This is a genomic window from Micromonospora sp. MP36, from assembly GCF_008119785.1.
GTDB lineage: Bacteria > Actinomycetota > Actinomycetes > Mycobacteriales > Micromonosporaceae > Micromonospora.
Genome location: NZ_VSFA01000031.1, coordinates 1 through 57,671, shown reverse-complemented (window position 1 = coordinate 57,671; position 57,671 = coordinate 1). Strand labels below are relative to the sequence as shown.

General features: G+C 70.7%; 49 protein-coding genes (1 of these 49 running past the window's edge). 14 read left to right on the top strand and 35 right to left on the bottom strand.

Annotated features, from left to right (window positions below; genetic code table 11):
- The 4 genes from FXF52_RS20855 to FXF52_RS20840 all read right to left on the bottom strand — a co-directional run.
- Positions 1–419: the beginning of an SGNH/GDSL hydrolase family protein gene (locus FXF52_RS20855; RefSeq protein ID WP_148799088.1), read on the bottom strand. It extends 427 nt beyond the left edge of the window; 419 of the gene's 846 nt are visible here — the first part of the coding sequence; it begins with the start codon at positions 417–419; the stop codon falls past the left edge of the window.
- Positions 420–669: 250 nt separating this feature from the next.
- Positions 670–1,692, bottom strand: a complete 1,023-nt coding sequence (locus tag FXF52_RS20850) for a methyltransferase (protein ID WP_148799086.1) — start codon at positions 1,690–1,692, stop codon at positions 670–672.
- Positions 1,689–2,819, bottom strand: a complete 1,131-nt coding sequence (locus FXF52_RS20845; protein ID WP_255472177.1) for an aminotransferase class V-fold PLP-dependent enzyme — start codon at positions 2,817–2,819, stop codon at positions 1,689–1,691. Before FXF52_RS20845 ends, FXF52_RS20850 begins: the two co-directional genes overlap by 4 nt.
- Positions 2,816–3,622, bottom strand: a complete 807-nt coding sequence (locus tag FXF52_RS20840; protein WP_222870596.1) for a tryptophan 2,3-dioxygenase family protein — start codon at positions 3,620–3,622, stop codon at positions 2,816–2,818. Before FXF52_RS20840 ends, FXF52_RS20845 begins: the two co-directional genes overlap by 4 nt.
- 228 nt (positions 3,623–3,850) lie before the next feature.
- Between FXF52_RS20840 and FXF52_RS20835 the strand changes: the two genes are divergently transcribed.
- A complete protein-coding gene (locus tag FXF52_RS20835; protein ID WP_148799082.1) occupies positions 3,851–4,420 on the top strand; it encodes a YciI family protein in 570 nt (189 codons plus the stop codon).
- Here the strand turns inward: FXF52_RS20835 and FXF52_RS20830 are convergent.
- Positions 4,397–5,326 (bottom strand): DUF817 domain-containing protein, encoded by a 930-nt coding sequence (locus tag FXF52_RS20830; protein WP_148799080.1) that lies wholly within the window; start codon positions 5,324–5,326, stop codon positions 4,397–4,399. The two genes, FXF52_RS20835 and FXF52_RS20830, sit on opposite strands and share 24 nt — an antisense overlap.
- A gap of 216 nt (positions 5,327–5,542) precedes the next feature.
- Here FXF52_RS20830 and FXF52_RS20825 point away from each other — a divergent pair, with 216 nt between their 5' ends.
- Positions 5,543–7,531, top strand: coding sequence for a beta-propeller domain-containing protein (locus tag FXF52_RS20825; protein ID WP_187413608.1), 1,989 nt, complete (start codon positions 5,543–5,545; stop codon positions 7,529–7,531).
- A 13-nt stretch (positions 7,532–7,544) separates the two neighbouring features.
- Here FXF52_RS20825 and FXF52_RS20820 read toward each other — a convergent pair whose 3' ends face one another.
- The 3 genes from FXF52_RS20820 to FXF52_RS20810 form a co-directional block, all read right to left on the bottom strand.
- The gene (locus tag FXF52_RS20820; RefSeq protein ID WP_255472174.1) at positions 7,545–8,579 is read right to left on the bottom strand and encodes a hypothetical protein; all 1,035 of its coding nucleotides are present in this window, start codon (positions 8,577–8,579) and stop codon (positions 7,545–7,547) included.
- Positions 8,580–8,632: 53 nt separating this feature from the next.
- Complete coding sequence (locus FXF52_RS20815; RefSeq protein WP_148799113.1) at positions 8,633–9,757, bottom strand: SPFH domain-containing protein; 1,125 nt, start codon at positions 9,755–9,757, stop codon at positions 8,633–8,635.
- A gap of 198 nt (positions 9,758–9,955) precedes the next feature.
- Entirely contained in the window at positions 9,956–10,207 is a 252-nt protein-coding gene (locus FXF52_RS20810; RefSeq protein WP_148799075.1) for a hypothetical protein, read from the bottom strand.
- Between the two features lie 211 nt (positions 10,208–10,418).
- Between FXF52_RS20810 and FXF52_RS20805 the strand changes: the two genes are divergently transcribed.
- Positions 10,419–11,585 (top strand): AAA family ATPase, encoded by a 1,167-nt coding sequence (locus FXF52_RS20805; RefSeq protein ID WP_222870595.1) that lies wholly within the window; start codon positions 10,419–10,421, stop codon positions 11,583–11,585.
- A gap of 124 nt (positions 11,586–11,709) precedes the next feature.
- Here FXF52_RS20805 and FXF52_RS20800 read toward each other — a convergent pair whose 3' ends face one another.
- From FXF52_RS20800 to FXF52_RS20750, 11 genes are all read right to left on the bottom strand, one after another.
- The gene (locus FXF52_RS20800; RefSeq protein ID WP_187413607.1) at positions 11,710–14,469 is read right to left on the bottom strand and encodes a DNRLRE domain-containing protein; all 2,760 of its coding nucleotides are present in this window, start codon (positions 14,467–14,469) and stop codon (positions 11,710–11,712) included.
- Between the two features lie 22 nt (positions 14,470–14,491).
- The gene (locus FXF52_RS41730; protein WP_187413606.1) at positions 14,492–15,889 is read right to left on the bottom strand and encodes a DNRLRE domain-containing protein; all 1,398 of its coding nucleotides are present in this window, start codon (positions 15,887–15,889) and stop codon (positions 14,492–14,494) included.
- Positions 15,890–15,900: 11 nt separating this feature from the next.
- Entirely contained in the window at positions 15,901–16,959 is a 1,059-nt protein-coding gene (locus FXF52_RS20790) for a dihydrodipicolinate synthase family protein (protein ID WP_148799072.1), read from the bottom strand.
- On the bottom strand, positions 16,959–18,002 hold the full coding sequence (locus tag FXF52_RS20785) for an NAD(P)-dependent oxidoreductase (RefSeq protein ID WP_148799070.1): 1,044 nt from the start codon (positions 18,000–18,002) through the stop codon (positions 16,959–16,961). Before FXF52_RS20785 ends, FXF52_RS20790 begins: the two co-directional genes overlap by 1 nt.
- Entirely contained in the window at positions 17,983–19,521 is a 1,539-nt protein-coding gene (locus FXF52_RS20780) for a beta-N-acetylhexosaminidase (protein ID WP_148799069.1), read from the bottom strand. Before FXF52_RS20780 ends, FXF52_RS20785 begins: the two co-directional genes overlap by 20 nt.
- Complete coding sequence (locus FXF52_RS20775; protein ID WP_148799066.1) at positions 19,518–20,336, bottom strand: sugar phosphate isomerase/epimerase; 819 nt, start codon at positions 20,334–20,336, stop codon at positions 19,518–19,520. The genes FXF52_RS20780 and FXF52_RS20775 overlap by 4 nt, the downstream gene beginning before the upstream one ends.
- Positions 20,333–21,361 carry a Gfo/Idh/MocA family protein gene (locus tag FXF52_RS20770; protein ID WP_148799064.1) on the bottom strand — a complete coding sequence of 343 codons (1,029 nt, stop codon included), beginning with the start codon at positions 21,359–21,361 and terminating at the stop codon, positions 20,333–20,335. Before FXF52_RS20770 ends, FXF52_RS20775 begins: the two co-directional genes overlap by 4 nt.
- Positions 21,362–21,475: 114 nt before the next feature.
- Positions 21,476–22,336 (bottom strand): carbohydrate ABC transporter permease, encoded by an 861-nt coding sequence (locus FXF52_RS20765; RefSeq protein ID WP_148799062.1) that lies wholly within the window; start codon positions 22,334–22,336, stop codon positions 21,476–21,478.
- Positions 22,329–23,297, bottom strand: a complete 969-nt coding sequence (locus FXF52_RS20760; RefSeq protein WP_222870594.1) for a carbohydrate ABC transporter permease — start codon at positions 23,295–23,297, stop codon at positions 22,329–22,331. Before FXF52_RS20760 ends, FXF52_RS20765 begins: the two co-directional genes overlap by 8 nt.
- Positions 23,298–23,334: 37 nt before the next feature.
- Positions 23,335–24,654 (bottom strand): sugar ABC transporter substrate-binding protein, encoded by a 1,320-nt coding sequence (locus FXF52_RS20755; RefSeq protein WP_148799058.1) that lies wholly within the window; start codon positions 24,652–24,654, stop codon positions 23,335–23,337.
- Positions 24,655–24,736: 82 nt separating this feature from the next.
- Entirely contained in the window at positions 24,737–25,852 is a 1,116-nt protein-coding gene (locus FXF52_RS20750) for a substrate-binding domain-containing protein (protein WP_148799055.1), read from the bottom strand.
- A 163-nt stretch (positions 25,853–26,015) separates the two neighbouring features.
- Here FXF52_RS20750 and FXF52_RS20745 point away from each other — a divergent pair, with 163 nt between their 5' ends.
- Complete coding sequence (locus tag FXF52_RS20745; protein ID WP_148799053.1) at positions 26,016–27,230, top strand: mandelate racemase/muconate lactonizing enzyme family protein; 1,215 nt, start codon at positions 26,016–26,018, stop codon at positions 27,228–27,230.
- A gap of 135 nt (positions 27,231–27,365) precedes the next feature.
- Here the strand turns inward: FXF52_RS20745 and FXF52_RS20740 are convergent, their stop codons facing one another.
- The 3 genes from FXF52_RS20740 to FXF52_RS20730 form a co-directional block, all read right to left on the bottom strand.
- The gene (locus tag FXF52_RS20740; protein WP_148799051.1) at positions 27,366–27,689 is read right to left on the bottom strand and encodes a carboxymuconolactone decarboxylase family protein; all 324 of its coding nucleotides are present in this window, start codon (positions 27,687–27,689) and stop codon (positions 27,366–27,368) included.
- A gap of 66 nt (positions 27,690–27,755) precedes the next feature.
- The gene (locus tag FXF52_RS20735) at positions 27,756–28,166 is read right to left on the bottom strand and encodes a cupin domain-containing protein (RefSeq protein WP_148799049.1); all 411 of its coding nucleotides are present in this window, start codon (positions 28,164–28,166) and stop codon (positions 27,756–27,758) included.
- A 166-nt stretch (positions 28,167–28,332) separates the two neighbouring features.
- Positions 28,333–29,355: a zinc-dependent alcohol dehydrogenase family protein gene (locus FXF52_RS20730; protein ID WP_148799047.1), complete on the bottom strand. Its 1,023-nt coding sequence runs from the start codon at positions 29,353–29,355 to the stop codon at positions 28,333–28,335.
- 251 nt (positions 29,356–29,606) lie between these two features.
- On the opposite strand from FXF52_RS20730, the gene FXF52_RS20725 reads away from it, so the two are divergent.
- Positions 29,607–30,497, top strand: coding sequence for a helix-turn-helix domain-containing protein (locus FXF52_RS20725; RefSeq protein ID WP_148799045.1), 891 nt, complete (start codon positions 29,607–29,609; stop codon positions 30,495–30,497).
- A 201-nt stretch (positions 30,498–30,698) separates the two neighbouring features.
- Entirely contained in the window at positions 30,699–31,739 is a 1,041-nt protein-coding gene (locus FXF52_RS20720; protein WP_148799043.1) for an NAD(P)-dependent alcohol dehydrogenase, read from the top strand.
- A 171-nt stretch (positions 31,740–31,910) separates the two neighbouring features.
- Here the strand turns inward: FXF52_RS20720 and FXF52_RS20715 are convergent, their stop codons facing one another.
- From FXF52_RS20715 to FXF52_RS20695, 5 genes are all read right to left on the bottom strand, one after another.
- Positions 31,911–32,609: a copper homeostasis protein CutC gene (locus FXF52_RS20715; RefSeq protein WP_148799041.1), complete on the bottom strand. Its 699-nt coding sequence runs from the start codon at positions 32,607–32,609 to the stop codon at positions 31,911–31,913.
- Between the two features lie 73 nt (positions 32,610–32,682).
- Complete coding sequence (locus FXF52_RS20710; RefSeq protein ID WP_148799039.1) at positions 32,683–34,806, bottom strand: ABC transporter ATP-binding protein; 2,124 nt, start codon at positions 34,804–34,806, stop codon at positions 32,683–32,685.
- Between the two features lie 13 nt (positions 34,807–34,819).
- Positions 34,820–35,743 (bottom strand): ABC transporter permease, encoded by a 924-nt coding sequence (locus FXF52_RS20705; RefSeq protein WP_148799037.1) that lies wholly within the window; start codon positions 35,741–35,743, stop codon positions 34,820–34,822.
- Positions 35,740–36,699 carry an ABC transporter permease gene (locus FXF52_RS20700; protein ID WP_148799036.1) on the bottom strand — a complete coding sequence of 320 codons (960 nt, stop codon included), beginning with the start codon at positions 36,697–36,699 and terminating at the stop codon, positions 35,740–35,742. The genes FXF52_RS20705 and FXF52_RS20700 overlap by 4 nt, the downstream gene beginning before the upstream one ends.
- A gap of 77 nt (positions 36,700–36,776) precedes the next feature.
- Complete coding sequence (locus FXF52_RS20695) at positions 36,777–38,582, bottom strand: peptide ABC transporter substrate-binding protein (RefSeq protein WP_148799034.1); 1,806 nt, start codon at positions 38,580–38,582, stop codon at positions 36,777–36,779.
- Positions 38,583–38,864: 282 nt separating this feature from the next.
- On the opposite strand from FXF52_RS20695, the gene FXF52_RS20690 reads away from it, so the two are divergent.
- Genes FXF52_RS20690 through FXF52_RS20680 form a run of 3 tightly spaced genes read left to right on the top strand, consistent with a single transcriptional unit; the run spans position 38,865 to position 42,462 of the window.
- The gene (locus FXF52_RS20690; RefSeq protein ID WP_148799032.1) at positions 38,865–40,010 is read left to right on the top strand and encodes an ROK family transcriptional regulator; all 1,146 of its coding nucleotides are present in this window, start codon (positions 38,865–38,867) and stop codon (positions 40,008–40,010) included.
- 12 nt (positions 40,011–40,022) lie between these two features.
- On the top strand, positions 40,023–41,492 hold the full coding sequence (locus FXF52_RS20685) for a M81 family metallopeptidase (RefSeq protein ID WP_148799030.1): 1,470 nt from the start codon (positions 40,023–40,025) through the stop codon (positions 41,490–41,492).
- Between the two features lie 4 nt (positions 41,493–41,496).
- Positions 41,497–42,462, top strand: a complete 966-nt coding sequence (locus FXF52_RS20680) for an ROK family protein (RefSeq protein ID WP_148799028.1) — start codon at positions 41,497–41,499, stop codon at positions 42,460–42,462.
- Positions 42,463–42,574: 112 nt separating this feature from the next.
- On the opposite strand, the gene FXF52_RS43200 is transcribed toward FXF52_RS20680, so the two are convergent.
- The 3 genes from FXF52_RS43200 to FXF52_RS20665 all read right to left on the bottom strand — a co-directional run bounded on the left by FXF52_RS43200 (position 42,575) and on the right by FXF52_RS20665 (position 45,998).
- Positions 42,575–43,678 (bottom strand): hypothetical protein, encoded by a 1,104-nt coding sequence (locus FXF52_RS43200; RefSeq protein ID WP_255472170.1) that lies wholly within the window; start codon positions 43,676–43,678, stop codon positions 42,575–42,577.
- A 44-nt stretch (positions 43,679–43,722) separates the two neighbouring features.
- Positions 43,723–45,300 (bottom strand): hypothetical protein, encoded by a 1,578-nt coding sequence (locus FXF52_RS20670; RefSeq protein ID WP_255472169.1) that lies wholly within the window; start codon positions 45,298–45,300, stop codon positions 43,723–43,725.
- Positions 45,301–45,596: 296 nt separating this feature from the next.
- Positions 45,597–45,998: a hypothetical protein gene (locus FXF52_RS20665; protein WP_148799026.1), complete on the bottom strand. Its 402-nt coding sequence runs from the start codon at positions 45,996–45,998 to the stop codon at positions 45,597–45,599.
- Positions 45,999–46,404: 406 nt separating this feature from the next.
- Here FXF52_RS20665 and wrbA point away from each other — a divergent pair, with 406 nt between their 5' ends.
- From wrbA to FXF52_RS41725, 3 genes are all read left to right on the top strand, one after another.
- Complete coding sequence (wrbA, locus tag FXF52_RS20660; RefSeq protein WP_148799024.1) at positions 46,405–47,007, top strand: NAD(P)H:quinone oxidoreductase; 603 nt, start codon at positions 46,405–46,407, stop codon at positions 47,005–47,007.
- Between the two features lie 257 nt (positions 47,008–47,264).
- On the top strand, positions 47,265–47,774 hold the full coding sequence (locus FXF52_RS20655; RefSeq protein WP_148799022.1) for a SigE family RNA polymerase sigma factor: 510 nt from the start codon (positions 47,265–47,267) through the stop codon (positions 47,772–47,774).
- A complete protein-coding gene (locus FXF52_RS41725) occupies positions 47,771–48,616 on the top strand; it encodes a hypothetical protein (protein ID WP_187413605.1) in 846 nt (281 codons plus the stop codon). Before FXF52_RS20655 ends, FXF52_RS41725 begins: the two co-directional genes overlap by 4 nt.
- A 203-nt stretch (positions 48,617–48,819) precedes the next feature.
- Here the strand turns inward: FXF52_RS41725 and FXF52_RS20645 are convergent, their stop codons facing one another.
- The 4 genes from FXF52_RS20645 to FXF52_RS20630 all read right to left on the bottom strand — a co-directional run bounded on the left by FXF52_RS20645 (position 48,820) and on the right by FXF52_RS20630 (position 53,134).
- On the bottom strand, positions 48,820–49,461 hold the full coding sequence (locus FXF52_RS20645; RefSeq protein WP_148799021.1) for an SIMPL domain-containing protein: 642 nt from the start codon (positions 49,459–49,461) through the stop codon (positions 48,820–48,822).
- Between the two features lie 69 nt (positions 49,462–49,530).
- Entirely contained in the window at positions 49,531–50,898 is a 1,368-nt protein-coding gene (locus FXF52_RS20640; RefSeq protein WP_148799019.1) for a hypothetical protein, read from the bottom strand.
- A 52-nt stretch (positions 50,899–50,950) separates the two neighbouring features.
- Positions 50,951–52,231: a hypothetical protein gene (locus FXF52_RS20635; RefSeq protein ID WP_148799017.1), complete on the bottom strand. Its 1,281-nt coding sequence runs from the start codon at positions 52,229–52,231 to the stop codon at positions 50,951–50,953.
- A gap of 114 nt (positions 52,232–52,345) precedes the next feature.
- Entirely contained in the window at positions 52,346–53,134 is a 789-nt protein-coding gene (locus tag FXF52_RS20630; protein ID WP_255472179.1) for an aminotransferase class IV, read from the bottom strand.
- 98 nt (positions 53,135–53,232) lie between these two features.
- Between FXF52_RS20630 and FXF52_RS20625 the strand changes: the two genes are divergently transcribed.
- Positions 53,233–53,607, top strand: coding sequence for a VOC family protein (locus FXF52_RS20625; RefSeq protein WP_148799013.1), 375 nt, complete (start codon positions 53,233–53,235; stop codon positions 53,605–53,607).
- A 107-nt stretch (positions 53,608–53,714) separates the two neighbouring features.
- Here the strand turns inward: FXF52_RS20625 and FXF52_RS20620 are convergent, their stop codons facing one another.
- A complete protein-coding gene (locus tag FXF52_RS20620) occupies positions 53,715–54,092 on the bottom strand; it encodes a GNAT family N-acetyltransferase (protein ID WP_255472167.1) in 378 nt (125 codons plus the stop codon).
- Between the two features lie 511 nt (positions 54,093–54,603).
- Between FXF52_RS20620 and FXF52_RS20615 the strand changes: the two genes are divergently transcribed.
- The coding region (locus tag FXF52_RS20615; RefSeq protein WP_148799011.1) for an amino acid adenylation domain-containing protein at positions 54,604–57,671 on the top strand (3,068 nt) is incomplete at its 3' end.

Below are 57,671 nucleotides of genomic sequence, written 5' to 3'. Positions count from 1 at the left end.
ATGTCACCCCAGCAGGTGTACGGCCAGGGCTTGGCGCACTGCGTGATGACGGAGGAGAACCCGGCGTCGTTGCCGCCGACGGTGAGCGTGACGTAGTTGGTCGACGAGCTGAGGCTGCCGAGCTGGTTGTTGGACACGTCGGCGACCCGCGCGCCGGAGCAGGCGGCGAATGTGAGGGTGGCGCCGATCTGGTTCGCGTCGAGGACGGGGTACGCGTACGGCGAGCGGTAGCAGCTGGTGCCGTCGGAGTAGTACGAGCGGGTGCCGACACCCGAGGAGTACGAGTCGCCCAGGGCGGTGTAGAGCGGGGCGGCCGCCTGTGCGGGCAGCGCCCACAGGGCGACCGGCGCCAGGCCGGCGAGGGCGGCGATCGCGAGTGAGACGAGGCGGCTTCTGCGGCGGGGGACGACGGGTGCCATGCTTCCTCCTCAGCTGCCCACCGGACAATCGCATCGACGGATATCGAAGCTAGGTGGTGGTCAGACTGTCGGCGGCAAGCATTGGCACGCGCAAGAGGTCGAGCGGAAGTTTCCTTCAGTCGAACAAGTAAGCGGGACCACTTGGCAGGGAAGCCACTGACCACAGTCACCACCGCGGCGGCGCCGACTGCGGCCGGCCCGTCACCCGTTCACCCGCCGCCTCGACCTCGACCCCCAGCCATGATCCCGGTCACGGCTTGCGCGCCGAGATCAGTTCGAACGGGCCGGGTAGCACCTCGATCTCGTGGAATCCGGCCCGCCGCAGCGCGCTCGTGTAGAAGGTGATCTCCCGCAGGCGGCTGGCGCAACTGTCGACGCCGATCAGGAAGTAGGACCAGAAGAACTGCATGGCCAGCCGCTCCGAGGTGCGGAACTCCTCGCAGATCAGCAGGCGGCCGCGGGCCGGCAGCGCGTGGTAGGCCTGCTCGATCAGGCGGTGGGCGGTGCCTGCCGGCCAGTCGTGCAGGACGCGGACGAACGCCATGGCGTCGTAGCCGGTGGGTAGCGGTTCGGTGAGGAAGTCCCCGCCGACGAACCCGAGCCGAGGCCCGTGGCCGGACCGCGCGCGGGTCTCGTCCACGAGGGGCTGGACTGCGGGCAGGTTGTAGACGTCGATGGTCAGGCCGGGCGTATCGGTGAGCAGGTGCGTGGCGAGGGTGCCGTCGCCGCCTCCGACGTCCAGCAGCCGGTGACGGTCGGGCCAGAGCCGGGGTGCGTGGGTGCGGAACGCCTCGATGATCGGGCCCAGACCGGCGGCCATGCTCTGCTCGAAGCCGGCGATCTGCGCGGCCGTCTTCGGCGGCCAGGCGAAGTCGTCCTCGGTGATGCTGAGCCGTCCGCGGAGGGTGTCCGCCAGCCTGCCGTGCAGGTGTCGCCACGGGTACTTGTCGCGGTCGCGTTCGATCGCGTCGGGTCCGACTACCGCGACGGCGGCGTCCTGGAGCCCCGGGACGGCGCGGTACTCGGCGTCGTTGATGTCGTCGGTCCGCTCGTCGCGGTGCACGAAACCGAGGCTCTCCAGGCAGTCGAGGAGCTTGTAGAGCCGGTCGGGTCGCAGGTCGAAGCGGACGCTGAGCTGCCCTAGGCGTACCGGGCCTCGTTCCAGAGCGTCGAGCAGCCCGAGGTCAAGGGCGGTCTCCAGCACGTCCATGGCCTTGACGCCGTTGGCGAGCAGGCTCATGAGCGCTCGCGGGGACAGCGGCGTGGCGGTCATCGTCCGGCCTGCTGAAGCTCCAGTTCGAGCGCGTCCATGAACGCGTCGACCTCGTCGATGGTGTTGTAGATGTGCGGAGCCACCCGGAGGCCCCCTCGCCAGCTGCAGATCATCTGCCGCCGGGCGAGGCCGCGTTTGACCGCCTCACCGTCAGGGACGGCGAGGCAGATGACGCCGCCCCGTTGTGCGGGCGTGGTGGGGCCGAGCGCCGGGATGCCAGCGGCCGCGGCGCGGTGCAGTATCCGATCGGTGCACTTCAGTGAGTGCTCGCGGATGGTGTCGATGCCGACGCCGGCCAGCAGGTCCAGCCCGACTCTGGAGATCTGGGCGCTGAGTGGGAACGGTGTTCCACCGGCGAACCGGCGGGCGTCGCCGGCCAAGTCCGACGACGGTCGGAAGGTCAGCGCGGCGTCGCCGGCGAACCATCCCGTCGCCGCCGGTCGCAGGGCGGGTAGCAGGTCGGGACGGACGTACAGGAACGCGGTGCCGACTCCGCAGAGCCATTTGTGGGCGCCGCCGAGGACGAAGTCGACATCGAGCGCCGCCACGTCGAAGGGGACCGTGCCGATGGTCTGGAAGGCGTCGACGACGACGAGTGCGCCAACGTCGTGTGCGCGTTTGACGAGCCGGGGAAGGTCGATCATCGCGCCGGTGGCGTAGCTGGCGTGCGGCACGCACACCAGCAGCGTACGTTCGTCGATCCGCCGCTCCAGGGCATCTTCGTCGAATCCGGGCGCGTCGGCGCCGACGACGTCGAGTCGGGCGCCGTACCGGCCGAACGCACGCCAGATGAACGGCACCGTGGGGAATTCCAGGTGCGTCGTGACCACCCGGTTGCGGGGCGGGCGGTAGTCGAAGCAGGAGGCGATGCGGCCCAGCAGGGTGCTGACGTTGGCGTCGGTGACCACGCTGCCTGGGGGGCCGCCGATGAACCGTGCCACGGCGTCGCCGTAGGCCCGCAGGTCGCCGAGCCACTCGTCCCACACGTCGTCGCGCCAGGCGCACAGCGTCTCCCAGTACCGGCGCAGCACGGGTTCGGCCCCGCGGGGCACCGCTCCGGTGGAGTTGCTGTTCAGGTACACGCAGTTCTCGAGTACGGGAAAGTGGTGCCGCAGTCGCGAGGTCACGCCGGCACCCGCGCTTCGCGGCGATCCGCTCCGGGCACCAGGCCACCCTCCCGCCGCCACTCGGCGGTGAGCTGGTTGCGGACCGCCCAGAGTGAGCGGAACAGCGGCTGGGTCATCCGACCGACGAGAATCTGGGTGGGCATTCCGTCCAGCGCCGCGACGTCCCGGCCCACCCCGATCGTCCGGCGCACCAGCATGTAATGGGTGAACAGCCACGTCTGATAGCCCTCGTCCAGGTCGACGAGGAGTTCGCAGACTCGCTTCAATTCCGGCCGGGCACCTGCGTAGACCTCGGCGAGCGCGACCTCGTGGCGCGCGAGGAGCCCGTCCAGCGCCGCGGCGGCGTACGACGCCGCCACCCGTACGGCGTTGTAGCCGGGGGACTCCTGCCCGCTGCCGTTGCCGAGATGCCGGCGGATCACCTGGTAGGTGTCGGGTGCGAGCGTCTCCAGCACCCGCAGCTCGTTCGACAGGCAGTGGGTGATCCGCACCGCCCGGTCCAGCCGAGCCGCCGCCTCCCACAGGCGATCACCATCGAGCTCGTCGACGACCTCGGCCACCTCGTGGGCGAGGAGTTTCAGCCAGAGTTCCTGCGCCTGATGCACGATCTGGAACATGAGTTCGTCCGCATGGACAAGCTCCGACCTGGGTGTCTGTAGCCGCAGCAGATCGGCGGTGCGCAGATATACCTCGTAGTCGAGCTTTCCTTCGCCGACCGTCACTTTCAACACCGGGTTGAACAGCGGCCGGTCGAGCACCTCGTGCACGTTCCCGACTGCGTTTTCCGGATCCGGTTTGCTCACGCGGCACAGCCTCCAGTCACGCCGCGACTCCTCCACGGCACTGGCGCACAGTCAAGCAAACAACACATTCGGCTACCAGAGCTCACGACGCGAGGTGACTCACAAGCCCAACATATTGTCGAATTAGCATTGACGTCTTACTATACTCGGCCCGCATTAACGTCGGACGATTCGTCACCTGACCACCCCGTGCCGACGGCGTCCGGCAGGGCGGTCAGGATTAGGTGCATGGAGTTCTTCTGCTACCACCGCGACCGGCCCGGCTCCGTGGCACTGCGCCGCCAACTACTGGAAGAGCACTGGTCCTACATGGACCGGTACGCGGCGGAGATGATCGCCCGCGGTCCGACCTTCGCCGACGACGGCGACACGCCCACCGGCAGCGTGCACATCGTCGACCTGCCCGATCCCGCCGCCGCCCGGGCGTTCGCCTTCGACGAGCCCAACTACCAGGCCGGCGCATACCGGGACGTGCTGCTGCGCCGGTGGCGCAACACGCTGGGGCGCACCATGTGGGACTTCCCCGGCGGCCGGACCGGCGGCAACCGGTACCTGGTGCTCGGCCTCGGCGCGGGGCAGGCCACCGACCTCGCCGCGCCGCCCGACCGGGAGGACCTGATCGCGTACGGGCCGCTGCTGTCCGACGACGGCGCCACCTGGCTGGGCACCGCGGCGCTGGTCCGGGCACCGGCCCCGGACCAGGCGCGCGCCGTCCTCACCGCGGACCGATACGCCGACATCGAGGTGCACAACTGGGCGTTCGGCGGGCGACCGTCAAGACCTGAGGCTGTTCGATGACACCGCCTCGTCCGCGTCCATCGCTGCGTCCGGCTGCGGGTCCACTGGCGGCTGCGGCGGCGAGATCCACGTGACCAGCACGACCGAGATGATCATGAGGAGGAACCACGACGCGAGCTTCGCCGGTGAAACCGGGTGCCAACCGCCCACCTGGCTGGGATAGAGCCAGGCATTCGACCAGGTGGCGATGTTCTCGGCGAGCCAGATGAAGAAAGCGACGAGCAGGAAGGCCAACAGGAGCGGCATGCGCCACCGGAACCGGAAGATGCGGAACTGCATGACACAGCGCCCGAACACGAGGGCGACGACAGCGATGAGCAGCCACCGGATGTCCGGGACGTAGTGGTTGGTGAAGAAGTTGGCATAGATGGCGGCGGCCACGACAGCGGTCGCCCAGCGCCTCGGGTAGCGCACGAAACGCAGGTCGAACAGCCGGTTGACCCGGACCAGGTAGGAGCCGACCGCGGCATACATGAATCCGCTGAAGAGGGGCACCGCGCCGAGCCGCAGCACCCCGTCGGGCTCGTAGGACCACGAGCCGATGTGCGTCTTGAACAACTCCATGACCGTGCCGACGACATGGAACAGGACCACCACCCGCAACTCACGCAGGGTTTCCAGGCGCCCGGCCACCATCGCGATCTGGATGGCGACCGCGGCGAGCGTCAGGAAGTCGTTGCGAGCGAATGCCGCGTCCTTCGGGTACCAGAGATGCGCCGCGAAGATGACCGCCAGCATCGCCCCACCGAACACGCATGCCCAGGCCTGTTTGAGCCCGAAGACCGCGAACTCGATCAGCCAGCCGACCGGTCCGCGCCGGGGCAGCCGGGCCAGGATCGCGCGGAAGCGGTCATCGATCGCGCGTTCGGCAGTGGTCAGGGCGGCTGGTTCGGTGGGCGTGAGCATCGCCCCGACGCTATCGTGCCGCCGCAGGTCAAGCCCGACACCGCGGTCGGTCGGTGACCTGTGCGACCTTCTCCCCGACGCCGTCGCGCCGGATACCGCGGCGAACGGGCGCAGTTCGGCGGGAACCCAGCCCGGGACAGCCACGTCGTAGGACCCATGACGGACAGCAGCGTCCACGTACCCCAGCGCACCGCCGCCACCGGCGTCCTCCGCGTCATGACTCGGGCTCGAGTCGTGCCAGTGGTCCTGGTCGTCGGCCTGTCCCTGGTGGCCGGCTGCACTGCGGAGCCGGCCAGCGCCCCACCACGTGACCGGGGTGTGCCGGCCGGCGAGTTCCGGCTGGTCGCCTACCGCTCCTGCACAGAGGCGCTGCAGCAGCTGAAGACGGCGGCCAAGGCGTACGTCGGGCCCTGGGGTTTCGGGCCGAACCGGGACATCCGTACCTTGGGCGGCGCGGAACAGGCCGCCGGAGCACCGGCCGCAGCGAAGCAAGCAGACGCCGCACCCGGGGCCGGCACCGCCGACTACTCGGGTACCAACACCCACGAGGCCGGGGTCGACGAGCCGGACCTGGTCAAGACCGACGGCAAGCGGATCGTCACCGTCAACCGGGGCAAGCTGTACGTGATCGATCCGGCGGACCGCCGCGTTGTTGGGGAACTGGACCTGACGCCCGATGGGTTCGGCGGCGCCGACGCCAGCCTGCTGCTACAGGGCGACCGGGCGCTGCTGCTGCTGCGCGAAGGGTGGGCCCCGATGGCGAAGCCCGCCGTCCCCGGCGGCCGTGCCATGCCGGCAGACGGTCGCTCCGCCCCGACGCCGGAGGACATCGTCGGTCCCCGCCTGATCATGGTGGACCTCTCCGGCACGCCGAAGATCATCGGCGAGTACCGCATCGACGGCAACCTGGTGGACGCCCGCCAGGTGGGTACGAGGATCCGTGTCGTGGTCCGCTCCGCGCCCCGACTGACCTTCCCCTACCGCGAGAAGGTCACCGACGAGCAGCGCACCGCCACCAACCGCCAGATCATCGACGACGCCACCGCCGACGACTGGCTGCCCCGGTACGAGGTCACCGCCGGCGGGCGGACCAGCACCGGACGGGTCGGCTGCGACCGGGTGAGCCGGCCGGCCAGCTACTCCGGCACGTCCCTGGTGACCGTGCTCAGCTTCGACCTGGCTGCGGCCACCCTCGGCGCCGGCGACCCGGTCACCGTGCTCGCCGATGGCGACACCGTCTACAGCACCGCATCCCGGCTGTACGTCGCCAACGACCAGCGCTGGCGGGTGCTGCCGATGCTGACCACGGGCAACCGTGCACCCGATCCGAAGGACGAGACCACCGAGATCTACCAGTTCGACACCTCCGGCGCGGGCGCTCCGCGGTACGTCGCCGCCGCGTCCGTACCGGGCTGGCTGATCAACCAGTACGCCATGTCGGAGTGGGACGAGCACCTGCGGGTGGCCACCACCAGCGGCCGCACCTGGGGCGCCAAGCCCAACTCGACCTCCAGCGTGTACGTCCTGCGCGCCGACGGCACGACCCTGAAGCAGGTCGGCAAGGTCACCGGACTGGGCAAGGGAGAACGCATCCACGCGGTACGGTTCGCCGGCAGCACCGGATACGTGGTCACCTTCCGGCAGACCGACCCGCTCTACACCGTCGACCTGCGTGATCCGACGGCGCCGAAGGTGAGCGGCGAACTGAAGATCACCGGGTATTCGGCGTACCTGCACCCGGCCGGCGACGGGCGGCTCCTCGGCGTCGGGCAGGAGGCGTCGGACCAGGGCCGGGTCCAGGGCACCCAGCTCTCGCTCTTCGACGTCTCCGACCCGGCCAAGCCGACCCGGATCGCCCAGTATCACGTCAAGCAGGGGCACTCCGAGGCGGAGTTCGACCCGCACGCGTTCCTCTACTGGCCGGCCGAACGCCTCGTCGTGGTCCCGCTGACCGTCCACGCCGCGGGCGCCGTGACCCGCCCCGGTCCGCCGAGCAACGTGGCGCTGGCCCTGCGGGTCGGCGACGGCGGGTTCACCCAGGTGGGCACGGTCGACCACCCGCTGGCCACGGGGCGTCCCCAGGATCAGGCGCCGATCCGCCGGTCACTGGTGGTCGACGGAGTCCTCTGGACCGTCTCCGACGCCGGCCTCCGGGCGACCGACATCGCCACCATGAAGACCCTCGGTTGGCTGCCGACGGCGTGACCTCACCACCGCGTCAGCGGCTCATCAGGTAGGCCATCACGATCGCCGCGACCAGCGCCAACGCGGCCAGCACCGCCGCCGTGATCTTCGCGGCGCTGTACGGGCGCTCGCCGATGACCTCCCCGGTCCGCGCGTTGACCAGGACCTGGTACGACCGGCCGGCGTGCAGGTACGCGGCGATCCACACCGGCAGCAGGAGCAGCTTGTACGTCACGTCCGAGTAGGTGGTGTCCACGGCGGTGACCCGCTGCTCGTCGCCGCCGATGTCCGACCGGCAGTCCCGATCGATGACCGGCGCCATCCGGGTCTTCGCCTCGGCCAGCCCCGCCTCGGGCTCGGTGTCGTACCGCAGCGCGTGATAGCCGGCCAGGTAGTCCCCGTGATACGCGACCGCCTCGGCCAGCGGCCACGGGGCCAGCTGATCCAGCTGCTTCTCTGGCAGGTGGGTGGTGGCGGGCACCAGCACGTCGTCGAAGTCCCGGCGCACCGTGCCGCTCGCCGGGTACCACCGGGTGCGCCGCACCCGCCGGGTCCGCGTCTCCTGCCTGCCGTTCACCGTCACCGTGTACGTCTCGGTGACGTAGTAGTACTCGCCGCGCTGACCCTGGTAGTCCGAGACGGTCCGCGCGTCGAACGTCCAGTGCGGCAGGTAGGTGCCCTTGAGCGTCTCCGCCTCGCTGACCTTCTTCAAGCTGTTCGGCGCGAACCAGCGGCTCCGGCACCACTGGCCCAGGGCGGTACGCACGCCGGCCTGGTCCACCGTGAACGGCAGCACCGCCTCCGGCGCGATCAGCTCGCCCGCCGCGGCGTCCGCCACCAGCGGCGTGGCGCAGAACTGGCAGCGCTGAGCGAGCGCGTCGCTCTCGGTCCGGGCGCCGCAGCCCGGGCAGACGAACGTGTGCGCGCCGACGCTGGCCACCGGCTTGCGGGGCAGCGTGGCCAGTTCGGCGTACGCGTGCTCGCGCACCTCCCGGCCGGCGCCGGCGATCTGCTGTCGGTGCCCGCAGTACGGGCAGCGCAGCACCGTCGTGCCCGGCGCGTACTCCACCCGGGCGCCGCAGCCCCCGCACCGGTACGACGGAGGAGAAACAGCCGTCTCGCTCATTGCGGCGGCAGCGGCGGTGGGACGCTGGCCAGCACCGACGCGAGCTCCGGCACCTGCCCGGCCGGTTGCCACTGCGCCATGCCGGCGCGCCACACCAGCGTGTCCGGGCCCAGCGTGCCCGCACCCACCTGCTCGGCCAGGCCACCGACGTCGTACGGGCCCTGCCGCTGCCCGGCGACGCCGACGTACCACTGGGTCTGGTTCGGCAGCGGCGGCGGCTCGGTGCCACCCGGCTGCGCGGCAGCCGGCGCCGGCGTCCCGGCGTTACCCGACATGGACCTGGCCACCTGCTGGCCCACGGCCATGCCCATGCCCAGCCCAATGCCGGCGCCCGCGCCGCCGCCCGGGTTCTTCGCCGCGTCCTCCAGCGCGGTGGCCGCCTGGTAGCGGGTGAAGCGGTCCAGGTCCCCGACCGCGCCGATGCCGGTCCGCTTGTCCAGCGCCCGCTCCACCTCTGGCGGCACGGAGACGTTCTCGATGACGAACTTGGGGATCGCGATGCCGACCTCGGCCAGTTCCTCGGTCAGCACGGCGGCCAGCCGCCGGCCGATCGCGTCCTGGTGCGCCGCGAGGTCCAGCAGCGGCACCCCCGCCGTGGCCAGCGCACCGCCGAGCCGCCCCACGATGAGCTGGCGCAGATATTCCTGCACCTCCTCGGTGCGGAACTGCGGATCCGTGCCGACCAGCTCCCGCAGGAGCTGCTGCGCGTCCACCACCCGGGCCGCGTAGGCACCGAACGCCCGCAGCCGGACCACGCCGAACTCGGCGTCCCGCACGATCACCGGGTTCTGGGTGCCCCACTTCAGGTCGGTGAACTGCCGGGTATTGACGAAGTACACCTCGGCCTTGAACGGCGAGTTGAACCCGTACTTCCAGCCCTTGAGGGTGGACAGGATGGGCAGGTTCCGGGTTTCCAGCGTGTACGTGCCGGGGCCGAACGCGTCGGCGATCTGCCCCTCGTTGACGAACACCGCCGCCTGGGACTCGCGGACGACCAGCTGGGCGCCCATCTTGATCTCGTTCTGGTATCGGGGGAAGCGCCAGACGATCGTGTCCCGGCTGTCGTCCAGCCACTCCACGATGTCGACGAACTCGCCCCGGAGCTTGTCCATCAGCCCCACCGCGTCCCCCTCCCCCTCAGTGCCGAGGTCATCGGCGTCGCGGCGACGGTAACAACTGCTCGCCACCCGCAGTCTCCGCGCCAATGCCGGCGCTGCGCCAGGGTGAGCTGTACCGTTTGCCTGCCGGGCGCCCCGGGAGTCGGCTTTCTGACCGAGCTGACCCAACCGGAGTCGGGGCCGGTCTCGCCGACAGTTGCCTCACCGGCCGTCCCGGCTGAGCGTCGCTGCCGTCCGGCGTCGCCACCACGAATGCAGCCCCCGCCCGATCAGCGCCGCGGACACCAGGCCCGGCCCGCAGTGAACCAGCAGCACGCCGGCCAGACTCGGGCCACCCCAGTCCAGCCGGTAGCTGGCAGGATCGGTCATGTTGATCACGAACGGCTCGGCGGCCGCACGAGCGATCAGATAGAGCCCGAGCAGGATCCCGAAACCCACGAGAAATTTCTTCACGCGCCGAACGGTAGGAGGAGGGTCGCGGGATTCGCGTCGCTCCTCGGTATCAACTCCGGCCTCGTACCACGGTATGCCCCTTGAGCTTTCGGGGTTCACGGCTTCGACGGCTGACTTCCCGCCTTGGCTTCAGGTTCGGGAAACGACTCGACGGGCCGGACCGTGGACGCAAGGATCTTTGGCCATGGTGTGGGACACGGTCCACCCGAAGGTGGCGACCGGCGAGGTGGTTCCTGTCCTGTGGCTGTGTGGCCCTCCCGGTGTCGGCAAGACCGCGGTCGGCTGGGAGATCTACACGGAGTTGATCCGGTCTGGTGTCCGGACCGGCTACGTCGATGTGGATCAGCTCGGGATGTGCTATCCGGAGCCAGCCGGCGATCCCGGTCGGCACCGGATGAAGGCACGCAATCTCAATGCTGTCATCGCCGGGTACCGGGCGGCCGGAGCCCGGTGCGTGGTGGTCTCGGGTGTTGTCGACGCCCGCCCAGGCGTACACCGCGATGAGCTGACGCAGGTGGCGTTGACGGTCTGCCGGTTGCGCGCCGACGAGGAGCAACTGGCGCAGCGGTTCGTCGGCCGGCAAGGGCACGACGGCGGTCTGGCGCAGGCGTTGCGGGAGGCGGTACAGCTGGATGCCGGCGCTGTTGCCGAGGTCTGCGTGGACACCACGGGGCTCACGGTGGCCGACGTGGCGCGGCGGGTGCGTGACCGCCTCAACGGTTGGCCCGTGCTGAGCGACCCGCAACGGCCGTTGTCCGCCGCCGAACCCGTCGACGGCCACCCGGTCGGGGACGGCGCCGGAGCCGGCGTGGACCGTGGTGGGCGCGTGCTGTGGCTGTGTGGCGCCACCGGTGTCGGCAAGTCCACCATCGGTTTCCAGGTCTACCTGAAGGTTCTCGGCGCCGGGCTGACGGCGGCCTACATCGATCTGGACCAGATCGGCTTCTGCGGCCCTGTGCCCGCCGGTCATCGCCTCAAGGCTCGCAACCTCGCGGCGCTGTGGCGTACCTACCGGGACGCCGGGGCTCAGGCCTTGGTCATGGTCGGCCCGGCAGAGGACGAAGCCACCCTGGGTGGGTACGGCGACGCGCTGCCCGCATCGACGGTGACCGTGTGTCGCCTGCACGCCGGACGTGACACGCTGACCAGCCGGATCATGCTTCGCGGCCAAGGTCGTGGCAGCTGGCCGCAGCCGGGCGACCCACTGGTCGGCAAGCCGGCCGCGCACCTGCTGAGCGTCGCCGACCAGGCGGCGCACGAGGCGGAGGCGCTGGAACGAGCCGCGATCGGCCATCGAATCGACACCGACGGGCGCACGATCGCGGAACTCACCGACATGGTGGTTGCCCGAACCGGGTGGCTGGGCCAGCTGCCGTAGCCGATGCCATCGCCGCCAGGCCGCGCGGTGCTGCGGATGCCCCCGCCGTGGGCTGACGGTGCTCAGCTCGCGGCAAGGTTCTGGCGCCTGTCGATGGGAGGGACGGGCGCCAGAACCGCCGGTGTCAGTAGATGATCAGGTAAGGCTGCTGGTCGCTTTCCCGGCTGTCCAGGGCGAGTGGTCGCCCGGCAGTCGTGTCGTCGGAGAGTCGCAGCGTCAGGGCTCCGTCGGCCAGGTTGGCGTTGACCGCGCCGGTGACGTCGACCGAATACCAGCCGGGGCGCTCCACCCGGACGGTCCCGAGCACGCTTGCGCCCGCGCTGGACGGGCGGCTGTTCCAGCTCACACCCTCCTCGGACCATGAGTCGTCGGCCAGTGCCCGCACCGTCACCGGTACGGCGCCACTGCCCGGCGCCACCGAGCTGACGTGGAAGTACAGCCGGGCGGAGACAGTCGCGGTGCCCGGATAGCCGCCGAGTCCGGCCTTCAGGTAGGCCATCCGGTCGTCGTCCGGGCTGTGCGCGTCGGGGAGGTCAGCGACCTCCAGTTCGCGCGCGGATCCGTGGGTGGTGTCCGCGTACGCGCCGGCGCGTACGAAGGTGTCGGCGGTCACCGGCGTCGTGGTCTGCCACCTGGTCTCCACGTTCCGGGCCCGGTCGTGAGCGGATGCCCAGTAGTAGCCCGGGGCGGTGATCCGCAGCGGTTGGAAGCCCACCTCGCCGGCCGGGGAGCCGATCGCCTCCGACGCGCCGGACGCCTGGCCGTCCGAGTTCGCGTTCATCGTCAGGTACCGGCCCGCCATCTTGGTGAACCGGCCATGTACCGCTGCCGCGACCGGCTTCCCGGTGACCAGGTCGGTCACCCGGATCCGCACGGTCGCCGGACCACCCGCGGCGGTCACCGTCAGCTCGGAGACGATCAGCGGCCGCAGGTCGGTGCCGGCGGTGGTGGCGGAGACAGGCGGCGAGGCCGGCCCGACGTTGCCGCGTACGTCCACGGCGGCGACCCGGTAGTGGTAGGTGGTGTCCGGCAGCAGTCCGGAGTCGGTGAAGCTGAGGCCGCGCGACTGCCCGGCGAGGTTCTCCGGGCCGGGTGTGAAGCCCGGGTCGGTGGACCGGTAGATGTTGTACTGCTCCACCTCGGTGTCGTCGAAGGCCCGGCCGTAGGCGAGGTCGATGCTCTGGTGGTCGAAGGTGTTCGCCGTCGGCGGCGAGCCGACCGCAGTGGGCGGGCCGGTGTCGGCCGGCATCGGCGTGTACTCGGCGTTGGGTCCCCACACCGACGGCAGCCAGCGGATGGAGTCGTAGTGGTGCATCGCGATGCCGCCGAATGCCGGGCTGCCGGCGAAGGCGTCGTACACCTTCCGCAGCTCGCGCTCGGCGACGGCGCGGCCCTCCTCGCGGAAGGTGATGGTCTCCGGGTCGCCGCTCCAGGCGATGTCGAGCGTCTCCACCCCGATCACCACCGAGTTCGGTTTGCCGATCGCCTCGGCGTACGCGATCTCGGACTGCGCCTGGGCGATGATGCCGACCGAACCCTCCGCGGTGTCCCGGTAGTCCATGATCGAGATGTAGTCGGTCAGGTCCTGGATGTGTTCGCTGAGCGGTTTGGTGGCGCCCTTCCAGGTGATGTCGGTGCAGCACGTGTTGACGTCCAGCCAGCGCGGGATCGCCGGGCCGAATGCCAGCGACGAACCCGCCGCGTTCCTGCGCTGGATCATCTGCTCCAGGACCTCGAGCCACTGCAGTTGCAGGGCCGGCTTCTCGGCCGCGAACCCGGGATAGATGTAGGGTTCGATGTCCACGTTGACCCCGTCGAACCGTTCCCCCGGCGGGGAGGCGAGGTTGTAGTTGAGGATCTTCTCCATTTCCCGGACCGCGCGGGGATGGTAGCGCTCCAGCCCGCCGAGGAACGGTGGTTGGGTGCCGCCGGCGATCGTGGCGTAGACCGTGAAGCCCTGCGCGTGGGCCCAGCTCAGGAAGTCCCGCACCTCGGCGCGCTTGTCGTAGAGCATGTCCAGGTCGCCGTACCGGTCCACGCCGACATAGAGGGTGGTGATCGGCCGCGAGCCGAAGGTGTCGGTGTCGCGCGCCGTGGTCGCGAGCAGCCGGCGGGATCCGGGGTTCAGGATCAGGCCGTACGACGCCCGCTCCCAGATCCACATCGCCCGGTCCTGCGGGCCGACCCGTACCGGCTCGGCAGCGCCCTTACCGGCCCTGACGTAGACGGTCGGGCTGTACCCGGTGTTGCCGTACGCGTCGACCGCTCTGGCCTCGATGCTTGCCATGGCGTCGCCGAGTTCGCGGGGATCCCACAGATAGGTGTAGGTGCCCTTCGCCCCGAGCGCCCGCAGCCAGGCGCCGCCGTTGACGCGCACCGACACCTCGCGTACGGCGTTGCGCGCGGCGACCGAGACGCGGATCGGCGTCGGCTGCCGCACCGTGCCGCCGTCGTCGGGGCTGGTCACCGCCACGACCGGGACGTTGGCGGCGGGGTTGTCCACCCGCAGCGTGACGAACGGGGACCAGACACCGTAGCGGGTGTCGGTTCGCTTGGCGCGCACCGCGACCTCGATCTCACCGTCCACGCCGGTGGTGTTCAGGTCGTAGTACCAGGTGCCGGTGTCGTCACCGTCCGGGTCGACGGTGTGCACCGGCGGGGTGGTGCGTCCGTCGAGCACGATGCTCAGTTCGTACGCGTCGGTGTAGCTGCCGGACAGGCGGACGGTCCCGGCCGGCACCGCGTCGCCGCTGGTATGCGAGTCGATGGTGACCGAGGGCGCGGCGGCGGAGGCGGGCTGCCCGGGCGGCAGCAGCAGAGCGGCCAGCACGGCGGCGGACAGCGCCAGCCCGGATGGCCACGACCTGCGTCGGATCAGGGACACGGGGAGTGCTCCTCTCAGGGGGTCAGGAGATGAGGAGGTACGGCTCGGTGCCCGCGCCGTACTCGCGGGAATCGATGACCACCAGCCGATCGGCGACCGAGTCGTCACCGAGTCGGAAGCTGATCTGACCGTCGTTGAGATTGCTGTTCACGGCACTGGTGACGTCGATCGCGTACCACCCGGGTGCCGTCACCTGCAGCGTGCCCAGCAGGGTGGCTCCCGCGGTGGGCCGGTTGTTCCACGTGATCGTCGACTCCGACCAACTGTCGTCGGTGAGCACGCGGACGGCGATCGGGACCGGACCGGCCCCCGGAGCGACCGAACTGACGTGCAGATGGAGCCGGGCGGAACTGGCCGGCACGCCGGGTAGGCCGGCCTTCAGGTAGGTCAACCGATCCACGTTGGGGTCGGCGGCGTTGGGGGCGTCCTTGACCTCCAGCGCGGTGGCCGGCCCGAAGTTCGTGTCGGCGTACGTGCCGCTGCGCACGTGTGCATCCGCGGCGACCACGGTCCGCGGCACCAGGGTGTCCCTGCGCGGGATGCCCCCCGCCCGGAACCCGGCGACCGCGGACTGCACCTCGGTGGTGGTGAGCGAGGAATCCCGGGCGTGGTAGACCCAGTCGACGTCGAGGACGTACCTGCGGGACGTCGACGAGGAGACCAGGCCACCGTTGGCGAACCACACGGCGTACTTCAGGAACATGAACGCCTCGGGGGCGTAGTCACCGCCGTGACTGGCGACCAGCACGCCGTCGATGTAGTACCGCACCTCGCCGCCGGTCACGTCGAGTTTGAGCAGGTGCCATCCGTCGTGGCTCCGGGACAGGACGGTTTCGAGCGCCCGGGGATCCCACGGGCTGTCCTGATACGTCTCCCAGGTCACCATCTGCAACGCGGTGCCGGCCGACCCGAGGCCCCCGTTGGGGACGTATTCGTAGTCGAGTTCGCTGTAGTTCGGATCCAGTGGGTGGTTGAGCTGCGAGATGGTGTAGAAGGTCTGGACCACCTGATCGCCGTCCGGCCCGCTCTCCGGCGCGTCGGTGAACCGGATCCGGGTCGCGTACGTGCCCTCGAAGAACCGCTGCCCCTGGGCAACCGACGCCTGGGTGGTCGTCTGGCCGGTGCCCTGGCTGGTGGCGGCGAGCCGCATCACCCGGTCGGCGCCGGAGCCCACCATGGAGACGTTGTCGGCGCTCCACGTGGCACCCGACACCCCGGGCCCGCCACCGCCGGTGCGCGCGGTCCAACCGAACCCGGCGAACGCCGGATCCGCGGGACCGGTGTAGCTGAAGTCGTCGAAGAACTCCTGCGGCACCGCGGCGGTGCGCGTCTGCGCCGGGTGCGCCCCGGACGGTGGCACCGCCGGCGGGACCGAGGCCACCGCCAGCACGGCGGCCAGGAGTGCGTGGGGGAGGATCATGGCTGCTCCTGCTATGTGTCGAGCCAGCGGTCCAGGTGCGCGGCGACGAACGCGTCGTCCTGCAGGTCGGGGTACGCCCCGATCACACGGTCAAGTTCCGCCGCCTGCCCCGGGGAGAGCCGCTCCTGCTCGTCGAGCAGCCGGACGTTGTCCAGCAGGCCCTGGCGCCGCAGCACCTCATGGATGCCGGCGACGCAGCCGGCGAAGCCGTGGGCGACGTCGAAGACGGCGGCGTTGGCGTCGGTCAACGTCGCGGCCGTCGTGAGCAGTTCCTCGTCGAGCTGTCCGGTCCGTGCCGCCTCGCGGGCCCGTTCGAACAGCTCCACTGCGCGGTGGGTCCACACGGCGTACTGGCCGAGCAGCCCGCCCACGATCCGCTTGCTGACATGGCCGCCATTCACCGGGAAGCGGTACGTGGTGAGCAGGTCGACGATGATGTTGTCGTCGTTGCCGGTGTAGAGCGCGATCTCCGCCGCTCGTGAGGACTCGCACACCGCCCGGACCACGTCGAGGGTGCGGTACCGGTCGAACGGCGCGATCTTGATCGCCGCCAGGCAGGGCAGTTCGGCGAGGCGAGCCCAGAAGTCGTATCCGAGCGTCCGGCCGCCGACCGCGGGCTGGAGGTAGAAGCCGAAGACCGGGAGCACTTCGCCGACTGCCGCGATGTGTGCGATGAGTTCGTCGTCCGTCAGCTCCGCCAATCCGCGAAGGATCACCATGGCGAGGTGGTAGCCGTGGTCGGCGGCGAGCTTCGCCTCGGCGACCGCCTGGTCGGTGGTGCCGGAGACCCCGGCGACCAGCACCACCGGCCGGTCGCGTGGCGCCTCCCGCACGGTGTCCGCGGCGATCCGTAGCACCGGTTCGAGTAGCCCGGCCTCCCGGATCGCGAACTGGGTGGTGTGCACCCCGACCGCCAGGCCGCCCGCCCCGGCCTCCAGGTAGTACCGGCTCAGCGCGCGCTGTCGGCGCTCGTCGAGCCGCCCGGTGGCGTCGAGCGCGAGCGGGTGGGCCGGGATGACGACGCCCTCGCGCAGCGCCGAGCCGACGTCCACCGGTAGTGCTGCCGACATTAGAAACGCCCCTCCCGCTCCTGAAAGTGGGTGTCCTTGCCGTGGGTTTCGCCGCCGCCGAGCACCCATTCGGCGGTCCACTCGATCAGCGTGCGCAGCGGAACGCTGGGGTAGCCGAACAGCTCGTTCGCCCGCGCGGCGTTGGAGAGCAACGCGGTGGGCTCCGCTGCCCCGGTGAATGCCGGGGGCACCCCGAACAGCTCGCCGAAACGCTGCGCGATCCAGCGCACGGACGCGGTCTCGGGGCCGGCCAGGTTGAGCACCAACGGCGGCGCCGTGCAGTGCTCGAAGAGCCGGAGAGTGGCGGCGTTGACGTCGCCCTGCCAGATCACGTTGACGTTGCCCATCCGCAGGTCGACGGGCTCGCCCCGATACACGGCACGCGCGATCTCCAACAGCACTCCGTACCGGAGTTCGACCGCGTAGTTCAGCCGTACGATCGCCATCCGGGTGCCATACCGGTGTGAGAAGTGCTCGAACACCCGCTCCCGGCCCAGACACGACTGTGCGTACTCGCCGACGGGGCCCGGTGGCGTCGCCTCGTCGGCGCCGCCGCTCACCACCGGCATCAGGGGATAGACGTTGCCGGTGGAGAAGGCGACGATCCGCGAGTCACGGAACCGCTCGGCGACCCGCCCGGGAAGGTAGGTGTTGAGCGCCCAGGTCTGGTGCTCGGCGCCGTCGGTGCCGAACTTCCGGCCGGCCAGGTAGACGATGTTCGCCGCGTCGGGCAGGCCGGCGAGCGCCGCGTCGTCGAGCAGGTCGGCGCGCAGCAGCTCCACGCCCCCGCCGCGCAACCGCTCGACCAGCTCGGGCCCGGGATTGCGGGCCACCCCGATGACCCGGGCCGGCCGGCCTGCCCGGTCCAGGGCGCGCCGCGCCATCAGGGCCAGCTCGGGTCCCAGCTTTCCGGCGACGCCGAGGAGCATCAGGTCGCCGTCCACCCGCGCCAGGCTCTCCACCACCTCCTGGCTGGGCGTCGCGAGGGCCTCCCGGAGGGCGGCCAGGCTGCGCGGCGGGGCGTCACCCGCGTAAGTGGGCATCGGTCGGTGCCTCCTTGAGGGATGGCTGTGGCTCGGTGCGGGGCGATGGGATGGCGTCGAGCGGCCGGTACCTCACGCCCGCCGCGGCGAGGCGGGGCAGGTGCGCCGTGAGCCGGTCGCGGAAGCTGGCGAAGGAGTGCCGGGGCGCGGTCGACCACACGGTCTCGCTGAACGCACAGAGCCGGGGAAACGCCATGCGCTCCACGTCCTGCGGCCGCGGCATGTACTCGGTCCACAGTTGGCACTGGGCGCCGAGCGCCCCGGCGGGTCGGTCGGCGTCGAACTCGTACACCCGCTCCAGCGGCGTGTGCCCGCCGATCGCGAGCGGTTCGGTGTCCTGGTCCTGGCTCTGGTAGTAGTCGAGGTAGAGGTGCTCGTGGGAGGCGAGCACCACGTCGTGGCCGTCCTGGTGTGCCGCCGTTGCCGCGCCGTCGCCCCGCCACGGCATCGCGATCGCATTCGGCACCCGCAGCGCGGTGTCGGTGTCGTACCAGAAGACCGGGCGGCGGCCACGGGCGGTGACGAGGCTGGCGAGCTGCCCCACGTACCAGCCGAGCAGGGCCCGCTCGTCGGGCAGTCCCAGCTCGGCCAGGCGCGCCATGGCGGCCGGGTTGGCCCGCCACTGCCCGGTGGGGCACTCGTCGCCGCCGAGGTGCACGTAGTTCCCGGGGAACAGGGCCATCACGTCGTCGAGCACGTCGCGGTAGAACCCGAGCGTCGTCTCGGAGATGTCGAGCACGTGCTCGCTGATCCCCCAGACGGTCCAGACGTCGAGCTGGCGGCGGGTGTTGCCGAGCTGCGGGTACGCCGCTATCGCCGCCTGCGAGTGGCCGGGGCCCTCGATCTCCGGGACGACGGTGACGAACCGCGTCGCGGCGTACGCCACGATTTCCCGGATGTCCTGCTGCGTGTAGTAGCCGCCGTGCCGTACCCCGTCGTAGCGGCGGGGAGTCTGCCGGGCGTGTCCGACCAGGGTCGCGGCGCGCCACGCCCCGATCTCGGTCAGCCGCGGGTAGCGCGGGATCTCCAGCCGCCAGCCCTGGTCGTCGGTGAGGTGCAGGTGCAGCACGTTGAGCTTGTGCAGCGCGAGCATGTCGATGAAGCGCAGCACGAACTCCTTGGGCATGAAGTGCCGCGCCACGTCGAGCATCGCGCCGCGCCAGCCGAACCGGGGGGCGTCGGTGACCTCGAGGTACGGGAGGCTGACGCTCCGGCCGCCGTCCGGCATCAGCTGGCGCAGCGTCTGGGCGCCGTAGAACACCCCGGCAGGTGCCCCTCCGGTGATCTCCACCCCACGCTCGTCGATGGTGAGCCGGTAGCCCTCCGGGGTCAGGCGGTCGTCGACGGCCAGGCGTACCGGGGCGTCGGACACCGCCGCGCGGGTGAACCCGGGCAGCTCCGCGAGCCAGTCGGCGACCCCCTCGGCCTCCGGCCCGGCGGCGACCGGCACCGGTCCGGCGACGCGCAGCGTACCGGGGTGCTGGCGGATCGCCGCGGGATACGGGATCAACGAGGTCATTGCGCCGCCTGGTGCGCCGCGAGCACCGCCCGGAACGCGCCGAGCGCCTCGTCCAGCGGCGGCGCCTCCGGGAACCAGGCCCGTTCCCACTCCAGGGACAGCCAGGCCCGGTAGTCGAGGCGGTCGAGCTCGGTGAGGATCTGGCCAAGCGGGACCGTGCCGTGCCCCGGCAGCACCGGGGCCAGGTCGTCGGTCGCGCGGACGTCCTTGAGCTGTACGTGCCGCAGCCACGGCGCCAGCGCGTCGGCCGCCTCTCGGGGGCTCTCCCCCACCCGCCACGGGTTCACCGCGTCCCACAGGGCGGCCACCGCGGGCGAACCGACCTCGGCCAGCACCGCCGCGACGGCGCGCGCCGAGCAGAACACGTCGTGGGTCTCCAGCAGGACCGTCACCGGCCCACCCTCGATCCTCCGGGCCACTTCGCCGAGCCGCCGCACCGCCGCCGGATGCGGGTCGGCCTGCCCGTCCCGGCCGCCGAAGACCCGCACGTAGCGGGCGCCGAGTTGCTCGGCGATCTCGACGTGGTGGAGCAGGTCGGTGACCGGATCTCCGTCCGGTGCCGCGATGCGCACGTAGGAGGCGACGCAGATCGGCTCGACGCCCGCGTCCGCGAACCGCTTCCCGATCTCCCGCAGCGTCGCGGCCGGGGTGTCGGGCGCGACCGGCTCACCCTCGGCGCAGCGAAGCTCCACCCCGTGGCAGCCGGTACGCCGGGCCAGTTCCAGCACCGATTCCACCGGCTCTGCGGCACAGCCGAGGGTGCTGAACGCGAGCCGGCCCGCCGCCCATGCCGGTACGGTGTCGACGCCGCTCATGCCGCCGCCTCCACGGTGAACCGCGGGATCCGTACGGGGTCGACGCGTTGGGCCGACTCGTACAGCGCGAGCGCGGTGGCCACGACCGACTGCCCGTACGCCGCGTCGACCGCCGGCGTACGGCCGTCGCGGCAGCTCGCGACGAAGTCCGCCAGCTGCTCCCGGAACGCCACTACGATGTCGTCCTGCTCGGGCGTGACCACCTGCACCGCGTCGTCCCCCCGGTACGTCCACAGGCCGTCGCTCCGGGACAGCCGCAGCGCGCCGTGCTCGCACACCACCTCGGTCTCGTCCCGGAACGGCAGGCCGGTGCCGGTGACCGAGAGCACGACCCGTACCCCGTTGGCCAGCTCCAGCAGGCCGACCGACTCGGTTTCGACCTCGGCGCCCGGCCGGTTCCAGACGTACCCGTGCACGCTGGTGGCGGGTGCGTCGCCGAGCCACTGGGCCTTGTCGATGCTGTGGGTGCCGACGTTCATCAGGATGCCGCCGCCGGCGAGCACCGGGTCGAAGAACCAGTCCGGCCGGGATCCGCGTTCGTACCGCGCGGTACGCCGCTCGGTGATCACCACTGGCCGGCCGAGGCTTCCCGACCGCAGGATCCGCCACGCCTCGCGTACGGTCGGCAGGAAGTGCAGCACGTGCCCCACGGCGAGCCGTACCCCGTGGGTGGCGCAGGCGTCGATCATCCGCTGGCCGTCCTCGAGGGTGGTGGCCATCGGCTTTTCCACCAGGACGTGCAGCCCGGCTGCGGCGGCGTCCACGGTGATCGGTGCGTGCAGCGAGTGCGGCGCGGTGACCAGCACCCCGTCGAGGCCGCCGGCGGCGAACATCGCGGTGTGGTCGGCGTACGCGCGGGCCCCGAACCCGGCCGCGAGTTGCTCGGCGGCGGGCAGCCGCACGTCGCAGACCGCGGCGACCTCGACCTCGGGCAGGCCGGCGGCCGCGTCGAGGTGCAGCGCGGCGACGCTGCCCGCGCCGACCACCCCGACGCGGAATGGTCGGTTCCCCCATGTTTCGGTCACTGCACGTTCCTTTCGATCAGGACAGGTGTTGTCGGTAGGACGAGGGCGGACCGGGCCGCTCGGGGCGGTCTCCTGCCCGCGCGCCGTCGTTGGCAGCAGGGCGGCAGGCGACCGTCAGCCCTTGAGGCCGCTGGCCATCGCGCCGCGGACGAAGTAGCGCTGGGCGAGCAGGAACAGCAGCAGCATGGGCACGAGCGACATCAGCGCGGCGGCGGTGACGAGCTGGTCGTTGCCCATGAACTGGCCCTGCAGGCTCATCACCCCGATGGGCAGGGTGTACTTCTCCGGCGAGGTGAGGTAGATCGTGGGCTCGAGCACGGCACCCCAGGACGCCATGAACGTGAAGACGCCGAGGGTCGCGAGCGCCGGCTTGGCGAGTGGCATGTGGACCCGCCAGAACACCTGCCACGGGTTGGCCCCGTCGAGCGCCGCCGCCTCCTCGAAGTCGCGCGGGATCGCGAGGAACGTCTGGCGCATCAGGAAGATCCCGAACGGCGTCGCCAGCCAGTACGGCACCACCAGCGGCAGCATGGTGTCGAGCCAACCGAGGTGCTTGTACAGGATGAAGTTGGGGATGATCGTCACAACGGTGGGCAGCATCAGGGTGCCGAGCGCCGCGGCGAGCAGCACCTCCTTGCCCGGCAGTTTCATCCGGGCCAGCGCGTGACCCACCATCGCGCTGGTGACCACGTTGCCGACCACGGCGAGGGTCGCGATGAGAAAGCTGTTCCAGGCGTACAGGCCGAACGGCGCACGTTCCCACACCTGGCTGTAGTTGGACCAGGCTGGCGGATCGGGGACCCAGATCGGCGGCACCGCGACGTACTGCGCGAAGTTCTTCAACGAGTTCGCGACGGAGGCGACGAACGGGACGACCATCACCGCCGCGCCGAGGCCGAGGAACAGGTAGGCGAGCCAACGGCCCGGCCGGTTGCGGCGCTGCCGGGCCCGGCCTCGCTGACCGGTGTCAGGCATAGTGCACCCACTTCTTCTGCAGCCGGAGCTGGACCATCGTCAGGATGAAGATCAGCGCGAACAGCACCCACGCCACCGCGGACGCGTAGCCCATGTTGAAGAACTCGAAACCCTGCTGGTACATGAAGAGCACCGTCATCTCGCTCGCCCCGTTCGGCTGACCGGCGGGCTGGCCCCGCATCGGTCCGGTCATCACGTAGACCTGCTCGAAGGCCTGCAGGGTGGTGATCGTCGAGAGGACCAGGACGAGGAACGTCGTTCCGGAAATGCCGGGCAGGGTGACCCGGCGGAACCGCTGCCAGGCCGACGCGCCGTCGATCTTGGCGGCCTCGTACAGCTCCTCCGGGATGTTCTGCAGTCCGGCGAGGAAGAGCACCATCATGTAGCCGACGCCCTTCCACACCGCGACGAGGGCGAGCGTGGGGATGACGAGCACCGGGCTCTGCAGCCAGGTCGCCGGGGGCAGGCCGAGCCACCCCAGGACGGTGTTGGCCATCCCGAACTGCGGGTTGAAGACCGCGTCGGCGACGTACCCCACGACGACCCAGGACGAGACGACCGGCACGAAGTACGCGCTGCGGAGCCACGAAATCCAGCGCAGGCGCTGATTCAGCGCGACCGCGAGCAGCAGCGCGAGGATCGTCTGGGTGGGCACGAACAGCACCGCGAAGTAGGCGGTGTTGAGCAGTGATCGCCAGAACGCCTCGTCGCCGAACAGGCGGCGGAAGTTGTCCAGCCCCACCCATCTCGGGGAGGAGAGCGTGTCGTAGTCGGTGAGGCTGAAGTAGGCCAGCGCCAGTACGGGCCACGCGGTCAGCACCACCAGGTGTGCCAGGTACGGGAAGGCGAACACGGTCGCCCAAGCCCGCTGACCGAAGCCCGGCCGCTCGCCCCCGTCTCTCCTTCCGTCACCGAGGGAGGGGCGACGCCCCTGTTCCACTCGATCCTCGATGGTCGTCACAGCGCGCCACCTCCTCCCTCGGCCTGGCGGGGCTGACTCATTTGTTCGCGTAGAACCGGTCGATGATCTGCTGGGCATCCCGTTGGGCGTCGGTCAGCGCGTCACCGACGGGCTTCTCCTTGGCCAGCGCTCGGTCGATCTGGTTCGCCACGGCCGTGGTGTACTCGGTCCACACCGGGTTGAGCCCGAGGTCGTCGGCCTCGGCGAGAGCGTCGAGGAACGCCTGCCGGTTGGCCGGCGGGGTACCCGGCTTCAGGAACACGTCGGACGCGGCCACCTTCTTGTTGATCGGGATCGCCTCGCCGATCCCGGCCCAGTTGGTCTGCGGCTTCTCGGAGGCGAAGTACGTGATCCACTTCCAGGCGGCCTCGGCCTTCCGCTGGTTCGCGGCCTTGTTGACCACCCAGGAGTTCGCGATCGCCACGTGGCCCCGACCCGCCGGACCCTTCGGCATCGGCGCCACACCCAAGTCGATCTTCGCCGCGTTCGCCGGGATGGTACGGGCGTAGATGCCGAACTGCATGGCCACGCGGTTGCTGGCGAACATCGTGTGCGGGCTGCCCAGCGCCTTGGTCGTGACCACGTCCGGGCCGGCCTTCTCGGTGTACATCGCGTTCAGCATCCAGTCCAGCCCCGCGCGGCTCTGCGGGCTGTCGATGACGACCTTGTGCCCCCCGTCGGCGACGATGTCGCCGCCGAAGGCCTTGATCATCGGCCACCAGCTCTCGGTGAAGCCGGGCGAGTAGACGCGCATCCCCCACACGTCGGGCTTGCCGTCACCGTTGGTGTCCCGGGTCAGCTTCTTCGCGGCGGCGGTGAGATCGTCGTACGTCCAGTCGCCGGTCGGCTCCGCGACACCCGCGTCCGCGAACATCTTCTTGTTGTAGAAGAGCACCGGGGTCTGCGCGCCCTGGGGGAAGCCGTAGACGTGGCCGTCGGAGTCGCGGTTGAGGTCCACGCCGTAGTAGTCGTCGGTGTTGATCGTCTTCACGAAGTCGCTGAGGTCGCGCAGGCTGTTGCGGCCGGCGTACTCCTGCACCAGCACGCCGTCGGAGAGCCACACGTCGGGCCCCCGACCGCCCGCGAGCTGGGTGCGCAGCCGCTTGAAGAAGTCCGTGTACGGCGCCGACTCCAGCTCCAGCTTGATGCCGGAGTTCGCTTTCATGAACTCGTCGGCGAGCGAGCGCATCGTCTTGTCGGCGGGGCCGCCCGCCTCGGCGTAGTAGCCCAGCCTGATGGTCACCCGGCCGTCGCTCTCCGCGGAGCCCGCGCCACAACCGAACATCGTCGCCGCGAGCGCCGCGACACCTGCCAGGGCGACGAGACGCCGGCCCGGCGAGAAGCGTTGCATCCTCATCGTGGATCTCCTTTGTTGGTCGCCCGGCGGGCAGCGGTCTCGGCTGAACGGTGTCTCCGCCCGGCCTTCGGCCGGTCACGGCCTACCGGTCGCGCGCGGCGGCGCCGCACGAGGCCCGGATCGCCAGGCGTGGTTGCAGTTGGATCTGGTGGACGGGCGCCGAGACGCCCTGCTCGATGCGTCGCAGCAGGACCTCGGCGGCGAGCTTGCCCACCTCGGTCTTCGGCGGGGAGATGGCGGTGAGTGGCACCTCGCCGAGGTCCGCGACCTCGTCGTCGTAGGCGATCACCGCCAGCCGGTCGGGCACGGTCAGTCCGAGCCGGCGCGCGTGTGGCAGTAGTCCCGCGGCGTCCCGGTCGCCGAGGCAGAACACCGCGGTGATCTCGTTGTCCTGGCAGATCTGTGCGTAGGCCGCGAGTTCGTCAGGGGACCACTCCTCGCGCCGCACGACCGCGGCCGGGATCTGCGGCAGGTTGAGGTCCCTGACCGCGCGGTCGAAGCCCCCGGCCACCATGTCGGCGGTCGCGGTCCGGATCCGGCCGAGGTGCCCGATCCGCTGGTGCCCCAACTCGACGAAGTGCCGTACCGCCGCGTAGCCCCCGCCGAGGTGGTTGGTGCACACGTACGGTGTGGCGTCGTCGGGTGCCGGCTCCGGGGGTCGCCGTTCGACCAGCACGTAGGGGACCGGCAGCCGGTGCAGCCGGTCGACGTACCGTTGCGGGTTCTCGATCAGGTGCAGGTTGGGCACGAGCAGCAGGCCGTCGACGTCCGCGGCGAGCAGTTGGTTGATCTGCTGCGCCTCCAGGTCCGGGTCGTACTCGGAGCTGGAGAGGACGATCCGGACGCCGGCAGCGGTCATCACCCGCTCGATCCCCTCGATCACGCGCGGGTAGAAGTACGAGGTGGACGGTACGAGCACGCCGACGAAGCGGGCGCTGCGCCCGGCCTGCGCCGGTATCGCCACCACGTAGGTGCCGGAGCCCTGGCGACGGCGGACCAACCCCTCGTCCACCAGCAGGTTGATCGCGCGGCGGACCGTGTTGATCCCTACCTCGTGGGTCTGCGCGAACTCCTGCTCGGTGGGCAGGCGCGCGTCGACCGACCACCGACCTTCGGCGATCTGCTGCCGGAGGTGGGCTGCCAGGGCTCGGAATTTCGTCCCTTGAGGGAATGAATCCAAACCATCGTTGCCGGTCATGGCTGACGATTCTTGAGCAGTAGATGTCCCTGCGTCAATCCTCTCCGGACAAGAATTTTCCCTGCTTTACGCGGCTCGTTCCGGCGGTAAGCTTCCGGATACCAGCGATTGCAGGGAATGAATTCATTCCTAAATAGATGCCATGGAAGAGGTGGGGTACGGCATGCCGACTCATGGGCCCGAGCACGCCGGGGCACTGGACGGTCTCGTCGTGGAGCGGGTGGAGACCTTCGTGGTCGAACTCCCGACGATCCGTTCGTTCGAGATCGCCGGGGGGACCGTCGCGACGGTCGGGCAGCCCAGCCGGCGGGTGCTGGTGAAGGTGACCGCGGGCGGCGTCGTCGGCTGGGGTGAAGCCACTCCGACACCGTCGTGGACCTACGAAACCACCGAGAGCATCGTCACCACGATCGACCGCTACCTGGCGCCCGCGGTCCTCGGCGTCCAGGCGTGGAACCTCGACGCGATGACGTCCACGTTCGACCGGGTCATCAACCGCGGCTTCACGATCGGTGCGCCGATCGCGAAGTCGGCCCTCGACATCGCCCTGCACGACCTCATCGGACGGGCGGTCGGCGTCCCGCTCGGAGCGCTCTGGGGGCAACGTCGCACCGAACGGATCCCACTCGGCTGGATCATTTCCGCCAAGACCCCCGAGGCGGTCGCCGACAGCGTCACCGAGGGCCACGCCCTCGGATACACCGCTTTCAAGGTCAAGATCGGGCTGGCCGGGATCGAGCAGGACATCGCGTTCGTCGAGGCGGTACGCCGAGCGGCGCCGAGCGCGGCGATCTGGGTGGACGCCAACCAGGCGTACCAGGTCGACCAGGCACTACAGGTGGCCCGCCGGCTCGCCGAACTCGACGTCACCGCCTTCGAGCAGCCGCTGCCGGCCAACCAGATCACCGGCCTACGGCGGCTGCGGGAGCACTCCCCCGTGCCGGTCGCGCTCGACGAGAGCCTGCGGCACCCCAGCGACCTCGCCACCTTCGTACGCCTGGATGCGGTCGATGTCGCGATCGCCAAGGTCCAGCGCAGCGGCGGCCTCGCGCTCTCCCGGCGGATGTGCGCCCTCGCCGAGGACAGCGGGGTGCGCCTGATGGGCTCCGGCCTCACCGACTCCGACCTCGGCTTCGCCGCGTCGCTGCATCTGTTCTCGGCCTTCGGCATCGACACGCCGGTCGACCTCAACGGCCGACAGTTCATCGAGTCCACCTATACGGGAGGGCACACCGTCGAGGTATGCGACGGGGTCGCCGCGGTGCCCACCGGACCCGGCCTGGGCGTCGACGTGGACGAAGCCGCGGTGCGAGCCCTGGCCGTCGACGTGCTCCGCGCCGATCCGGAGGTCAGAATCCCGGCACAGTCGGCCAGGTGAACCAGGCACGTGTCACCGGGGCACCGTCGCTTCCTTGTCCCGCGCACGATGACAGGAGGGTGGCGGAGACGGCACCCGGCGCACCTTCGGGGACGTCGACCACGCTGGACGGCACACCGCTGGCTGGCGCTACGGTCAGCCCTCGAAGGTCTGCTTGGCCACTGCGATGGCGGACATGGCCCGGGGCCACCCGGTGTAGAACGCCAGGTGGGTGATCGCCTCGACGATCTCGGCCTGCGTGAGGCCGTTCTGCTTGCCGAGGTTGAGGTGGAACGGCAACTGCTCGGTGTTGCCACCGGCGACCAGGGCCGCGATGGTGATCAGGCTGCGGTCGCGGGGCGCGAGGTCGGCCCGCTCCCAGACGTCGGCGAAGAGCACGTCGTCGGTGAGGGAGACGAGCTTCGGCGCGAAGGTGCCGAGCATCTTCCGGGCGGAGCTCTGCTGAGTGGTCTCGGACATGTCCGCACTCCTCCTGGTGGTCGATAGACGGGCAACCGGCCGCGGGACGAGGCCGGCGGCAGGTGGTCACGCGGGCTGCCGGCGGTACTCGTCGTCGGTCACGTGCTCGCCCCACTGCGTTTCCGGCCCGTCCTGCCCTGGGATGAGGCCGTCCCAGATGGCCAGGTGGGTCATGAAGTGGTCAGGGGCGGCACCGTGCCAGTGCCACTCGCCGGGCGGACACCAGACGGTGTCGCCCGGGCGAATGACGACGACCTCGCCGCCGCGGGACTGGGTCAGCCCAACGCCCTCGGTGACGTGCAGCAACTGCCCGTTGGCGTGCCGGTGCCATGCGGTGCGCGCGCCGGGGGCGAAGTGCACGGCGTTGCACCGGCCGATGGACGGTCCGGTCATCGGAACGATCTGGTCGAACCAGACGTCCCCGGTGAACCACTCGGCCGGCCCCTTGACCGACGGCTGCCTGGTCAGAATCTCCAAGGTTTCCTCCTGTGTGGAATCAGGCGGTCTGGCCGCCGTCGACGACCAGGGCGTGACCGAAGCTGCCGTCAGCCGTCGCGCCCAATGCTGATTCCTTCCGGGTTCCAGGTCGATCAGCCGCGTGTGCGCCGCCAGGGCGGCCACCCGCTCCGCGTGGCGCAGGTCGTCAAGGATTGAGGAGGACCTTGATGGCGCGACGCTCATCCATGGCCTGGTACCCCTCGGCGGCCTGCTCAAGGGGGAGGGTGAGGTCGAAGACCTTGCCGGGGTCGATCTGCCGGTTCCAGATCAGATCGATCAGCTCGGGCAGGAACCGGCGTACCGGTGCGGGGCCGCCGTGCAGGTGCACGTGGGAGAAGAACAACTCCTCGCCGGGCAGTTCGACTCCGTGGGCGACGCCGACGTAGCCGACGTGGCCGCCGGGCCGGGTGGCGCGGATGGACTGCATCATCGACTCCTGGGTGCCGACCGCCTCGATGACCGAGTGCGCCCCGAGGCCGTCGGTGAGGTCCTTGATCCGTGCCACGCCGTCATCGCCGCGCTCGGTGACGATATGGGTCGCGCCGTACTGCGCCGCGAGCTTCTGGCGCGGCTCGTGCCGGCTCATCGCGATGATGCGTTCCGCGCCGAGTTGCTTGGCCGCCAGCACGGCGAGCAACCCGACCGCCCCGTCACCGACCACCGCGACGGTCTTGCCCGGGCCGACCTCGGCGGCCACCGCGCCGAACCAGCCGGTGCCGAGCACGTCGGAGGCGGCGAGGAAGCTGGGGATCAGGTCGTCCGAGGGAGTGTCCGGCGTGGCGACCAGGGTGCCGTCGGCCAGGGGTACGCGTAGGTACTCGGCCTGGGCGCCGAGCCCACCGACGAGTTCCCGGTGGATGCACGAGGACTGGTAGCCGGCCTGGCAGATGACGCAGGTGTTGTCGGAGGCGAAGAACGAGCCGATGACGAACTGGCCCGGCTTGATGTTCCTGACCTCGCTGCCGACCTCCTGGACGACGCCGACGTACTCGTGGCCCATCGGGGACGGCCCCTTGACCGCTTCGATGCCCCGGTACGGCCACAGGTCCGAACCGCAGACACAGGTCGCGGACAGGCGAATGATCGCGTCGGTCGGGAGCAGGATCCGGGGATCCTCCCGCGTTTCCACCCGGACGTCGCCGGGGGCGTGCATGACGACACCACGCATAGGTTCTTCCTTTCCGAAAGCCCGGCCGCGATCCGGCCTGTTATCCTCTCCGGCCTACCCGGGCAAGCCGTGATGATGCCGCCATCCGGGCCTGCTTCCCGTCTTCGACGACGAGAGTCATTCGCACCGGACGCGGCGGCGCGTTCCTCGCCGTCCAGCAAACCGCGGCAGCGCCCGTTCAGGGAGTTTCTCCTGGAAGGTGTACTGACAGGGCACCCCATCGGCCAGCCGTGACACGTACCGTCGAAGACGTGGACAACCGCACGGAGGTCCGCGAGTTCCTCGTCTCGCGGCGCGCCAAGATCAGCCCGGAGCAGGCGGGCCTGCCCGCCGGCACGAACCGGCGGGTCCCGGGACTGCGCCGCAGCGAAGTCGCGTTGCTGGCCGGCGTGAGCATCGAGTACTACTCGAAACTCGAACGAGGCTCCCTCGCCGGAGTGTCGCCGAGTGTGCTGAACGCCATCGCACGAGCGCTCCAACTCGACGATGCAGAACGGGCCCACCTGTTCGACCTCGCCCGCGCCGCGGAAGGCAGCAGCGCCCTCATGCGGCCCCGCCGGCGCACCGCGCGGCAATGGTCGGTGCGCCCCAGCCTGCAATGGGCCCTCGACGCCGTCACCCAAGGTCCCGCGTTCGTGCGCAACGGCCGCATGGACCTGCTCGCCGCGAACCGGCTCGCCCGAGCGTTCTACGCCGAGGTGTACGCCCAGCCACAGCGCCCCGCCAACATCGCACGACACACCTTCCTCGACGAGAAAGCGCACCGCTTCTACCCGGAATGGGACGTCGCCGCCGACATCTGCGTCGCCATTCTCCGCACGGAAGCCGGCCGCGACCCCCACGACAAGGACCTCCACGACCTCGTGGGTGAACTCTCCACCTGCAGCGACGAGTTCCGGAAACGCTGGGGAGCCCACAACGTCCGACACCACGGCACCGGCGCCAAGAACTTCCGCCACCACATCGTCGGCGACCTGACCCTCGCCTACGAAGCGCTGGAAATGGTCGCCGAACCCGGCCTCACCCTCACCATCTACACCGCCGAACCCAACTCCCCCTCCGAGGACGCACTACGCCTGCTCGCCTCCTGGGCCGCCTCCCAGGAAACGGATGCCGACGCACAAAACGTCTTCACGGAGTGATCCACCCGCCGGCCGAGCTGGCAGCTCGGTCGGATCCCCTGTCCCGTACCTGCCACGGCTTGCTGTGGGGTGCTCTGCCAGTACACCTTTCATCAGAGGCTCCCCGGCAGTTCGCCGACGAGGTTCCCTGGATGGCGGTCCCGCCGTCACGACGGCGCACACACCCATCTGCTCGACCACGAAGAACAGGAGCAACACCTCGTGCGTGTTCACGCCTACGCAGCACCCGGCCCGTCCGAGCCGCTGGCCCCCACGCTCATCGAGCGGCGCGAGGTCGGCCCCAACGACGTGCTCATCGAGATCAAGTACGCGGGCATCTGCCACTCCGACATCCACACCGTCCGCGGTGACTGGGGACCCCAGCCCTACCCGCTGGTGCCCGGCCACGAGATCGTCGGCATCGTCACCGAGGTCGGCTCCGAGGTCACCCGGCACCAGGCCGGCGACCGGGTCGGGGTCGGCTGCATGGTGAACGCCTGCCGGGACTGCGTGAACTGCCGCAACGGCGACGAGCAGTACTGCCTCAACGGCATGGTGCCCACCTACGGAGGCGTCGACCGGGACGGCACCGTCACCCAGGGCGGCTACGCCACCCACGTCGTGGTCGATGCCGACTTCGTCCTGTCGGTGCCGGAGGGGATCGACCTCGCGGCCGCCGCTCCGCTGCTGTGTGCGGGCATCACCACCTACTCACCGCTGCGCCGCTCGGGCGCCGGCCCGGGCAAGAAGGTCGCCGTCGTCGGCCTCGGCGGGCTGGGGCACCTGGCGGTCAAGATCGCCCACGCCCTGGGCGCCGAGGTGACCGTGCTGTCCCAGTCGCTGAAGAAGCAGGAGGACGGACTCCGCCTGGGCGCCAACCACTACCACGCCACCAGCGACCCGGACACCTTCGAGCAGCTCGCCGGCCGGTTCGACCTGATCATCAACACGGTCAGCGCGCACATCGACGTCGACGCCTACCTCGGCCTGCTCGCGGTCGACGGCACGCTCGTCAACGTCGGCGCCCCGGCCGAACCGCTGACCCTCAACGTCTTCTCCCTGATCGGCGCTCGACGCTCCTACGCCGGCTCGATGATCGGGGGCATCCGCGAGACTCAGGAGATGCTCGACTTCTGCACCGAACACCACATCGGCGCCGACATCGAACTCATCTCCGCCGACAAGATCAACGACGCCTACGAGCGGGTGCTCGCCTCCGACGTCCGCTACCGATTCGTCATCGACACCGCCACCCTCGGCTGACCGAGGTCCCCGCACCGGCTCCGCTCGGCCGCCCCGGCGGCCGGGCGGAGCGCAGGGCACCCGCCGCCCGGCACGAAGGACCGATGACCCCACTCCTGACCGGTCAACTCGTGATCGCCGCGCCGCCATGGGCCGCTGGCCCGGGGTCGGCCACTCCGCTGGGCAGACCCGTCAACGGGCACGCGTGGCGGCGACGACCCGGCGAACCTCGTCGCCGTCCGTGGCCTCGCGTCCGTCGCGCCGCACCGGTGCCCGCAGGTGCACCTCCCGCGCCCCGGTCTCCGCGAGCACCTGCCGGACGTTGTGCGATCGGATGCCGCCGCCGGCGATCACCCGCAACCGGTCGCCGGCCCGCTGCCGCAGCGCGGCGATCCGCGCGGCGCCGGCCAGCGCGGTGGGCGCCGCGCCCGAGGTGAGCACCGCGTCGGCCCCGAGATCGATGATCTCCTCGATCGCCTTCAGCTGGTCGCCGACCTCGTCGAAGGCCTTGTGCACGGTCACCGGCAGCGGCCCCGCCGCCTCGACCAGGCGCCGCAGCACCGTCAGGTCAAGGCCACCGTCGGCGGTGACCGCACCGACCACCACCCCGACCGCGAGACCGTACGGATTGGGCAGGCCGCGGATGGCCGCGATGTCGGCGAGCATGACCTGCTCCTCGATCTCGCTCACCCGGAAGTCGCCGCCCCGGGGACGGACCATGACCCGTACCCCCACCCTGCGCAACGTCCGCAGGGCGACCTCGACGGTCCCCAGGCTGGGGGTGGTGCCGCCCTGCCCGAGATCGGCACAGAGTTCCACCCGGTCGGCCCCGGCCGTCTCGGCCACCAGCGCGGTCGGCACGTCACTCACACAGATCTCCACCGTGGTCATGCCGCCTCCTCGCTTCGCTCGTCATCGGCCTGACCCGTGGGGCTGAGTCTGTTGATGACCTCGCTCCGCTCGGTCATGCGGCCGCCCCGGCCCGGGCGGACGCCTCGCTCGACTCCGGCCGCAGCGGGAAGTGGCAGGCCACCTGGTGCCCGTCGCCGGCCAGCGGCGGTTCCGTCTCGCAGATCTCCTGCGCCAGGGGGCAGCGGGTCCGGAATCGGCACCCGGTGGGCGGGTTCACCGCGCTGGGCAGCTCACCTCGGATGGTGACGCCGTCGCGCGCGGCCGTGGCGTTCGGCGTGATGGAGGGGACGGCGTCGATGAGCGCCTGCGTGTACGGGTGCCGGGCGGCTCGGACCACGTCCCGGGCGGGACCGACCTCGACGAGCTTGCCGAGGTACATGACGCCGATCCGGTCGGCCATGTAGTCGACGACGGACAGGTCGTGGCTGATGAAGACGTACGCCAGGCCAAGCTCACGCTGCAGATCCCGCATGAGGTTGAGGACCTGCGCCTGGATCGACACGTCCAACGCGCTCACCGGCTCGTCCCCGACGATCAGCCGGGGTTGCAGGGCCAGCGACCGGGCCAGCCCGATGCGCTGCAGCTGGCCGCCGGAGAACTCGTGGGGGTAGCGCTCGAGGACCCGCCGCGACAGTCCCACCTGGTCGAGGAGGGTGGCGATCCGCGCCCGCCGGGCCGTCCCGTCGCCCACCTTCTGGATTTCCAGCGGTTCGGCGAGGATGGCGTCGACGCGCATCCGTGGGTTCATCGCGGCGTAGCTGTCCTGGAACATCAGTTGGACCTGCCGGTGCATCCGGCGGCGTTCCCGCCCGGTCAGGCTGGCGATGTCCACGCCGTCCAGCATGATCTGCCCGGCGGTCGGCCGCTCCAGCCCGACGGCCAGCCGTCCCACGGTGGACTTGCCGCAGCCGGACTCGCCGACCAGCCCGAAGGTCTCCCCCGGGCCTACCTCGAACGAGACACCTGCCACGGCGCTCACCTGTCCGGCGGTCCGGCGCAGCAGCCCACCGCCGTGCGCCGCGTAGTTCTTGACCAGTTCCCGCACCGACAGGACCGGCGTCGCCGCCGGCTGGCCCGCTTTGGCCGTCGTGGCTGCCGGCTCCGGCGCCGGCTCGACCCGTACCGGGGCCGGCAGGGTGACCGGTGCGGCGGGCGCCGCGGGCACCGGGTGCAGACAGGCGTGCTGGTGCTCGCCGGTCGACAGGGTCACGTCGGTGGTCCGGCACTCGTCGGTGACGTGCCGGCAGCGTGGCGCGAACCGGCAGCCGGTCAGGGGCCGGGACAGGTCCGGCGGCAGTCCTGGGATGCTGTAGAGCCGGGCGTGTGCGCCGGATTCCCGGATCGCCGACTCGGGGAGCGCCTCCAACAACGCCTCGGTGTAGCGGTGCCGGGGCGAGCGGAACAGCTGCTCGGTCGCGGCGGTCTCCACCACCCGTCCGGCGTACATGACGGCGACCCGGTCGGCGCGGCCGGCGATCACTCCCAGGTCATGGGTGACCAGGATGACGGCCATCCCGAACTCTTCCCGCAGGTCGTCGATGAGTTCGAGGATCTGCCGTTGCGTGGTGACGTCGAGCGCCGTGGTCGGCTCGTCGGCGATGAGCAGGCGTGGGGAGCAGACCAGCGCCATCGCGATGGCGACCCGTTGCCGCATCCCGCCGGACAGTTCGTGCGGGTAGTTGTCGACGATCCGCTCCGGGCGCGGCATGCCGACCCGGCGCAGGATCTCGATGGCCCGGTCCCGGGCCTCCGCCCTGCCGACTCGCTCGTGCACCCGCAGCGGTTCGGCGACCTGGACCCCGATCCGCATGGTCGGGTTGAGCGAGGTGAGCGGGTCCTGGAAGACCATGCCCATCCGGACACCACGGGTCCGGCGTACCTCGTCGGCCGGCAACGATCGCAGGTCCCGGCCCTCGAAGAGGATCTGCCCGCCGGAGACCCGGCCGCCGGGCGGCAGCAGACCCATGATCGACAGGGCCGTCATCGTCTTGCCGCTGCCCGACTCGCCGACGACTCCGAGGGTCTCCCCCGGCATGACCTCGAGACTGACCCCGTCGAGGGCGTGCACCGTACCGCGGCGCAGCGCGATGTCGGTGTCGAGATCGCGCAGTTCCAGCAAGGGCTGAACCGCTGCCGGCTGCCCGGCCGACGACTTCCGAACGGTCGATTCGCTCATTTTCTGCTCCTGCTCAGCGTCGCCGGAGGCGGACCTCGAAGGCGTCCCTCAGCCCGTCGCCGATGAAGTTGAAGGCGAGGACGATGAGGATGATGGCGATTCCGGGCGGGTACAGCAGCCACCAGTGGCCGCTGTAGGTGTCCGCGAGGCCGTCGGAGAGCATCCCGCCCCAGTTCGCCGCGGGCGGGGGGACGCCGAGGCCGAGGAAGGACAGGTACGCGACGTAGAGGATCGCGTCGGCGACCTGGAAGGTCGCGTTGACGATCACGGTCCCGATGGCGTTCGGCACGATGTGCCGGCGCACCGCCCGGCCGCCGGTGCCGCCCATGCCCCGCATGGCCTGGACGTACTCGCGGGAGCGCAGGGTCAGTGCTTCGCCCCGGACCAGCCGGGCCGGCCCCAGCCAGGCGAAGGCGCCGATGATGAGGATGAGCATCGGCACGCTCGGGGTGACGATGGCGGCGAGCAGCATGAACAGGAACAGCGACGGGATCGACATCATCGCGTCGACCACCCGCATCATCGCCGCGTCCATCCATCCGCCGACGAACCCGGCGACGGCGCCCCAGAGCGTGCCCAGGGCGGTGGCGAGGATCCCGGCCGCGAGCCCGACGATGATCGAGGTCTGACCGCCGAGCATGAGCCGCCCCAGCTGGTCGTAGCCGACCCCGTCGGTGCCGAGCGGATGCCCCTGCTCACCCGGGGCCAGGTGGACGGCGGTGAGGTCCGTGTGCACCTGGTCGGTGTGGTAGAAGAGCGGGCCGAGGAAGCAGACCGCGGCCAGCAGGACGAACAGGCCCAGGCCGACCAGGGCGAGCCGGTTCTCGCAGAAGACGACCAGTCCCTGCCGCCAGAGGCCGCGCACCGGGGCCTCGGCCGCGTCGGCCGGCTGGTCGGGGGCGGCACCTGGGCGGACCGCCTCGGAGAGTGTGGTCATGACGTGCTCCCGCGGAGTCGGACCCGGGGATCGACGGCGGCGTAGAGCAGGTCGGCGACGAGGGCGCCGACGACCGTCGCGATCGAGATGATGACGGTGACCCCGAGCAGGATCGGGAAGTCGCGCTTCAGTGCCGCCTGCCAGAACAGCTGCCCCATGCCGGGGAAGTTGAACAGCGACTCGACGACCAGCGCCCCGCTGAACAGCGCGGGCAGGTACATGCCGAGCAGCGTGATGACCGGGAACAGTCCGTTGCGCAGCGTGTGCCGCAGCACGACCCGCCGCTCGGAGAGGCCCTTGCTGCGGGCGGTGCGGACGTAGTTCTCGTTGAGGTTGTCGACCATGGCGGAGCGTACGTACCGCGAGTAGACCGCGATGGTGACGATGGCGAGGGTGACCGTGGGCAGGATCAGCCCGGCCGGATCGGCGAGCACCTCCGCCACTGTGAACCCCTGTGGCGCTTCCGGCGGCAGGATCGGCCAGACCTGCGAGAACAGGATGATCATCATGAGGCCCATGAAGAAGATGGGCGTGGCGTACGCCAGCAGCGACAGCGAGGTGATGGCGTAGTCGGGCCAGCGGTTGCGGCGTACCGCCTGGATCACCCCGAGCGGGATCGCCAGCACGATGGCGAGCAGGGTCGACAGCAGCGACAACACCATGGTTTTCGGCAGTCGCTGGCTGATCGCCTCGACGACCGACTGGTTGAGCTGGTACGAGTAGCCGAGGTCGCCGTGCAGCAGGCGCTGCACGTACATGCCGTACTGCTGGATCCAGGGCCGGTCGTAGCCCATGTCGTGGTTGAACGCCGCCAACTGCTCCAGCGTCGCCTCCTTGCCGAGGGTGGCCCGTGCGGCGCCCCCGGGCAGCAGGTGCAGGATGAGGAACGCGATCACCGTGACGAGCACGACGACGATGAGGGCCTGGCCCAAGCGCGTGATGAGGTACCGGACCACCTGGGCGGTTCCTCCTCCCCGGTCGGGGCCCCGGCGGCGCGGTGGGCGCCGCCGGGGCCGGGACGGTCAGTGATCGGTCACTTCCAGGACCAGTCCTGGAAGTACATGAAGTTCATCGGGTCCTGCGGCTCGACGCCCTGCAGGCCGGACCGGTACGCCGAGACCTGGAACACCGGGTTCGGCATCCAGAGCACCGGCAGGTCCTTGGCGAGGAAGTCGTTGTACGCCTTGAGCGCGCTCTCGTCGCCGGAGAACTGCGTGGCCTCGATGAGCTTGTCGGCCTCGGGGTTGCTGTAGCTGCCCAGGTTGACCGGGGCGCCGGTGGCGAAGAGCCGCTCGCCGCTGGCGAACGCCGGGTAGTACCAGCTGCCCTGCGAGCCGAAGAAGGACATGTCCCACGAGCAGGTGGCTTCCGTCGGCTTGCAGGCCGGGGTGACCGCGACCGAGTCGGGCACCTCCTTGATGGTCAGCTGGATACCGAGCTTGGCCATCTGCGACTTGATCTCGGCGAACATCTTGGTCGTGGCGGCGAAACCGGTCTGGCTGGTCACGGTGAAGTTCAGCGCCGCGCCGGCGGCGATGCCGTCGCCGCACTGGTTCGGTCCGGTGCCCGGCGACTGGCAGGTGGTCTGCCCGTCCGGGGTCACCTTCCAGCCGTGGCTCTCCAGCAGTTCCTTGGCCTTGGCCGGGTCGAAGGAGTACGCGCAGCCGGCGGCGTCGGTGCCGTTGGTGCCCGGCTTGGCCGGCACCGGGCCGCAGGTCGGCGCGGCGGTGCCGGACCAGATCACCTTGCTGATGGTCGGCTGGTCGATGAGCATCTGCAGCGACTGCCGCAGGTACGGCTGCTTGAACAGCACCCCGGTCTTCGGGTTGTTGAAGTTCAGCTGCAGGTAGGTGACCGACCAGCCGTACCACGGTGAGACCGTGTAGTTCTTGGACTTGAGGTAGCTCTCCTGGGACAGGTTGGCCGCCGGCACGTACCCGTAGTCGATGTCACCGGCGCGCAGCACGTTGAACTCGGCGTCGTCGCCGGTGAACGGCCGGAGCACGATCTTCTTCAGCTTCGGCTTGTCCACGCCGGAGTAGTTCGGCTGGGCGGCGAGGGTCACCTCACCGTTCGGCACGTACTTGTCCAGCTTCCACGGGCCGCTGTTGACCTTCCACAGCTCGTTGGAGTCGTACGTCTTGGGGTCCTTGGCGGCCGCAGTGAGGAAGTCGAAGACCTTCTTCGCGCCCTCCGGCGTGCTGGCCAGGTTGCTCACGGCCGCGGTGGCGGAGTCCTTGTCCCAGACGTGCTCCGGCATCGGGGTGATCTTGTTGAGCTGGTTGTCCACGAACCAGGCGGTGTTGTAGACCTTCGTGGTGGTGATCGAGAAGGTCTTGTCGTCCTTGACCGACCACTGCGCGATGTTGTCCGGCAGGCCGCCGGCCCGGTAGGACGCCCACTTGTCCTTGTTCGCGGTGACCAGGTCGTACCAGAACTGGATGTCCTTGGTGGTGACGGGCTTGCCGTCGGACCAGGTGTTGTCCTTCAGCGTGATGGTCAGCGTCTTGCCGCCGTCGCTCACCACCGGCGGCTCGGCCATCGAGCGCTGCGGGTCGATGTTGTACTGCGCGGTGCCGTCCAGCTTGTACTGGTAGAGGGACCGGTACAGCGCCTGGCCGAAGATGGCGTTCTCGCCCTGCGTGAAGCCGGGTGCCGAGATCGGCAGGATCCAGTTGGGGGTACGGAAGGCGACGGTCACGGTGTCCTTGCCCTGACTACCGCCGTTCTTCGATGAACCGCTGCCGCCACCGCAGGCGACCAGGCCCGCCCCGAGGGCGACCGCGCTGGCCAGCGCCACCGCGCCGCGGAGGGCTCGCCGGGGAAATCTGCTCGTCATGAATCTCCTCGATTGATGTGCACTGCCCCGCGTCTCCGGGCGCTACCGGCGTTCGTTCAGCCGCCTGGTGCTGCTCCTCGACGTTCGACGCGGAGAATGTATCCGCGCCGAAGTCTGGAGTCAACGAAACTTACCCTCTTTATTCGCCGACTTCGGCCAGGGTACGATCTAAGTCGGCGAAGCATCTTCCGATGCTCTTCGCGTGGACTCCGGAGCGCCCCGCCTCGGGAACTGCGACAGACTGAGGCCCGCCGGAGGACCGCCCGAACAAGGAGAGACATCTTGGAACCATCGATCTCCGCCACTCTGCGCGACCAGACCCTCAGCCTGCTGTCCAGCGGTGCGGCGACCTCGCGCGCCGACCTCATCGAGGCGTTGCAGGTCGCCCCGTCGACCGTCACCAGCGTGGTACGCCGGCTGCTGGAGGAGGGCGTCATCCTGGAGGAGGGGGTCGGTCGGTCCACCGGAGGCCGGCGCCCCCGGATCCTGCGCCTGCGGGAGACCAAGGGCGTCCTCGCCGTCGCAGAGCTGGGCGGCAGGCACGCCCGGGTGGGGTTGTGCGCGCCCGGCGGAGAGCTGCACGCCACCGAGGAAGTGGCGATCGACATCGCCGCCGGGCCTGAAGAGGTGTTCGACGTCGTCGCGGCGACGTTCGCGCGGCTCCAGGCGGCGACCGCAGCCGGCCAGGAGCTGCTCGGGGTCGGCGTCGCCCTACCGGGCCCGGTCGCGTCCCCCGACGGGCGGCTGGTCGGCCCCGCCCGGATGCCCGGCTGGAGCGGCGTCGACGCGAAAGGCCACCTCGCCGAACGCTTCCAGGTGCCGGTGGTCGTCGAGAACGACGCCAAGGCGGCGGCGATCGGCGAGTACGCCACCCGGGGCCGGGAGTCCGACGACATGATCTATGTCAAGGCCGGCACCGGCATCGGCGCCTGCCTGGTCAGCGGCGGACAGATCTTCCGCGGCGGCCGTGGCCTCAGCGGCGACGTCACCCACGTACGCGTGGCGGACAGCGGCGAGCGGCACTGCTCCTGCGGCAGCCGCGGCTGCCTGGAGACCGTTGCCAGCGGTGCCGCCCTCGCCCGCCAACTGGCCGAGCAGGGTTCGCCGGCGACCACGATCCGGGACATCGTGGCGGCGGTCAGCGACGCCGACCCGACCGTGGTGACCATGGTGCGCCAGGCCGGCCGGCTGCTCGGAGTGGCGCTCTCCGGCCTGGTCAACTTCCTCAACCCCGACGCCGTCGTCATCGGCGGCGCGCTGTCCAGCCTGGACGTCTACGTGGCCGCGACCCGGGGAATGCTCTACGAGCGCTGCCTACCGTCCATGACCCAGTCCCTGACCATCGAAGCCAGCGTAGCGGGCCCGGACGCGGCCCTGGTCGGCCTCGGGCACCTGCTGCGCACGACGGCCGACGTACGACCCTCCTGAGGAGCAACACCCGTGCCCCGTCCCCTCCGCGTCGCCATCGGCGGCATCCACATCGAGTCCAGCACCTTCTCGCCCCACCTGAGCACCGCCGACGACTTCGAGGTCACCCGAGGCGATGCGCTGCTGGCGCGATACGACTGGCTCTCCCCCGCCCAGCCCTGGGCCGCTGACGTCGAGTGGATCCCGCTCGTGCACGCCCGGGCCCTGCCCGGCGGGGCGGTGGACCGGGCAACGTACGAGGCCTGGGCCACCGAGATGGTGGAGAAGCTCGCTGCGGCGGGTCCGCTGGACGGCATGCTGCTGGACATCCACGGCGCGATGACCGTCGTCGGAGGTGACGACGCGGAGGGCGAACTGGTCACCGCCATCCGGTCCGTGATCGGGCCGGAGCCGTTCATCTCCGCGGCGATGGACCTGCACGGCAACGTCTCGCAGGTGCTCTTCGACGCCTGCGACCTGCTCACCTGCTATCGCACCGCTCCGCACATCGACGTGTGGGAGACCCGTGAGCGCGCCGCCCGGAACCTGATCGAGGCGCTGCGCCGACAGCAGCGCCCGCACAAGGCTCTGGTCCACGTGCCGATCCTGCTGCCCGGCGAGATGACCAGCACCCGCGAGGAGCCGGCCCGGGGCCTCTACGCGCGGATCCCCGAGGTCGAGGCCCGGGACGGCATCGTCGACGCGGCGATCTGGATCGGCTTCGCCTGGGCCGACCAGCCGCGCTGCCGGGGCGCGGTCGTCGTCACCGGTACCGACGCCACCGCCACCGCCGAGGCTGCCCGTGACCTCGGCGGGCACTTCTGGGCGGCCCGCGACGAGTTCGCCTTCGTCGCCCCCACCGGCTCCATGGACGAGTGCCTCGACACCGCCCTGGCTGCGGTCGCCGACCCGGCCCGGCGACCGTTCTTCATCAGTGACTCGGGCGACAACCCCGGCGCCGGCGGCGCCGACGACGTCACCTTCGCCCTCGAACGGATGCTGGCCCGCCCCGAGATCCGCGACGGCGCGCGCCGTGCCGTGTTCGCCTCGCTCGTCGACCCGCAGGCCGTCACGCAGATCGCCGACCAGCCGCTCGGCTCACCGGTCCGGGTGACCGTCGGCGGACGGATCGACCCCCGCGATCCGGGCCCGCTGGCACTCGACGGGATCCTGGAGGCGGTCGCCGACGATCCCGACGGCGGACGGTGCGTCAGCGTACGGGTCGGCGGGCTCAGCGTCCTCGTCACGTCCCGCCGGATGCAGTACCGCCTGCTGGATTCCTACGCTCGGCTGGGCATCGCGGTCGACGAGATGGATCTCGTCGTGGTGAAGATCGGCTATCTCGAACCCGAACTGTTCGACGCGGCCGGCGACTGGCTGCTCGCGCTGACCCCGGGCGGCGTCGACCAGGACCTCGCGCGGCTGCCGTACCAGAATGTGGTGCGACCGGTGTTTCCCCTGGACCGCGACTTCACCGCGGACCTCACCGTGGTGACCGGGTGATCGCGTGACGCAACCCGAAGGCCAGTGCGTCCTCGCCGTCGACGTCGGCGGAACGACCATCAAGGGCGTCGTGGTCGGCGAGGACGGCCAGTTCCGGCACTCGCTGACCGCGCCGTCGCGGGCGGACGACGACCCGGTCAAGGCCGTCCGGTCCCTGTGCCTCCAGTTGCGCGAGGACGCGCTCGCCCTCGGCACCTCACCCGCCGCGATCGGCGTGGTCACACCGGGCCTCGTCGACGAGATCAACGGGGTGGTGCGGTACGCCGCCAACCTCAGGTTCCGCAACGTGCCGCTCCGCGCCCTCATCGGGGACGACCTCGGGCTGCCGGTGGCGGTCGGGCACGACGCCCGGGCGGCCGGCGTCGCCGAGGCGGTGGCTGGCGCGGCCGGTGGACTGGACAACTTCCTGCTGCTACCGCTGGGCACCGGCATCGCCGCGGCGGTGGTGGTGCACGGCGCGCCCGTGCCGGGCGCGACCGACTCGGCCGGCGAGGTCGGCCACATGCCGGTCTACCCCGGCGGGGAGCCGTGCAGTTGCGGGCAGCGGGGATGCCTGGAGGTGTACGCCTCCGCCGGCGGGCTGGCCCGCCGCTATGGCCGACTCGGCGGGACCCCCGGGTTGGACAGCCGGGCCATCGCCGACGCGGTGGTCACCGATCCGGTGGCCCGCACCGTCTGGGACGACGCCACCCAGGCTCTCGGGACTGCCCTGGCCACCCTCACCCTGACCCTCGACCCGGCCCGCATCGTCCTCGGTGGGGGGCTCGCCGACGCGGGCGCGCTGTTCTTCGACCCGGTACGCGACGCCCTGCGCGCGGCCCTCGCCTGGCGGACCCCGCCCCCGGTGCTGCGCTCCGCGTTCGGCGCCCAGGCCGCACAGGTCGGCGCCGCCGTCCTGGCCCGACGGGAAGCCGGCCTGCCCGTTCCGGACGGCTGGGGCGCACCCGAACCCGTGCCGCCTGTCGCGTGACCGCGGGCCGGCCGTCCCGGGTCAGCCGTCGGCGAAAGGTCCGCCCGGGGAGCAAGATCACTCAGCGCGCCCGTGCCCTGGTCGCGGGTGAGGCGAGACGGTCGCGCCCGAGCTACCGCTCAGCGGGCAGGTAGCGGAGCCCCTCCCCGTCAGGCACGAGGTAGGCGATACGCCGCGGCGACGTGGGCCCGCGGCCCAACTTCTCGGCCGAGGTGTCACCGGAGACCTCGAATCCGATGAGACCGAGGCGGAAGTCGACCTCGTCGTACACCCGGCGGCCGACGCTCGCCAACCAGTCGTCGACCGGCCGACGCCAGGCCAGCGAATCGTCGTCGTCGGGCAGGAACGGATACCCACCCACCCGCCCGTCGACCCGGCCGAGGGCACCCAGAGGCAGGTAGAAGTCCAGCCAATCGGCACCGTGTTCTTCGCGTACCGCCACTGCTCCGCAGACCAACCGGTCGCCGGACGGCAACTCGACGACGCCGCGTAGGTGCCCGAAACGCTCCAGGGACTCCACCGTGCACGGCACCACGTCCTGCGCGGACGGCTCCGACTGGCGGTTGGCGTAGCAACCCACCACGCCGGCGATCCGCCAGACGGCGACCAGCGCTCGCCTGAGACGCTCGTCGTCGCCGGCGCCACCGAGTTCCAAGGCGAGCTCGTAGAAGCCGCCATGCCAGTTGTCGGCGAGAGTAAAGGCGGCAGCATCGCCCACGGCGGTCTCCCGGTCAGCGGTACCGGACATCGCCACGACGCGGTCGACCTCCGGGTCGTAGCCCATGAATGGGTGAAAGTAGTTCGAGGCACCCTCAGGCGTGATCAACACACGCTTGCCCAGCTCTCGTCCCACTTCGCGGAGGAAGTCGCAGAGCTGGTCGAGCCGCTCCTGAGTCTGCACCTCCCGCAGGTCGACATCAAAGTCGATCGAGCGAGGCGAGTTGAGGAAGAAGTTGACGTGGATGTCCGGGACCGGCGAGACGGACATCGTCACGCACACGTCGCGGACCCGGTGGAACGGTAGCTCGTCACCCTCGGGCAGCGGGACAGGCTCGCCACCCTCGAACAGTTCCACGCCCCAGCCCCGGCAGCGGCTGAGTGCCACCACCGCCCGCCAATCAGCAGCCGTCGTATGGGAGACGTGGCCATCCGGCAATCTCCCATTGAGATCGAGGTCCAGGAACTCCCAGATGTCATCCCACAGCAGGTCAGGCATGGTCGTTCATCCTCCCGACGGGACCGCACGCGGTGAAGAGGTCGTCACCTGGGGCGAGCTTCCGTCAGCCAGGTGGTCAGCTTCTCTGAGGTGTCCTCGCCGAGCACCGGCGCCGCTCGTGCCGTCAACTCGGCGAGCTGGTCATGTTCTGCAACGGTGACCGGCAGCTCGGGTCGGGGGCTGCGGCGCCAGGTGGTCCGTGCACCGTTGCGGGCGAGGCGGGTGGCGTCGGCCTTGCCGCGTTCGGCAAGGCGAGCCTCCGGGTCGAGGGCGAGCATCAGGGCAACGCGCAGCCGCACGGCGACGCCCTGGCCAGACAGGAGGCGGTAGCCGGCCCGGCGCAGCTCGACCCGGTCTTCCCCGAGCAACTCCCACGGCAGGTCCGGTGGCAGGGCATCGGTCATGGGCCGCAGCGCGGCGGTCACCTCCCGGACCACTGCCAGCGACGGATCCCGCAACAGCGGAAGCAGCTCCTCCGGGACGACCGACTCAAGTAGGCGCAGTGCCCGCACTGCCTGGGCACGGACACGGGCCTGCGGGTGGCTCAGCAGCGGCCGCAGCAGCGGGGCGTCCGCCGCCGAACCGGTCTCGGCAAGTCCCGCGATCGCACCCAGCACCGGCCCTTCCGAGCTGACCGCATTCCGATAGTGCTCCCCGGCGTCGATGTCGAGGCGGCGGGCCGTGTCCCGGGCGACGGCCCGGGCCAGGGGCGCGTCGTCGTCCAGGTAGGCCACCACATCGCGGTCCTGACCGGCCCGGACCAGCCCGATCAGTGCGACGACCCGGACCTCGGCACGAACGGACCGGGCCAGGCGGCGCAGGAGGTCAACGCGGCGGGTCCAGACCGCCTCGCGGCAGGCGGCTTCGGCCGCCCGGGCCCGGATCCGCACATCCGGATCCGTCTCGGCGCACGTCACGAGGTCGTTCAGACGCAGCCGGCCCTGGGCCAGGACGACCTCGAAGACCAACCGCCGCTGCCGGCGCCCACCTGAGCCCAGCAGCCCGCGCCACACCTCCGCCGGCGCCGACCGCAAGGCGGCCTGTACCTGGGTTACGGCGAAACCACCCCGCAACCATGCGTCGAGGCGCAACGCGGTCGGCAACGCCGCCGCCAGGTAGGTGCCTGGATCGTCGGCGAGCAGCAACGCCAGCGCGGATCGCGCCCGATCCCGCACCGGCTTGACCCAGTCACCGGTACGCAACACCAGAAAGGGCGTCACCTCCGGGCAGGGCCGCGTGGCCATCGCCGCGACCGCGCGTTCCCGGATCCGCCCATCGCCGTGCATGCTCGCCAGCGCCATCGCGACCGGCCCGGACGTCCCGACCGAAAAGCGCGCCCCGACCCGCCGCAACGCGGGCTCTTGGTACGGGCCATACCACGGCGGCTGCCGGGCATGCCCGTCCAAACGGGCCACCAGCCCTGGAACACCAGCCAGCAGCGTCAACGCCGACCGCGCCACCACCTCGTCACCGTCGGCATCAACGTCGGCCAGAACCTCGACCAGGTCGTTCAGCGCCTCCCACCGGCCCGCGGTGGCGCGGTCAACCGCGTCCCGCACGGCTCCGAGAGGCCCGTCCTCCCCCATCGCCGGCGGCCGCACCCGGCTGCTCCCCCAGATCACCCCGCCATCCTGCCCGACCCATCAAGCTTGATCGAACGAGAATTCCCCGCGCCGGGGGGCGGTGGGATCAAGTTGCGGCCTGCGGCCACACGTAGGCCGCGCCACGTCACGAACTGGCGCCTCAGCGCCCGCGGCCTCGCAACCGGCAGGCGCGGGGTGTCCTGGGTCGGCCTACCGGGTTCGGCGCTGTAGGCGCTTGCCGAAAAGGTCGGTCAGCGCCGAAGGGGGCGACGAGCAATGACCCACTCGGAGAGCGGGTACGCGGCTGCAGCCGCGTACCCGCAGCTCGTGGCTCGTCAGCCGCAGTTACCCCAGGTGTACCTGCCGGCGGCCTGCCACATCGTGCCGTACAGGACCTCACCCTCGTACATGACGCAGGTGTCCCGCGCAGAGCGCTGCTTCGCGGCGTAGTACTTGTAGTTGCCCGAGTCGGTGACCCAGGAACCGCCCTCAACCCGCAGGCTGGCGGCAACCCCGGTCGTCGATCCGACGGCCACCGCCTTGAGGGTGGCGACGCAGTTGTACCCGGTCGCGCTGTTGTACATCAGGTAGACGTCGCCCACCTTGGTGCTGCCCGAGTAGATCGACCGGTGGCCGTCGGAGGCCTGGGCCCAGGAGCCGCCGAAGTCGTTGTTGCAGGCTTGTGCCGGGGTGAACGGATTCGTCGCGGCACGGGCCGGCGACCCGAACGTCGCCACCGCCACAGTAACCGAGAGAATCGAGATCGACAGTCGTCGCGCTAGTACGCGCACACGGTCCTCCAAAGCTCCGGCGCGAAGATCACGCACGTGTCTGGCGCCAGTGATCCATAACAGATGATCAACAGTACACAGTGCCCAAATCCGGTCAACGGCGGCATGGCGCAGCCGCGCCGCGAGGCCGGCCAGCACCATCGCCGGCGCGGGCGCGCGGCCCGCTGCCTTCGATCATGAGCCAGCAGCCCGGCCAGGGATCGAACCGGCGCAGTCCGTCCGGAAGCCGCGGCGGCACCGGGTAGGGCGAGGTCGTTTCGACCGCGATTGTCCGGGTAACCAGAGTGCCGAGATTATTGATCACGCAAACATCCCGCGGGTCCTCCCCGGGAACGACGAAGGGATGACCTCGATGGCACAGGTCAAACTGTCCGTCATCTACTACTCGGCCACGGGCACCATCCACGCCATGTCGGAGCGGGTGGTCGAGGCCGCGCAGAAGGCGGGTGCGGAAGTGCGCCTGCGCCAAGTCCCGGAACTCGCGCCCCCGGAGGCCATCGCGTCGAACGCGGCCTGGAGCCAGCACTTCGACCGCACCAAGAACGAGCCGAAGGCGACGGCGGACGACATCGTCTGGGCCGACGCGGTGATCTTCGGCTCCCCCACCCGGTACGGCAACATCGCCAGCCAGCTCAAACAGTTCCTGGACACGCTCGGACCGCAGTGGGCGCAGGGCCTGCTGGCCGACAAGGCCTACGCCGGCTTCACCGCCTCACAGACCGCGCACGGCGGCCAGGAGACGACGCTCATGGCCCTGTACAACACGATCTACCACTTCGGCGGCATCATCGTGCCGCCCGGCTACACCGATCCGCTGAAGTTCGTGGACGGCAACCCGTACGGCGTCTCCCACGTCACCGGCGGCAACAACACCGACCCGCTGACCGAAGCCCAGTACGCGGCGCTCGACCACCTTGCCGAACGGGTCGTCAAGTTCGCCGGCAAGATCAGCTAGCCACCGAGGCCCGGCAGGACGGCGACAACAACCTGCGGCTGCCATGGCAGGTCGGGTCCTCCTGCGACCTCACGCGGAAGCACGCCCCGCATCGCCGTCCAGCCCAGCCATGACCATCGACATCCACCGCCGTTTAACAGCGGGCGGGTCCGTCTCGTGAGCCGCGGAGTCGTGTGCCACGAGGAATTCGCTCCGCGAGGCAACCCTCCGAGCGGGACCCCGCGTGACTATCTCGAATCGGCGGATCGGAGGGTCGGATGGGCGATCGCGACGCGGCGTTCGCAGAGTATTTCGCGGCGAGATCGGACGCGATGCGTGGCACCGCGTACCTGCTCTGCGGCGACTGGCACCGCGCTGAGGACCTGGTCCAGACGGCGTTCACGAAGCTCTACCTGGTCTGGAACCGGGTCTCTCGGCACGAGGTGCTCGACGCCTACGTACGCCAGATCCTGATCCGGTCCTTCCTCGACGAGCGGCGCCGCGGCTGGTGGCGGCGGGAGCGGGTGGGCGGTGATGAGGCTGAGCGGCCGGCGCCGCCCGACTCGCCGGAAGGCCGGCTGGTGATGCTCCAGGCGCTGGCCGCCGTGCCGCCGCGCCAGCGGGCCGTTCTGGTCCTCCGCTACTGGGAGGACCTGTCGGTCGACGAGGTGGCGGCCTTGCTGGGGTGCTCGCCGGGGACGGTCAAGAGCCAAGCGGCCCGTGGCCTGGATACGCTGCGCGGCCTGCTGGAGCCCGCGCACAGTGGGATCGCACAGGGGGAACGATGAACGGAGAAGAACTGCGCGACGCGCTGCGCAGCGAGATGACGGCCGTCACGCCGCCGCCACCGTTGAGTACGGCCGCCGCCCTCGGCGCCGCCCGGCGGGCGCGCATCCGCCGCCGTACCACGTGGGCCTGCGGCGGATCCGCAGCCGTGGTGCTGGCGATCGCCGCTGTCACGGCCATCGGCACCCCGGGTGCCGGCGGCTTCCGCCCGGCGGGTCCTGCGCCGCAGGCGATCCCGCACCCCTCGGCCAAGGACACGGCGGAGCCGTGGCCGACCGGACCGGACGGCCGCCCGCAGGAAGACCGGACCGCGCGGGCGGGTTCGAGGTACGACCAGGGAGCCCGGCTCCTCGACGAGATCGTCTCCGTCGTGCCCGCTGGCTACGTCGCGCCGGACAACCCGGCGAACCAGCCGGCTGACCAGATGCCGCTGCGTGCCCACCAGGCGCAATTCGAGGACAAGGTGAACGGCGTCGACGTGTGGAGCTACATGTCCTGGGCCGCCGTGGCCCAGAAGGAACGGATCGGGCGCCTACTTGTCGAAGTGCACTCCGCGGGCAATCAGCTACCGGCCGAACCGTGCGCGCTGGCCCGCGAGTTCTGGGGCATGCAGGGCGACTGCCAGGTGGTGACCGTCGGCGCGGCACGGGTCGGCGTCGTGGTTCGACCGGCCAGCGACGATCGACTCGACCAGTGGGCGGCCTACCGGCACCCGGACGGCGTCGTCACCTACGTCGCCCAAGGTGCAAGGCTCGACGGCGACCGTCCGGGGCTGGCAACGCTGCCGTTCTCCGTGCCGCAGCTGGCCGCCCTCGCCGTCGACGACCGGTTCCACCTGCAGTGACTCGGCATCGAGGGTCAGCCGGGAACGCACCGGTCGTGGCGTGACCTTCAGCGGGATCAGCTCACACCGCTGCGCGACAACCGGAGGCGGTTCGAGAAGATCACGGATGGCTGGTCAGGCGAGCGCTCGCCTGGTCAGCCATCCGTGGTTGCCGGCCTGATTCCAGGTTGGGCCGGTCCGCACGGGCGCCCCCGGGCGCTGTTTCAGTCGTGGGCGATCGAGAAACCGAGGATCACCGCAGCCGACACCACCACGTGTCCGGGTGCAAGGTCCTGCGCGGAGGCCTCACCGCCCGAACCGTGGCCGCGGAATCGGCCGTGCCCGACGTTCTCTGGATCGACATCGTCGATGTGCACGACAGTACCGAGCCGAACGCCGGCCGCGTCGGCGTACAGCTCGGCCTTCCGTCGAGCAGCTGCCACCGCTTGACGCCGAGCTTCCGCACGCATCTCGGCCTTCGTCGTGACGTCGAAGTCAACCGCCTCGATCTCGTTCGCACCGGCGGCCACGACGTCATCGAGCAACTGCTGAACGATGTCCAGGCGGTCCGACTCCATCGCGAACGACGCCTGGCACTCGTAGCCGAGGAAGACGCGATCTGGGCCGTAGCCGCTCCACGAGCTCTTGAGATCCAGCCGTGACCGCTCCACCGCACTGTCAGCAACGCCGTGGTTTCGCAGGGCCTGACGTACCGAATGCACTGCCTGAGCTGCGGTGGCGAATGCGTCCGACGGTGTCTGTTCCACCCGCACGACCCGGAATCGCGCTCGGACCATGTCCGGCATCGACTTCACGCTCGCGGCACCGTACGCGGTGACGCCCCACGGCCGCTCGATCAGCTGCATGACGATGATCTTACGAAAGGTGACCCGCGCTGCATTGTCCCCGATCGGCCTGCCGACCCAGCCAGGCACTCAACAGCCGGGGTCGCGCTCGCGGCAGGTAACGGTGAAGTCGCCGCCAAGGGACAGCGAGACGCCGGCGGTATACGAGGCCGCATTCGGGGCGGTGAGTGCGGCTGTGCCCAGCGACAGATGCGCGGGGCGCGGGAACTCGATCGCCCGCAGTCCCCACGTGCCGTCATCTTGCGAGACGGCGAGGTTGACCACCGCTGAGGCGTCGCGCGCTGCGCCGAACTCGGTGTGGGCGGCGGTGTACGCGGCCAAGGTGAGCTGGGCTTGCGCTGGTAGGTCGGTCACCGTGGGCCGGGGTGAGCTGGTCGGGACCAACGCTCGGGCCCAGTGAACGTCGGCGAACCGGTCGGCGATCCGATGGGCCAAGCTGGGGCTCCCAGTGATCCATTTCTCGGCCAGCCGTCGGAACGCGTTGTTGCGCGCCGCTGGAGGCTGACCGGCGGCGGTGAGCACGCCGTCGCCGGCGCCCGCGAGGGCCTCGCACAGCTCCCGCAGCGGAACCCGGCCGACAAGCTTCGCGTAGCGCACCGAACGGATCTCCAGCATCGCCTGGTGGAGCACCATGGCGGCGTCCAACGCCCCATCGCACGCCGGTCGTAGCTGGGTTCGTGGAGGCTTGCGCGGCGCGGCCGGGCGGCGTGGGGTGTACGGGTCCGCGGCCCGGCCAGCGTGCGACAGGTGCCACGACCGATCGTCGAACCAGACCGTGGCCGAGGCCGCACGGAGGTGTCCCTGGGCGCCCACCCGGACCTCGACTCCAGCGGCATCGGCAGCCAAGGTCGCGCCGGCCCTGTCACCGCTGTCGAACTCCACTGCCTGGACGTCGCTGAGGAACAACTCCACGACCGCTTCATGATCGCCTGGCGCGTGGTAACCGCGCGGCGCCGCCAGGGCTACGTAGCCGCAGAGTTCCGGCCCGGCGCGTTCCACCCGCACGCCGCGGACCTGGGCACGGGCCAGATCGTAGTCCTCGCCGACGCTCGCGACGGCCGTCGCGGTCAGCGGCACGATGCCGGGCCGCACCACCCCCTGGTAGTCGCGGTAGTGCACGACACGCTGAGCGGGCGGAGGCAGCAGCGGCTCCAGCCGGTGGCCAGCTACTGCGGCTTGCTCGACCATCCACGCCCGGCGGGCCGGTCCGGGCTCTGCCATCCATCCGAGCGCAGCCCGCGCCCGCCGCTCACGCAACCACGCCGGACGACTGACCGCCGCGCCGACCAGCGGGAATGTGTGGTTGTCCCAGACGTCCGCGATCTCGACGACGGCCTGCCGATCGAAACAACGACCATCAGCCGCCAGCTCCCCGATCCGCGCCACCGAACGGTCCAGCAGCGCGGCGAACATCGACATCGCAGACGCCTTCGTCATGACCGCGAAGCCCAAGCCGACTCAACGAGGACCCGCTCTGGCAGCACGATGGTCAACCGAGGGATGGCCAGCCGTGTGCGAGCACACGCTCCACGTGGTCGAACTCCCACCAGGCGAGCGACTCGTATCCGTCCTCCTCGCTCATCCGGCGCAGCTCCGCCAGGGCGTGCACGTCCCCGCGCATCGCCAGGCCGGCCGCCGCACGAACCTGCACCTCCCTGTCGTCGCCGTTCATCTGGGTGGTGAGCAGCTCCCGCAGTGCGGGCGCGTCGATCACGGAGTGGATGAGCGCGGCCGTCGCCACCGTGCGTACCGTCGGGTCCGGGTCGCGGGCGAGGCTCAGCATCGCCCGCATGACGTGCGGCGGCGGGTCGTCCGCAGGGCCGCCGACGCCGTTGAGCACGTCCGCGGCTACGCGGCTGCGCACCGGAGCGCGATCGTCCGCGACGAAGGGCAGGAACTCGTAGAGGATCGCGCCGATCTCGCTGAAGCCCGCGTACGCGCCGAGCACGCTGCACAGCGTCTCGGTGTCGGTCTCGGCCGTCATACGGTCGCGCAGCACCGCCAGGGCCTCGGCAGCGTACGGCGCGTCGACGGCCTCCCCGTCCACGGTCGACGAGTGCAGCAGTTCGGCGGTGAATCGCCGCACGGCCACCTCCGGATCGGCGAGCCGCCCGACCGCCCACCGGAACGTCTCCTCTGCCGGGAATCGCACCGTGACGGCGTGCTGCGACGCCCACCAGTCGCACGACTCCGGGTCCGCCGACCACAGTGCACGCGCCAGCAGTTCGTCGCGCGAGACCGGGAGATCCAGCGACTTTTCGAGGACGGTGACAACGGCCCGGTGTTCGGCGAGAACCTCCGCTCGCCGGCCGTCGGCGGTGGTCAACCGGATCCGCAGCGCTCGGGGCAGGTATTTGCCGACGGTGACATGATCCCGTACCACCGTGAGGTCGTCGTCGTCCGCCAACCTTGACCGGCGGCGCAGCTCGGCCTCCGGATCGACGTCGAGCCAGGCCCGGGCCGCGTTGAGCGCAGTCCGCAGCGTGGCTTCCGGTGCCGGGTACCGGTGCAGCAGGTGTTCCACCAACTCGCTGGCCCCGTGCTCGGCCGCCCACACCACCGGGTCGACATCGCCCCAGGGCCCGGAGGGCACGACCTCGCCAGCCGGGTAGAGCAGTTGGGCGAGCCCTGGGCCGCCGGAGCGGATCACCTCGGCGGCCACCGCCCGGCCTTCGTCCTGCCACTGGGCCTCGTTCGGCAACGCGGACAGGAAGCGGCGGATGGCGGCGAGGTCACCGTTCCGGATGGCGTCGCGCATCGCTTGCTCCATGCAGCCATTCTGCCGCCGACCCCTGTCGGAGCGGGGTCCCGTCGGGACCGCCTCTCGCGCCGCCGGGCCCCGGATGTGCTCGGCCGGCGCGCCGCTCCGCGAGCATCGGCACGGTCAGAGGGCTTCGGGCGGGATGGCCTCGTACCCGGCCCGCAGCCGATCGAGCAGCGCCGGCTCGGCGGCGAGCGAGTGGCCGTCGATCGCGGCCACCGGCCGGATTCCGACGCCGGCACTGGTGACGAAGGCCGCACAGCCGGCGGGCAGGCTGCCGAGCCAAATCGGCTCCCGACGGAGCGGCATGCCGATCCCCGCGAGCACCCCGTCGAGCAGGCGGGCGGTGACCCCGGGCAGGCAGTCCGCCACGGGCCACCACACCTCACCGGCTACGACGAAGCCGATGTTCCAGGTGGCCCCCTCGCTGACCCGGCCGTCCGGGTCGACGAAGAGCACGTCGTCGAAGCCGGCGCGCTGGGCCAGGCGACGCTCGCGCACGGCGCCGAACAGGCCGACGTGCTTGACTCCGGGCAGGTCCCGCCGGTGGCACACAGCGTGCAGGCGCATTGGGGACGACGCCGCCGGCTCGGCCGGCCGCACGTTGATCAACACGCGGGGCCGCGCATCCCTGGCGGGGTGGGCGACGGAGAGATCCGGGTCGAACACGCTGATCCGCAACATCGCCGGCGGATCCACCCGTACGGCCAGCCGCCGCGCCAGCCCGCGTATGCGGTCGATGTCCAGGGGCACGCCGAACAGCGCGTCGCAGTCCCGGGCCAGCCGGTCGAGGTGCAGGCCGAATCCGCGCACCCCACCCCGCTCCAGCCGGACGGTGGTGAAGTGGCCGTAGTTGACCAGCGCCAGCGCCGCCAGGTCGTCGGCCGTCGCGGGCACGCCGTCGAGCTCCATCACCGTCCCATCCTGGCATCCGCGTCGGCGAGCCGTTCCGGGGCCACGAGCGCCGCGCTGGGGCTGGTGCATCGTCGCGGGTGGGTGAGAATAACGGCATGCCGAGCCGTCTTGCCGTCATCGCCATCGACGCCATCCGACCACAATTGATCGCCGACTTCTGGTGCTCGGTTCTGGGCTGGCAGGTTGTTGATGAGGATGATGAGGTGATCACCATCGCCGCCTCCGACCGTTCCGGGCCGATGATCGACGTGGTTGCTGTGCCTGAGGGCAAGGTGATCAAGAACCGCTTGCATTTCGACCTGCGTGCCGACGGCGTGTCCACCGCGGAGGAGCTTGACCGGTTGCTCACCCTCGGTGCGCGACGCGTCGACGTGGGCCAGCCGTCCGATGTGAGCTGGGTCGTGCTTGCTGATCCTGAAGGCAACGAGTTCTGCCTGCTGTCACGTCCTGTCCAGGAGCTCCAGAACTAGGACATCTGATAGGGCGAGGCGTCTCTGGCGCTTCCAACTCCCAGGTGCCCTGCCCGCGTCGGGTCCGCTGTTCTGGGAGCGCCTGGTGCTCTTCGGTCGGAGGCGGTTCAGAGGCCGAACATCGGGCGGCAGGCCGGAAATCCGTCGACCGTCGCCGTCGGTAGCTTCTCCTGGGCCCACTTCTCTCTGGTGAGCCGTAGGCGGTCGGATACGACGGCCTCGCCATCGCGGGCGTCAACAGAGATGCCGTCGTGCTCGTAGCCGAGCTTGCGGGACACGCCTTGAGAGGCGTGGTTGTCCTGGAACACCTCGGTGAGCGCGGCGCGTGCGTCCAGGTGGTCGAACGCCAGCGTGAGCAGACCGGTGCGAGCTTCGGCTCCGTAGCCCTTGCCCTGGTGTTCGATGCCCAGCCAGGCCGAGGTAGTGACTTCCCGAACCACCAGGAAATCGCTGTCCTGGGTGTGCAGCGCCGCGGCCTCGCACACCTGGCCGCGCGATCCGGGTACGAAGGCAACTGCGGCCCGGCCAGCGCCCTCACCTCACCCTCCTACGGTGCCCCCGGATGTTTCAGTCAATCGTCGTTGCGACACCTTCCGCGTCATAGATCTTGCCGCCGACAGAAAAATAGACGAACGTGCAACGACGTCGACACCGAAAGCATCGACAGCCGACACATTCCGGGGATCCCGCAGCCAAGATCATCAGTGCCATGATGTCGACGGGCTTTTCCTCTCAAGGATCTACATCTGTCGTATGAGTGGGCTGATCACGGGGGCTGTCACGGGCACCCTCCGACCTGCGGGATCATCCCGCTGGCCGGTCGCGTCACCGCATCCGGTGCCGTACCCGTGACCGTGTTCCACCAGGCCGAGCCGACCCCAGGTCGACCGGCCGCCAGCGACAGGTTCGGCCCACTGGACCACGAGCAACGATCGAACGGGCCGGCGCGTTGACGGCGTTCCTCCGGCCGGTGCTGGCACATAGAAGGCAAACGCGATGACCGACGTCCTGAGTTCCCGGCGAGCGACGCCCGTCGCGCCGTTCCGGGCCGATGCCGCAGGCGCTTTTCCTGCTGTTGGCCCGGTCGCGGCCTCGTACGCGCAGCGCCAGATGTGGTATTTGAGCCGCCTCGACCCCGACGCGGCCACCTACCTGGTGCCGCTGGCCTACCGGCTGCGCGGACCGCTGGACGTGGCGGCGTTGTCGGCGGCGCTCGACGGGCTGGTGGCCCGGCACACCGCACTGCGTACCACGCTCGCGCCAGCGGCGGACGGCCCGGCTGGGCCGTCCGATCCGGACGGTGTGGCGCAGCGCGTGGTCCAGGTGGTGCACGATCCGCGCCCCGGGCTGTTGCGGGTGCACGATCTGAGCGGGCTGCCCGCGTGGCAACGCGACCAGGAGTTGCAGGCCCGGATCCAGACCGAGGCGCGCACCCCGATGGACCTGGAACGCGGGCCGCTGCTGCGTGTCAGCCTGCTGCGCTGCGGGCCGGAGGAGCACCTGCTCCTGCTGACCCTGCACCACGTCGCCGTCGACGAGTGGTCGCTCGGCATCCTGCACGACGAGTGGGAACGGCTCTACACCGCACACCGCACGGGCCGGCCGGCGGACCTCGACCCGGTCGACGTCGACTACCGCGACCACGCGGCGTGGCAGCACGACTGGCTCGGCGGCGCGGAGGCGGCCGCCCAGCGCGACTACTGGCGCGCGCAGCTCGCGGACGCGCCCGACGTCCTGGAGCTGCCCACCCGGGGGCCGCGGCCCACCGTGCCGTCCAGCGCGGGGGCCACCCTGTCGGTCCCGCTGGACGTGTCCACCGAGGCGCTGATGGCGCTGTGCCACCGGATGGGTGTGTCCCCGTACATGGTGCTGCTCGCCGCGCTGCAGGTGCTGCTGGCGCGGTGGACGGGGCAGCGCGACATCGTGGTGGGCACGCCCACGGCCAACCGGCAGCGGGCCGAGGCGCAGAAGCTCGTCGGGCTGCTGCTGAACACCGTCGCCATCCGCGCCCGGCTGGACGACAACCCGTCGTTCGAGGCGCTGCTCGAGCGGGTACGCACCGCCGCTCTCGAGGCGCTGAGCAACGAGGAGCTGCCCTTCGAGGCGCTGCTGGAGTCGCTGCGCCCGGCCCGCCAGCCCGGCTTCACCCCGCTGTTTCAGGTGATGTTCGTGTACGGCCGGGAGGCGGCGCCGCCGCGCCTCGACGGCCTCGACGTCACCTCGCTCGACGTACCCGGCAGCACCGCCAAGTTCGACCTCACCGTCTCGGTGCGGGAGAATGCCGACGGCGTGCGGACCGTGCTGGAGTACCGCACCGACCTGTTCGACGAGGACACGATGGTCCGCCTCGCCGGGCACTTCCAGACGCTGCTGCGGTCGCTGCTGGCCGACCCGGGCGCGCCGGTCGGCTCCGCCGCGATGCTGACCCCCGACGAGCACCGGCAGCTTGTCGCGGAGTGGAACGGCACCGCCACCCCCGAGGCGCCGGACGAGCTGGTCCACGTGCTGATCGAGCAGCAGGCCCGGCGTACCCCCGACGGTGTGGCGGTGACCGACGGCGACACCGCGCTGACCTACCACGAGCTGCACACGCGGGCCGAGGCGCTGGCGGAGACGCTGCGCCAGCGGGGCGTCGGGATCGGCGGCCTGGTGGGGGTGCTCCTGCCGCGCGCCGTTCCGTTCGCCGTGGCGGTCCTCGCGGTGCTGAAGACCGGCGCGGCCTACGTACCGATGGATCCGGCCAATCCACCCGCCCGGCTGCGTTACCTGCTCGACGACACGGCCGCCCCGGTCGTGCTCACCTGCGCCGAGCTGGCGCACCTGGTGCCCGACGACACGGCGCTGCTGATGCCGGGTCTGGACACGCCGGTCACCCAGGCCGACCCCGGTCGTGGCAACGGAAGCTCGGGCGGCGGGCCGCGGCGACGGCCGCGCCGACGGCCGTCGCCGTCGGCGGAGGATTTGGCGTACGTCATCTACACCTCCGGGTCGACGGGCCGCCCCAAGGGCGTGATGGTCACCCACCGCGGCGTGTGCAACTACGTGCGCTGGGCGGCCCAGGCCTACCGGCTGCAGCCCGGGGACACGGTCCCGCTGCACTCGTCGATCGGGTTCGACCTGACCGTGACGAGCCTGCTGGTCCCGCTGACCAGCGGGGCCACCGTTCTGATGGTCGGCGAACACCTCGGCCCGGAGGCGCTGGGCGAGGCGCTGCGCCAACAGCGGACGCCGTTCGCGCTGGTGAAGATCACCCCGGCCCAGCTCGACCTGGTCAACCACCAGCTCCGCCCCGCCGAGCTGGCCGACCGCACCCGGTGCTTCGTCATCGGCGGCGAGAACCTGCGCGCCGACCAGGTGGCGCCCTGGCGGACCCACTCCCCCGCCACCGCGCTGGTCAACGAGTACGGGCCGACGGAGACCGTGGTCGGTTGCGCCGCGTACGAGGTCGACGCGGCCACGCCGGCCGACGGCTCGGTCCCCATCGGCCGGCCGATCGCCAACACCGAGCTGTACGTGCTCGACGGGTGGGGGAACCCGGTCCCGGCGGGAGTGGTGGGCGAGCTGCACGTCGGCGGAGCCGGCGTGGCGCGCGGCTACCTGCACCAGCCGAGATTGACCGCCGAGCGGTTCGTTCCGGACCCGTTCTCGTCCGTCCCCGGCGCGCGGCTGTACCGGACCGGCGACCTCGTGCGCCTGCGCCCGGACGGGCACCTCGAATACCTGGGTCGCACCGACAACCAGGTCAAGCTGCGCGGCTACCGCATCGAGTGCGGCGAGATCGAGGCGGCCGCCCGGCGGCACCTGCCGGAGAGCGACGTGACGGTCCAGCTGCGCCGGGACGACCCCGACGACCCGCAGCTCGTCGCGTACGTGGCGGGCGCCGCGGGCACCGACCACGACAGTGCCGTCCTGCGGGCGTCCCTCTCGGCCGAGCTGCCGTCCTATATGGTTCCCGGCGCGTTCGTCTTCCTCGACGCGCTGCCGCTGACCGGCAACGGCAAGGTGGACGCGGCCGCGCGCCAGCGTCCGGTCCGCAGCGGCGAGCAGCGCCTGCGCGGCCTCCG

Bases quoted from the DNA above. Each gene is read 5' to 3' on its own strand.
- FXF52_RS20740 (WP_148799051.1), bottom strand. From the start codon at position 27,689: ATGTCCGAGACCACTCAGCAGAGCTCCGCCCGGAAGATGCTCGGCACC.
- FXF52_RS20630 (WP_255472179.1), bottom strand. From the start codon at position 53,134: ATGGAGCTCGACGGCGTGCCCGCGACGGCCGACGACCTGGCGGCGCTG.
- FXF52_RS20635 (WP_148799017.1), bottom strand. From the start codon at position 52,231: ATGGAGCAAGCGATGCGCGACGCCATCCGGAACGGTGACCTCGCCGCC.
- FXF52_RS20695 (WP_148799034.1), bottom strand. From the start codon at position 38,582: ATGACGAGCAGATTTCCCCGGCGAGCCCTCCGCGGCGCGGTGGCGCTG.
- FXF52_RS20745 (WP_148799053.1), top strand. From the start codon at position 26,016: ATGCCGACTCATGGGCCCGAGCACGCCGGGGCACTGGACGGTCTCGTC.
- FXF52_RS20715 (WP_148799041.1), bottom strand. From the start codon at position 32,609: ATGACCACGGTGGAGATCTGTGTGAGTGACGTGCCGACCGCGCTGGTG.
- FXF52_RS20730 (WP_148799047.1), bottom strand. From the start codon at position 29,355: ATGCGTGGTGTCGTCATGCACGCCCCCGGCGACGTCCGGGTGGAAACG.
- FXF52_RS20780 (WP_148799069.1), bottom strand. From the start codon at position 19,521: ATGACCTCGTTGATCCCGTATCCCGCGGCGATCCGCCAGCACCCCGGT.
- FXF52_RS20835 (WP_148799082.1), top strand. From the start codon at position 3,851: ATGGAGTTCTTCTGCTACCACCGCGACCGGCCCGGCTCCGTGGCACTG.
- FXF52_RS20710 (WP_148799039.1), bottom strand. From the start codon at position 34,806: ATGAGCGAATCGACCGTTCGGAAGTCGTCGGCCGGGCAGCCGGCAGCG.
- FXF52_RS20640 (WP_148799019.1), bottom strand. From the start codon at position 50,898: ATGACGAAGGCGTCTGCGATGTCGATGTTCGCCGCGCTGCTGGACCGT.
- FXF52_RS20765 (WP_148799062.1), bottom strand. From the start codon at position 22,336: ATGCCTGACACCGGTCAGCGAGGCCGGGCCCGGCAGCGCCGCAACCGG.
- FXF52_RS43200 (WP_255472170.1), bottom strand. From the start codon at position 43,678: ATGCCTGACCTGCTGTGGGATGACATCTGGGAGTTCCTGGACCTCGAT.
- FXF52_RS20625 (WP_148799013.1), top strand. From the start codon at position 53,233: ATGCCGAGCCGTCTTGCCGTCATCGCCATCGACGCCATCCGACCACAA.
- FXF52_RS20750 (WP_148799055.1), bottom strand. From the start codon at position 25,852: ATGACCGGCAACGATGGTTTGGATTCATTCCCTCAAGGGACGAAATTC.
- FXF52_RS20755 (WP_148799058.1), bottom strand. From the start codon at position 24,654: ATGAGGATGCAACGCTTCTCGCCGGGCCGGCGTCTCGTCGCCCTGGCA.
- FXF52_RS20830 (WP_148799080.1), bottom strand. From the start codon at position 5,326: ATGCTCACGCCCACCGAACCAGCCGCCCTGACCACTGCCGAACGCGCG.
- FXF52_RS20790 (WP_148799072.1), bottom strand. From the start codon at position 16,959: ATGTCGGCAGCACTACCGGTGGACGTCGGCTCGGCGCTGCGCGAGGGC.
- FXF52_RS20825 (WP_187413608.1), top strand. From the start codon at position 5,543: ATGACTCGGGCTCGAGTCGTGCCAGTGGTCCTGGTCGTCGGCCTGTCC.
- FXF52_RS20775 (WP_148799066.1), bottom strand. From the start codon at position 20,336: ATGAGCGGCGTCGACACCGTACCGGCATGGGCGGCGGGCCGGCTCGCG.
- FXF52_RS41725 (WP_187413605.1), top strand. From the start codon at position 47,771: ATGAACGGAGAAGAACTGCGCGACGCGCTGCGCAGCGAGATGACGGCC.
- FXF52_RS20645 (WP_148799021.1), bottom strand. From the start codon at position 49,461: ATGCAGCTGATCGAGCGGCCGTGGGGCGTCACCGCGTACGGTGCCGCG.
- FXF52_RS20705 (WP_148799037.1), bottom strand. From the start codon at position 35,743: ATGACCACACTCTCCGAGGCGGTCCGCCCAGGTGCCGCCCCCGACCAG.
- FXF52_RS20655 (WP_148799022.1), top strand. From the start codon at position 47,265: ATGGGCGATCGCGACGCGGCGTTCGCAGAGTATTTCGCGGCGAGATCG.
- FXF52_RS41730 (WP_187413606.1), bottom strand. From the start codon at position 15,889: ATGATCCTCCCCCACGCACTCCTGGCCGCCGTGCTGGCGGTGGCCTCG.
- wrbA (WP_148799024.1), top strand. From the start codon at position 46,405: ATGGCACAGGTCAAACTGTCCGTCATCTACTACTCGGCCACGGGCACC.
- FXF52_RS20850 (WP_148799086.1), bottom strand. From the start codon at position 1,692: ATGACCGCCACGCCGCTGTCCCCGCGAGCGCTCATGAGCCTGCTCGCC.
- FXF52_RS20785 (WP_148799070.1), bottom strand. From the start codon at position 18,002: ATGCCCACTTACGCGGGTGACGCCCCGCCGCGCAGCCTGGCCGCCCTC.